At 49.5% G+C, this 57671-nt stretch carries 47 protein-coding genes and 1 other RNA gene (2 of these 48 only partly in view); 13 read left to right on the top strand and 35 right to left on the bottom strand.

Annotated features, from left to right (window positions below; genetic code table 11):
- The 11 genes from ABWV76_RS12095 to dcd form a co-directional block, all read right to left on the bottom strand.
- Positions 1-1585: the 5' portion of an MBL fold metallo-hydrolase gene (locus ABWV76_RS12095; RefSeq protein ID WP_353376054.1), read on the bottom strand. 14 nt of this gene lie to the left of the window's left edge; the window shows 1585 of its 1599 coding nt (coding positions 1-1585); its start codon is at positions 1583-1585; its stop codon lies off the left edge, out of view.
- A 31-nt stretch (positions 1586-1616) separates the two neighbouring features.
- On the bottom strand, positions 1617-2651 hold the full coding sequence (locus ABWV76_RS12090) for a 3-oxoacyl-[acyl-carrier-protein] synthase III C-terminal domain-containing protein (protein ID WP_353376053.1): 1035 nt from the start codon (positions 2649-2651) through the stop codon (positions 1617-1619).
- Entirely contained in the window at positions 2648-2935 is a 288-nt protein-coding gene (locus ABWV76_RS12085; RefSeq protein WP_353376052.1) for a phosphopantetheine-binding protein, read from the bottom strand. The genes ABWV76_RS12090 and ABWV76_RS12085 overlap by 4 nt, the downstream gene beginning before the upstream one ends.
- Positions 2916-4472 carry an AMP-binding protein gene (locus ABWV76_RS12080; protein WP_353376051.1) on the bottom strand — a complete coding sequence of 519 codons (1557 nt, stop codon included), beginning with the start codon at positions 4470-4472 and terminating at the stop codon, positions 2916-2918. Before ABWV76_RS12080 ends, ABWV76_RS12085 begins: the two co-directional genes overlap by 20 nt.
- A 148-nt stretch (positions 4473-4620) precedes the next feature.
- Entirely contained in the window at positions 4621-5817 is a 1197-nt protein-coding gene (locus tag ABWV76_RS12075; RefSeq protein ID WP_353376050.1) for an acyl-CoA dehydrogenase family protein, read from the bottom strand.
- Entirely contained in the window at positions 5807-6601 is a 795-nt protein-coding gene (locus tag ABWV76_RS12070; protein WP_353376049.1) for an SDR family NAD(P)-dependent oxidoreductase, read from the bottom strand. Before ABWV76_RS12070 ends, ABWV76_RS12075 begins: the two co-directional genes overlap by 11 nt.
- A complete protein-coding gene (locus tag ABWV76_RS12065) occupies positions 6598-8037 on the bottom strand; it encodes an MFS transporter (protein WP_353376048.1) in 1440 nt (479 codons plus the stop codon). The genes ABWV76_RS12070 and ABWV76_RS12065 overlap by 4 nt, the downstream gene beginning before the upstream one ends.
- A gap of 26 nt (positions 8038-8063) precedes the next feature.
- A complete protein-coding gene (locus ABWV76_RS12060; protein WP_020412649.1) occupies positions 8064-8738 on the bottom strand; it encodes a class I SAM-dependent methyltransferase in 675 nt (224 codons plus the stop codon).
- Between the two features lie 207 nt (positions 8739-8945).
- Positions 8946-10013, bottom strand: coding sequence for a 3-deoxy-7-phosphoheptulonate synthase (locus ABWV76_RS12055; RefSeq protein WP_353376047.1), 1068 nt, complete (start codon positions 10011-10013; stop codon positions 8946-8948).
- A 2026-nt stretch (positions 10014-12039) separates the two neighbouring features.
- Positions 12040-13248, bottom strand: coding sequence for a BaiN/RdsA family NAD(P)/FAD-dependent oxidoreductase (locus ABWV76_RS12050; protein WP_020412647.1), 1209 nt, complete (start codon positions 13246-13248; stop codon positions 12040-12042).
- A gap of 37 nt (positions 13249-13285) precedes the next feature.
- Complete coding sequence (gene dcd / locus ABWV76_RS12045) at positions 13286-13855, bottom strand: dCTP deaminase (RefSeq protein ID WP_020412646.1); 570 nt, start codon at positions 13853-13855, stop codon at positions 13286-13288.
- Positions 13856-14050: 195 nt separating this feature from the next.
- Between dcd and imuA the strand changes: the two genes are divergently transcribed.
- The 3 genes from imuA to ABWV76_RS12030 all read left to right on the top strand — a co-directional run bounded on the left by imuA (position 14051) and on the right by ABWV76_RS12030 (position 19529).
- Positions 14051-14770, top strand: a complete 720-nt coding sequence (imuA, locus tag ABWV76_RS12040) for a translesion DNA synthesis-associated protein ImuA (protein WP_353376046.1) — start codon at positions 14051-14053, stop codon at positions 14768-14770.
- A gap of 22 nt (positions 14771-14792) precedes the next feature.
- On the top strand, positions 14793-16304 hold the full coding sequence (locus ABWV76_RS12035) for a Y-family DNA polymerase (protein WP_353376045.1): 1512 nt from the start codon (positions 14793-14795) through the stop codon (positions 16302-16304).
- A gap of 102 nt (positions 16305-16406) precedes the next feature.
- Positions 16407-19529, top strand: coding sequence for an error-prone DNA polymerase (locus ABWV76_RS12030; protein WP_353376044.1), 3123 nt, complete (start codon positions 16407-16409; stop codon positions 19527-19529).
- Between the two features lie 128 nt (positions 19530-19657).
- Here ABWV76_RS12030 and ABWV76_RS12025 read toward each other — a convergent pair whose 3' ends face one another.
- A complete protein-coding gene (locus tag ABWV76_RS12025; protein WP_353376043.1) occupies positions 19658-21097 on the bottom strand; it encodes an O-antigen ligase family protein in 1440 nt (479 codons plus the stop codon).
- Between the two features lie 132 nt (positions 21098-21229).
- The gene (locus ABWV76_RS12020; protein WP_353376042.1) at positions 21230-21664 is read right to left on the bottom strand and encodes a pilin; all 435 of its coding nucleotides are present in this window, start codon (positions 21662-21664) and stop codon (positions 21230-21232) included.
- 390 nt (positions 21665-22054) lie between these two features.
- Between ABWV76_RS12020 and pilB the strand changes: the two genes are divergently transcribed.
- From pilB to yacG, 5 genes are all read left to right on the top strand, one after another.
- Positions 22055-23767 carry a type IV-A pilus assembly ATPase PilB gene (pilB, locus tag ABWV76_RS12015; RefSeq protein ID WP_353376041.1) on the top strand — a complete coding sequence of 571 codons (1713 nt, stop codon included), beginning with the start codon at positions 22055-22057 and terminating at the stop codon, positions 23765-23767.
- Between the two features lie 264 nt (positions 23768-24031).
- Positions 24032-25246 (top strand): type II secretion system F family protein, encoded by a 1215-nt coding sequence (locus tag ABWV76_RS12010; protein WP_353376040.1) that lies wholly within the window; start codon positions 24032-24034, stop codon positions 25244-25246.
- A gap of 11 nt (positions 25247-25257) precedes the next feature.
- The gene (locus tag ABWV76_RS12005) at positions 25258-26142 is read left to right on the top strand and encodes a prepilin peptidase (RefSeq protein WP_353376039.1); all 885 of its coding nucleotides are present in this window, start codon (positions 25258-25260) and stop codon (positions 26140-26142) included.
- Between the two features lie 112 nt (positions 26143-26254).
- Positions 26255-26863, top strand: coding sequence for a dephospho-CoA kinase (gene coaE, locus ABWV76_RS12000; protein ID WP_353376038.1), 609 nt, complete (start codon positions 26255-26257; stop codon positions 26861-26863).
- Positions 26864-26885: 22 nt separating this feature from the next.
- Positions 26886-27104, top strand: a complete 219-nt coding sequence (gene yacG / locus ABWV76_RS11995) for a DNA gyrase inhibitor YacG (RefSeq protein WP_020412635.1) — start codon at positions 26886-26888, stop codon at positions 27102-27104.
- A 42-nt stretch (positions 27105-27146) separates the two neighbouring features.
- Here the strand turns inward: yacG and mutT are convergent, their stop codons facing one another.
- The 21 genes from mutT to rsmI all read right to left on the bottom strand — a co-directional run bounded on the left by mutT (position 27147) and on the right by rsmI (position 52340).
- Complete coding sequence (gene mutT, locus ABWV76_RS11990) at positions 27147-27551, bottom strand: 8-oxo-dGTP diphosphatase MutT (RefSeq protein ID WP_353376037.1); 405 nt, start codon at positions 27549-27551, stop codon at positions 27147-27149.
- A 10-nt stretch (positions 27552-27561) separates the two neighbouring features.
- Entirely contained in the window at positions 27562-28764 is a 1203-nt protein-coding gene (argJ, locus tag ABWV76_RS11985) for a bifunctional glutamate N-acetyltransferase/amino-acid acetyltransferase ArgJ (RefSeq protein ID WP_353376036.1), read from the bottom strand.
- A 234-nt stretch (positions 28765-28998) separates the two neighbouring features.
- Positions 28999-31743, bottom strand: a complete 2745-nt coding sequence (gene secA, locus ABWV76_RS11980; RefSeq protein ID WP_020412632.1) for a preprotein translocase subunit SecA — start codon at positions 31741-31743, stop codon at positions 28999-29001.
- Between the two features lie 163 nt (positions 31744-31906).
- On the bottom strand, positions 31907-32842 hold the full coding sequence (locus tag ABWV76_RS11975; protein WP_020412631.1) for a M23 family metallopeptidase: 936 nt from the start codon (positions 32840-32842) through the stop codon (positions 31907-31909).
- Between the two features lie 191 nt (positions 32843-33033).
- Positions 33034-33945 (bottom strand): UDP-3-O-acyl-N-acetylglucosamine deacetylase, encoded by a 912-nt coding sequence (lpxC, locus tag ABWV76_RS11970; protein WP_020412630.1) that lies wholly within the window; start codon positions 33943-33945, stop codon positions 33034-33036.
- A gap of 392 nt (positions 33946-34337) precedes the next feature.
- The gene (gene ftsZ / locus ABWV76_RS11965; RefSeq protein WP_353376035.1) at positions 34338-35567 is read right to left on the bottom strand and encodes a cell division protein FtsZ; all 1230 of its coding nucleotides are present in this window, start codon (positions 35565-35567) and stop codon (positions 34338-34340) included.
- Positions 35568-35655: 88 nt separating this feature from the next.
- On the bottom strand, positions 35656-36891 hold the full coding sequence (gene ftsA, locus ABWV76_RS11960) for a cell division protein FtsA (RefSeq protein ID WP_020412628.1): 1236 nt from the start codon (positions 36889-36891) through the stop codon (positions 35656-35658).
- Between the two features lie 111 nt (positions 36892-37002).
- Positions 37003-37812 (bottom strand): cell division protein FtsQ/DivIB, encoded by an 810-nt coding sequence (locus tag ABWV76_RS11955; RefSeq protein WP_353376034.1) that lies wholly within the window; start codon positions 37810-37812, stop codon positions 37003-37005.
- 6 nt (positions 37813-37818) lie between these two features.
- Complete coding sequence (murC, locus tag ABWV76_RS11950) at positions 37819-39282, bottom strand: UDP-N-acetylmuramate--L-alanine ligase (RefSeq protein ID WP_020412626.1); 1464 nt, start codon at positions 39280-39282, stop codon at positions 37819-37821.
- Positions 39283-39311: 29 nt separating this feature from the next.
- Entirely contained in the window at positions 39312-40409 is a 1098-nt protein-coding gene (murG, locus tag ABWV76_RS11945; protein WP_020412625.1) for an undecaprenyldiphospho-muramoylpentapeptide beta-N-acetylglucosaminyltransferase, read from the bottom strand.
- Positions 40409-41632 carry a putative lipid II flippase FtsW gene (gene ftsW, locus ABWV76_RS11940; RefSeq protein ID WP_020412624.1) on the bottom strand — a complete coding sequence of 408 codons (1224 nt, stop codon included), beginning with the start codon at positions 41630-41632 and terminating at the stop codon, positions 40409-40411. The genes murG and ftsW overlap by 1 nt, the downstream gene beginning before the upstream one ends.
- On the bottom strand, positions 41629-43008 hold the full coding sequence (murD, locus tag ABWV76_RS11935) for a UDP-N-acetylmuramoyl-L-alanine--D-glutamate ligase (protein WP_020412623.1): 1380 nt from the start codon (positions 43006-43008) through the stop codon (positions 41629-41631). The genes ftsW and murD overlap by 4 nt, the downstream gene beginning before the upstream one ends.
- A gap of 6 nt (positions 43009-43014) precedes the next feature.
- Complete coding sequence (mraY, locus tag ABWV76_RS11930; protein ID WP_020412622.1) at positions 43015-44100, bottom strand: phospho-N-acetylmuramoyl-pentapeptide-transferase; 1086 nt, start codon at positions 44098-44100, stop codon at positions 43015-43017.
- Positions 44100-45479 carry a UDP-N-acetylmuramoyl-tripeptide--D-alanyl-D-alanine ligase gene (locus tag ABWV76_RS11925; protein WP_353376033.1) on the bottom strand — a complete coding sequence of 460 codons (1380 nt, stop codon included), beginning with the start codon at positions 45477-45479 and terminating at the stop codon, positions 44100-44102. The genes mraY and ABWV76_RS11925 overlap by 1 nt, the downstream gene beginning before the upstream one ends.
- The gene (locus ABWV76_RS11920; protein ID WP_020412620.1) at positions 45476-47005 is read right to left on the bottom strand and encodes a UDP-N-acetylmuramoyl-L-alanyl-D-glutamate--2,6-diaminopimelate ligase; all 1530 of its coding nucleotides are present in this window, start codon (positions 47003-47005) and stop codon (positions 45476-45478) included. The genes ABWV76_RS11925 and ABWV76_RS11920 overlap by 4 nt, the downstream gene beginning before the upstream one ends.
- Complete coding sequence (locus ABWV76_RS11915; RefSeq protein WP_282952652.1) at positions 47002-48762, bottom strand: peptidoglycan D,D-transpeptidase FtsI family protein; 1761 nt, start codon at positions 48760-48762, stop codon at positions 47002-47004. The genes ABWV76_RS11920 and ABWV76_RS11915 overlap by 4 nt, the downstream gene beginning before the upstream one ends.
- 179 nt (positions 48763-48941) lie before the next feature.
- Positions 48942-49217, bottom strand: a complete 276-nt coding sequence (gene ftsL, locus ABWV76_RS11910) for a cell division protein FtsL (protein ID WP_020412618.1) — start codon at positions 49215-49217, stop codon at positions 48942-48944.
- A gap of 5 nt (positions 49218-49222) precedes the next feature.
- On the bottom strand, positions 49223-50155 hold the full coding sequence (gene rsmH / locus ABWV76_RS11905) for a 16S rRNA (cytosine(1402)-N(4))-methyltransferase RsmH (protein WP_020412617.1): 933 nt from the start codon (positions 50153-50155) through the stop codon (positions 49223-49225).
- 12 nt (positions 50156-50167) lie between these two features.
- Positions 50168-50611: a division/cell wall cluster transcriptional repressor MraZ gene (mraZ, locus tag ABWV76_RS11900; protein ID WP_282953554.1), complete on the bottom strand. Its 444-nt coding sequence runs from the start codon at positions 50609-50611 to the stop codon at positions 50168-50170.
- Between the two features lie 462 nt (positions 50612-51073).
- Positions 51074-51427: RNase P RNA component class A (gene rnpB, locus ABWV76_RS11895), an RNA gene on the bottom strand.
- Between the two features lie 70 nt (positions 51428-51497).
- Complete coding sequence (gene rsmI / locus ABWV76_RS11890; RefSeq protein ID WP_353376032.1) at positions 51498-52340, bottom strand: 16S rRNA (cytidine(1402)-2'-O)-methyltransferase; 843 nt, start codon at positions 52338-52340, stop codon at positions 51498-51500.
- Positions 52341-52379: 39 nt separating this feature from the next.
- Between rsmI and ABWV76_RS11885 the strand changes: the two genes are divergently transcribed.
- The 4 genes from ABWV76_RS11885 to ABWV76_RS11870 all read left to right on the top strand — a co-directional run bounded on the left by ABWV76_RS11885 (position 52380) and on the right by ABWV76_RS11870 (position 55891).
- Complete coding sequence (locus tag ABWV76_RS11885) at positions 52380-54293, top strand: penicillin-binding protein activator (RefSeq protein WP_353376031.1); 1914 nt, start codon at positions 52380-52382, stop codon at positions 54291-54293.
- Positions 54280-54642, top strand: coding sequence for a YraN family protein (locus ABWV76_RS11880; protein ID WP_020412613.1), 363 nt, complete (start codon positions 54280-54282; stop codon positions 54640-54642). Before ABWV76_RS11885 ends, ABWV76_RS11880 begins: the two co-directional genes overlap by 14 nt.
- 64 nt (positions 54643-54706) lie before the next feature.
- Positions 54707-55297 carry an SIS domain-containing protein gene (locus ABWV76_RS11875; RefSeq protein ID WP_020412612.1) on the top strand — a complete coding sequence of 197 codons (591 nt, stop codon included), beginning with the start codon at positions 54707-54709 and terminating at the stop codon, positions 55295-55297.
- Between the two features lie 3 nt (positions 55298-55300).
- A complete protein-coding gene (locus ABWV76_RS11870; protein WP_282952649.1) occupies positions 55301-55891 on the top strand; it encodes a BON domain-containing protein in 591 nt (196 codons plus the stop codon).
- Between the two features lie 94 nt (positions 55892-55985).
- Here ABWV76_RS11870 and ABWV76_RS11865 read toward each other — a convergent pair whose 3' ends face one another.
- Positions 55986-57176 carry a thiolase family protein gene (locus ABWV76_RS11865; protein ID WP_353376030.1) on the bottom strand — a complete coding sequence of 397 codons (1191 nt, stop codon included), beginning with the start codon at positions 57174-57176 and terminating at the stop codon, positions 55986-55988.
- A gap of 182 nt (positions 57177-57358) precedes the next feature.
- On the opposite strand from ABWV76_RS11865, the gene ABWV76_RS11860 reads away from it, so the two are divergent.
- On the top strand, positions 57359-57671 hold the 5' portion of the coding sequence (locus ABWV76_RS11860) for a LemA family protein (RefSeq protein ID WP_353376029.1). The gene runs 284 nt beyond the window's last position; only the first 313 of its 597 coding nucleotides appear in the window; its start codon is at positions 57359-57361; its stop codon lies beyond the right edge, outside the window.

Genomic DNA, 57671 nt, shown 5'->3' with positions numbered 1-57671 from the left:
CGTTTTTTCCTACCAGTCGCTGGCAAGCTACTCCTTTATCGCTGCATAGCTTAATCATCTTGTCAGATTCAATAATTTGCTCTGAATTATCTTTATAATCCAGACCCATAAAATATTTGTACCAGGGTTCTAATCCCATGGCATAAAGAAAAACCTGCCGGGCGTTGAAGGTTTCAACCATATGATATGCCTGCTCAGCATTTGAGCCGTTTAGGCGGCGTGAATGACTGATATCTTTACTCACAGGCTTAGTGTTAAGCGCACCATAAATCCATGTATAAGGCGCCCCAACACATTCCATGCCAATAGCCAGAACATCAACATCCCCAACCAACTTATGAACATGGCGATACATTACTGGATCGCTATTAGTGGCATCGGCGCCAAATAAGAATTTCTTACCCATAAGCTCAATATACCAAACGGTTTTTGAACGTATATTAAGATCGCCGTGCTCTCCCAAAAAAGGTATCGCCTTTATTTTTCCATCAGGAACTTCAACTTCTTCAATGTCGCCCACCTCTATCACCTTAAAGCCTAGCTGTTGGGCGATTAGTTTCATGGAGGGGTCAATTATTGTTCCACCATTATTAACGGGTAGAATCAATTTATCTGTTTTATGGCGTAACTGTAGTAAAGTTTCCAGATTGAAATGATCGTGATGATTATGGGTAATACAGATATAGTTAATTGTCTCAGGTAGCTCAGAGTAACTGATAACATCATCGGCATAATGTTCACCTCTAACAGGAATTACCGGATCTATTAAAATATTGATCGAACGGGTTTCCAGCATAAATGAGGCATGACCGAGAAAAGTTAATTTTACTCCAACATCAGATATTGGCTTATGACGTCTTGTCGGCGGTTGCGAGGTAAACAATTCATTGTAATGTAGTCCGCCACGCACTTCGGTTCTTGAAAATATAGCTTCAACTACTTCCCGCACTATTCCTTCTGTACGTGATTTAACAATTAAGTCTACTTCTGGCGTGCAGAAATCGACCATCCATTGCATATGATTCTCATCGGCCAGACGGGGGGTAGAGAAACAGAATGGTCTTTCCCCCACCCTGGAAAGCAAACCAAAGTAAACGCTTTGTAGTGATTTTCGATAGTGATTTGAATGATAGAGTAAAGGTTCTATTAAACGATAACCTGGATTGTGGTTGATGTCCTGTACAATCTCAATGAACCCCCTAAGAGGCTCTGGAATTTTTTTATACAGGTATTCAATCGATTTTCCGTCACTATGGGCACGGGTTAATTTATCCAGTTCTTCAACCGCTTCAGAAAGTTCTAGTACATCGGTAAGTTGATTTTCCAGTTCAAGCAACAGTGATTTAATATCTTCCACCTGGTCAGCTCGGGCATTAAGAAATTCTCCACCCGTAAGAGCAGGCACCTGTGCTGCCATAATGTGAACTCTGGCATTTTCAACAAAAGAAGACATAATCCTTTTGTGCGTAATGGCCATGTAACGTGCGGCCTGAACCGGCGGAATTAAATAAGACCATGCAAACCAGTGATTAACTAAAGGTTCGAAATAGGCTTCTTCTTTCAGGTATATCAAGTCACTAGACATCCAACATCCCTATTTTGATCTAGTCAGATTTTTATTTATTGGGGTTTTCACATTCCAGTAAAAAACATCCCCACTTCATGCCACTTGAAATTGCGCTCAGCACAATCCGATCACCTGGGTGGATCTTTCCCTGCTTCCGCTTGATATCGAGAGAAATTAATTGCTCAGCGCTGCCCATATGGCCGATTTCCGCCACTAGATCTGCGTTGGTTTTATCCAATGGTATCCCTAGCCTTGATGCCAGACTCTCCATACTTTGCCGACCTTCTAATGTATGTAAGAGGGTAAATTCAGATTTTAAACTCCACCCCGCTTCAGCCATACAGGATTCAATCATTTGAAGAGTATTGTCAGCACGTAGTTTCAGAAAACCTTCGAGATCACTACCGGAAAAACGATAGAGATCCATTACCCTTTCACGACCGAGTTGGTCCTCGCGACTGTCATGATTGGGCAGTAGTACCGGATTTAGACCTCCACCCCGCTCGATTCGCATCATATCCACGAAGCGGGTTTCAGAGATATCACGACCTCCCCTATAGTAAAAACTACACCCTTTCGTCGGCGAATCAGATTTGCTCACAATGGCAGCCACAGCACCATCTGTGAGAATCGCATTCATTAATCCGAACCGGTCAAGGTGAGGCTCACTAACGCGTTGGGCATGCACAATCACACCCACTTGCCCCACTTCCAAACTGTCTATCAGGGCGCTAGCACTAATCCAGGCACTGATACTGGAGCCACAGCCTTCCACCAGGTTTAGGGTTTTTACTTGTAGGCCTCCCAACTCAGCACCAATCTGGCATGCGAAGTCGATACCAATGAAATCTGGTACATTGGATTGGCCACCAACTATAAAACCAATATCATCGACGCTATATCCTGACTCATCTAAAGCTTTGACGACAGCCTGAGCGCCGAACTCTCGGACACTGCCATTGTGCACCCAATATTTGTCATATCCGGCGTGTCGAATTGCCCTCAGATGCATTTCATTAGGATGGTCCAAATCCTCCAATCGATGAGGTTTAGCCAGGACATGGCCAAGTCCAATCATTCTCATTCCACGACCTCCACAGTAGTTTCTCCACAGATCGTTTGAATAGATTGAGTTTTGTCACGTTCTACATCAGTCGTTATCAAAACGCATTCCAGGGTATTACCTAACAGCCGAGCCACATCAACCTCAATATTGTCCCTGTCCTTCAAATTGATCGCGAGCTGAAGTGCCAGGAATGAGTTCCCACCCAGTTCAATAAAATTATCAGTTGGCCGAACGTCCGTTTCATTTAGGAGCTGCTCTACCTCGCGAATTAGCGCTTTTTGATCAGTACTCTTCCTGTTCATACATACTCCTCCTTAACGACATTCTGTCGGTTTTTCCTCTTTCGTTAATCGGCCATTGTTTATCATCAAACAATCTATATCGACTGGGCCTTAAGTAAGGCGGTAGCTTTGAGCAGGCCAGTCGTAGCTCCCGCGTTGATAGTTCAACATCTCTGCATCCCCTAACACAGGCCAATAACAGATCTCCTTGATTGCTGGTATTCTCGACCCAAACCACAGCCTCATCTACTTTCTCATGGGACTGTAAATACTCCTCAATTTCGTATGGCTCTACACGAAAACCGTTAATTTTTTGGTAACCACTGGATCGGCCGATAAAAACAAATCTGCCCTGTTCGTCGAGCCGGCATATATCCCCAGATTGATATCCATCGGTTAGAGGCTCTCCACCTTCATAGCCCGCAAATACTTGTGCACCACAAATTTTAAGCTCGCCGAATTCCAAATCCTGAACGTCAGCTCCATTGAGCTCCAAATTTTCGGCTTCCAGATCATTAGAATTCAGCAATTCAAATTTAATGCCGGGAAAAGGCTTGCCGATAGGTATCGACTCCAGAGCCAGGTCACCTTTGGTGACAACATGAGTTGCGCAAAACACCGTTGTCTCCGAAGGTCCGTAGGCGTTAATTAGCCTCACCTTCGCTTTGTCTAACTGGTTAAAGAAGGATGAAAAAGTACTGGTTGAGAGCTTCTCTCCTGCAAATAGGATTTCCGTTAAAGGGTAGTCCTCCCAATTTACAGATCCTGCTTCACTGGAGAACAGGTAGCGGAATTCAGAGGGCGTCACCGACAATACATTTATTCCCGCTTTAGCCATCAACCTTTGTGTAGATCTGGCGTCACGCTTTTTATTTTCATCCAGAACTACCAGACACCCGCAATGCACCAAGCATCCAAAGGTTTCCCATATCGCGTAGTCAAAAGAGAGATCGTGAGTCCACAACCATTTAGCATACAGGTCAATTTTCAATGCTTTTTGGGAATTTTCCAAAAAGGAGGAGAGCTGGCCACGCATAATAGGTACAATTTTGGGTTCACCTGTTGTACCAGAGGTTCTCACGCAATAGACTTCATCACCGGCGATATCACTTCTTACCAGACCCCGGTTTGATTCGGGTAACTTCCAGAAGGTCCCAATTCCTCTTAATGAAAGGCCACCATTAAGTGGTAATTCAGTATCTGTCAGGATACCCACACAATTTGCTCTTTTAGCTTCCTGAATCTGTTCGGATTTATCGAAGCCCCGGGGTAATGACATAAAGGATACGCCCGCGATCAAACAGCCAAGCATCAACTCATATAGCGCTATGGATCGAGGTATATCCAAAGCCAGGCGCTCACCCGGTAAGATAGCCATTTCTGTTAATTGGGTAGCAATATTTTGTGCGGACTCACAGAGTTGGCGATATGATCTCACCTTATCGTTATGTATTACAGCAGGAGCCTCCGGATTCTCCTCCAGGGCTTTATTTAATGCCTCAACTACAGGTTGTAGCCCAAAACCCAGCTTCATCACCGTTTCTCTATACGCTTCCATACTCTTTCTTCTGCTTAAACAGTTGTACTGTCACGGCTAGGCTCTACAGAACAGGACGACCTCTGACCTAAACAGTATTCCCAAGTACCCACTTAAATACGCGATATTCGTAGGACGGATTTTTAACTAAAGTTAATGAATAAACGGGTTAAAACATTCGCGTAAGCTCTTTAGGATCACGCTCAACTCTTGATAGACCAATGGCTTCTTCTGGTACAAATTTGGAAAATCCACCATGGCGGGCTCCCACATTAACGTCCCTCCAGATTCGTTCCAAAGGGCTGCCTTTATCCAGTCCCGAAGCTCCATATATCCAAAGCAGGTCTTGAACAATCGACAAACAACCACGCATGATCTGTGTCGCACGTCCACGAATAGCAACCCGATCTTCAGTCGTTAATGTTATTTCTGGCTTTCGCGCAGCATGGTCAATGGTGTCAGCATTAAATTCCGCTGCCCGCTGGTAGATATCAAAACTGCTCCAAAGTCGCCCTATTTCAGACCTGATAGCCCCCGAATCGCTCATTGATGTATAGGTACTACCAAGAACAGGGTGTTTTCCGGCAGCGGCTGCAACATACTCCAAACCTGCTTCTGTCGCGCCGAGCATAGAACCCACCAGGCAATTCATCAGTACACCAGTGAAAAGACCTGCGTAGGATGCATGTTCTTCCCTGCCAGCTAATGCATTTAACCTACGATTCTCACCGGAGAGAATATGAGAATAGTTCTCCACATTACTATTGGGGATCTCAATATCCCTAGCCCGCACTGTGAGACTTTGCGTACCTCGCAAGCCAGCTGAGTTCCAACTTGCAGCTACATCCAGCTGCTCTGCGGGAACAGCGACCACTTGAATATCTTGGGTATCCGCACCTTCAACGGTCGCCAGACAGAAAAAATAACTGGCATAGGTCGATCCTGATGCGTATCGCCATTCACCATTTAGAAGCCATTGATTCGATGTGGGATTTTTTTTCAGCAACCCTGGTCGCCCAAGTACCATGGCCAGAATTTTATTCCGCTCCATGGAGTAGGGCTGTGCCTCTAGCGAATGAAAACAACCACGCATAGTCCACGCTGAATTGGATACACCGGCAATCCATGCTAGAGATGCATCGGTCTTCCCGAGAATTCGGCAAACACGAAGAACTTCACGTAATGACCCCGGGCCAGAATCTCTGTTTTCATCCAGGATTTTTACGATGTCAGAGGAACCAAGCACTTCTATCAAACCACTCGACAGCTCTTCCCGATCCCCCTCAGAAAAAGTACTAACTACTCTCTCAATTTCAATATCGTTGTCAGTACTTGACAGTGGTGAAGCATTCAATTTAATCGACATGCGCGGATCTCCAATCTTTAATTTTTTCCTGTGCCTCTTTTATGGCAAAATCAACAAACTCAGGCGATGTCGCCATACGTTTAGGCATCACTGACGAATCAAACATTTTCCAAAAGAAGGGCAGACTCGCTGCCGGATCATTAATGGTGTAGCCACATGAGGATCGACTGACAAGATCTTGTTTATTATATTCGGACCGGGTTTCCTGGCGGCGGGCGTAAGTCGTCGCCCACCCGGTTTTATGGGGGCCGGGTTCAATACAACCCACTTGAATTCCAAAATCCTGTAGTTCAAGACGCAAGGTATCGGCTATAGCTTCAATAGCATATTTACTAATTTGATATGCACCTAAAAGAGGCCAACAGGCCACACCACTCATACTCGAAACCAGTAATATTCGTGACGCTTCGCCCTCACGCATCATTGGTATTAGTGGCCGAATTACATTAAGCGTACCCTCAACATTCGTTTTAAACTGCTCCCTGATTTGCTCGCTGGATAAGTCCTCCAGTGTTCCAAATTGTGCGAAACCGGCAGCAGTGACTACCCGCGTTGGTTTTCCAACTTCCTTAACCGCTTGATGTAATTTTTCGCTTAGTGTGAATGAATCTCTGACATCTGCAATACACGGCACAAAGAGATCTTTGTATTCCTCCAACATTGCTCTAGCAGCATTATCAGAGCGAGTAATACCAATAACCGGTTCACCACGATCCCTAATGATCGAATCTGTCCAGCAACGACCCAGCCCACTTGAACATCCACTTAGCACCCAAATATTCATGTATTTAAAACCTCCCCCTGTACTGAATCCTGCCTACTGTCTCGAGACAGATAGGCCGCAACTGATAAGCCCAGAGCAATCAATAGGAAGCACACCAACGTTGCTAATCCCGTGATACCCGGAGACTCCCGGAGATTGGTAGCAGTTATCTCGAGATCAATTCCTAATTTCAGCCGTACAATCCAGTCAAAAAGAATTGCCACTATAACTGCCCCCATAGCACTCAACGCCTGACGTATAGAGTTAAAAAATGCTGCGGCCCGCCCCAGAGCCTCAAAGCTAACCCTGCTAAGTGCCAAGTTGGCGAGCGGTGCAAAGGCCAGGCCGGTACCCGCCCCTCCGATCATCATGACCAGGAAAAGCGCTATAAAAGTGACTGTTCCTCCCGGCATAAGAACACCAATAAAACCCAGTAACCCATTGGCAAGAGCAAATAACATCAAACCACTTCTAACTATTCCTTCAGGTTTTATACGATCGGATAGATGGCCAGCGTAGGGGCCCACCACGGCGTTGGACAGGGCGATTGTCATCATTAGTACACTGATAGCCACTGGACCAAAGTTCATGCATACATCCAGGAGGAAAGCTAATGGTAAATAGAAGCTAGCGACCCCTAATCCCAGTAATCCCGAAATAAAACAGATCCTGAAAAAAGTACCGTCAAACCACAACTCAGGGGATAAAATGTAAGCACTTTTATTCTTCACTTCTTTGCGAATCAAAATAGCAATGACTGCAGCTCCGATTAATATCAAAGCTATACCTACTCCCCGTAATATCCCCGCGACACTGATATAGTGAATACCTATAATTACACCAGCCAAACAGAGCCCATAAACTGCACTGGCAAAGGTTTCCGATAGTCGGATACCACTACCGGGATCACCGGGCAAACACCGCAGGGCGATAACTAAAGCGGCCAGTACAAAAGGAATATTAATCCACATTACCCAACGCCAATCCGCAGTCGTTAATAGTAATTGTGTAATCACCGGGCCGGTAGCAGTTGCAATTCCTGCAACTGCACCCCAAATCCCTAACGCTGTCCCCCGTCCCCCTTTAGCAAAGAGGATAGAAATGTAGGCCATGCTTTGAGATGTCAAAAAGCCAGCGCCAATTCCCATCAATGCACGCCCAACAATAACCTCTACAAAGGTTTGTCCTGCCCCACTAATCGCAGCCCCCAAACCCAAAACCAGAAGTGCACCTATTAATACAATTTTTCTATCTGCCGAATCTCCGAGCCGCCCCCCCAAAAGAATAGATGCAGCATAAGTGATAAGATAAATATTATTGACCCAGGCAACCCTGGCTGGACTGACCGTGAATTCATCCATCAGAGTTGTGTACATCAATGGCACAGTGGTCATATCCATCATGACAATAAAAAAACCAAGGCATAGCCCAACAAAAGAAATGTGCTTATATTTCACTCTTCTTTTTCCTTGTTGGTGAATTTCTATACGGAAGCTTGAAGGGTTAAATGCCATGCGGGTAGTCTTGTCCTGCCATGACTATCCTTTTCAATCCTTAACCCTTTCTTTCTCTGGAAGTCTTCAATAGCGGCAGCATTCCCTTTGTATTCAACTCTGTCCACACACTTTATGCTCCAGCCACTGGCCTCAACACTAGCTGCAATCTCAGATAGTTCGTTAGCCAGGGGCTTGGGCATTCCTAGTCTCGAGGGTGCGAAAGTAATCAAATGAAAAACCGTTTCTTTTGTGGCCAGTCGGCGCATTTCCTCTAAATAGGCGATGCGCTTATCTGCAGGTATCGCATGATAAACTGCCGAATCCAAAATGAAGTTGAACCCCGACTGCAAACCCGTATTGCAAGCATCACGTACCTCAAACGATATGCCGGAATCAGGATATACTTCCCGGCATTTCTCAATCGCTGTAGAAGAAGTATCTATTGCTATCACTTGATAACCTCGATCAGCAGCTGCTTTTGCGTTTCGACCAAGACCACAGCCGATATCCAACAGGCGACCGGGATGAGCTCTATCAAGAATTTCGCAAACCGCGGGTTGCGGTACTCCGATTTCCCAGGGAACGCTCGTTATTTCTGCACTCCCGATTAATGATTTGCCTTCATACACACCATTGAAATCAGCATGATCATATTCGCTCATAAAATATCCTTAAATTCTATTTGGCCCGATATATTTTGAATAGAATATTTAATCTATATCGAAATATTCCTGTCCTGGCATTCATTTAACTTCAACCGAACCAACCTCGTATAGAACATCCAAACTTTAAGGCCAAATGGATATCAGCCCAACAGGTTAGCTCCAAATACCGGCTAGAGTTCAACTTGAGATAAATGGAAATATTTTTTACTGGCGCTGGATAAAAACGTCATTAACCTGGGAAATGATATCTATTGTCTCATCCCAACCAATACAGCCGTCGGTGACTGAAACACCGTATTTCATTATATCCTTTGGTAAATGAATGGCTTGCTTACCTTCATTAAGGTTACTTTCCAACATTAATCCGACAATTGAGCTATTACTGTGTTTTAGTTGTTGAATAAGGTTATCGACAACCACCCTCTGCTGCCTGAAATCGTAATTGGAATTTGCATGGCTGCAGTCAATTACCAAATTACTGGGCAGCCTTGCTTCGGATAGAGTGCGAGCTACCTCTTCGACTGCTCGTTTCTCGTAGTTGGGATTCTCCCCACCTCTTAAAACAATATGAGTATTCAGGTTTCCCAGGCTGTTGATCACTGAAATTCTTCCATCTGAGTCGATTCCAAGAAAACTGTGTTTTCCAGACGCAGACCTCATGGCATTCATGGCTACCTGAATATTTCCATCGGTATTATTCTTAAATCCAACCGGCATAGATAACCCACTAACCATTTCACGATGGGTCTGTGACTCAGTGGTTCTGGCACCGATGGCCGCCCAGCTTATTAAATCTCCCAGATACTGAGGTGTTACCGGGTCCAATACTTCCGTTGCTACGGGAATTTCAAGCTCCGCCAGGTTGATCAATAGTTTTCTGGCGGCGGTTAGACCAGCTTCCACATCAAAGGAGCTATCTAACTTAGGATCATTGATAAATCCTTTCCAGCCAACTGTCGTCCTTGGTTTTTCAAAATAAACCCGCATAACAATTAGTAGATTTTCACTGTAATTGTCACTCAGGGACTTGAGGCGACTCGCATATTCCTTGGCGGCATCGATATCATGAATTGAACAAGGCCCCACAATTACTAAAAATCGCGGGTCTTTCCCATGTAAAATCTCGGTTATTGATTGCCTGGAGCGCTGAATAAAATCAGCCACATCAACGCTAACAGGATAGGCGGACCAGAGTTTTCTCGGGCTTACGATGCGATTAGCTGAAACAAAATTCAGGTTATTGGTTTGACTTGGCACAAGAACATCGAGCATATCAACAATCCTTATTCAACAATAGAAACCAACTTTACAATCTATTAAATACCTTTAACCACTATGTGAAATTTAAAATACAAAGGAATCCCTACCAGAATGAAAATTCCAGATCAACAAAAAAGGAATCCTGTCAGTACAAAAAATTAAATCTTACATAATGTACTCTTGATTTAAATCAATTCACAACTAGAGTGTTTTCTGCACGAGAGTCACAGACAAGCGACTAGTTCTTCTTTATGAGAAAACTATCAGTTTTCACAATAAGAATATGCATTACACTCTTCCGTTTTATAAAAATAATTTTATATGGCCGACACTTAAAGCCATATTGACATTATTACTATATACCAACTCAGGCTTGGTAAATTGCAACACTTTAATATTTCACAGCATCCTGCAATGAATCGATAATAACCTTATTACCTTATGAAGAAACTATGCTCTAGCTAACTCAGATGAAATTATCATTCAAAATATACAGTTTCATTACAAAACACCGTCATATACTTTTTTCTGTGGAGAAATTTCACCCTTAACTATAAAAAGAAAGCACACATAACTCACTTAACGGTTATCATTTTGAGCAACCGCTTCACCTTTCTAGATATTCATAGAATTAAATCTTATAACGAAACATCGGTGCGAATTTCAAACTCCACCATGGCAAATACCTCCACCTGGCAAATAACGTCTTGATCTTTCAGCTATCCCCTTCACTGTGCACCCTCAGATGAACAACACCTATAGCATCCCCTCTACAGTTAAAATCTCAACTCTCGGCACTCATGCTTTATTTAATTGAATTTATTAACCGATCATCTGCAAGGTGATGGAAACTCTTTACACCTACAATTTTACATCTTTGGACATCAGAATTTTTTCAAGCAAACATAGCAGTCAACTTAAAAACAGAGATTACAGAGGTGAAAAAAAAATAAAAGCCGCCAATGCAAAAATAAAACTTTCACGACCAAAATAGATGACCATGTCACATTTTTTCTCATATAATTTTAAATTTCAAATTTGGTATAACCAATCAACATCGCATTAAAGTATTAAATGCTTGTTATTTTTTACAAAAAATTAAACTTAAGTTTACAAAGCCCTTACAGGAATCATATTTCTAAAATTTTCACGTGGCCAATTTTTAGTTGGAGTTTTATTCTTCATAGATCATTAGAGGTTGCTTTAAGCTTTACCTACTTAAAACGATGGTGTCACTTATTTTTAATTTGACCAAAAAATATCGATAGCAATACTTTTAAAGTGCTCCTGAAGTAATTTATTCATCGAACATTACAATGCATATTGTTTTACCAACCAGAGATATGAATTGATAAAAATCAATTTTTATCCCCACTTACCAAACAGCGGCGAGCTTTTATTTACCATCCGTGACAATTGGCTAGTGCGGAGATCTCTCATAAGAGTTTAAAAATAATAGAAAACTGTGATTGGTTAAAATAAATTCCATGAAGTGCAATGGCTCGTATAAGTAAAAATAGCTGCCAACTTATGCCTGACCTGGCAATAATTTTGGTCTTATGCCAAATTTTAATCGACCAACTTCACAGCGTGTAACAGTGATGCCTACAAAAAAAAACAGTATTTATTTCCACTGAAAAGGAAGGGAGTTGGGAACCTTTAGTCGTCCGGGTGAGCTCATCGGATAGTCGGGCTTTTCCAAACTTTCCGCCGATCGCTGTTTTCATTTCCCTGAGAACTGCCACAAATAGTTCATAGTCAGATAGATATAGCTCACTTAACAGCCGTCACACGGTCCTAGAGACTGTTGAAGCCCAGAGGACACAGAGCTGAACCACTACGTCATTGGGCGTGGAAGCTATACTTTGGAATCTATTCGACAAGCTTCAAGAGACTTGTAAATTTGAATAGGTGACGGCGGCATCAATTCAATAAAAGCTTTTATAAACCAGCGGGTTACAGCCTCTAAATAATTTCAGTCACTTATTCAAAGATTATAGTGCTAGGAGTGTATACTCTTTACTGTTCCCGGACGCCATTAGACAACCTCCCCTGCAGCATGACCTGAAGCCCAAGCCCATTGGAAGTTAAAACCTCCCAACCACCCGGTCACATCAAGCACTTCCCCAATAAAGAAGAGCCCCGCCTGGGTTTTACATTCCATTGTGCGCGAAGAAATCTGTTCAGTATTCACCCCGCCCAAGGTAACTTCGGCAGTGCGATACCCCTCGGTGCCCGCGGGTACCAGTTTCCAGATTTGCAGCTTGCTACCCATATCGCGAAGTTCACCGTCCCCAAATTGCTTCAAGGGGCGGCTGGAGAGGTTTTCTCGTTGCAGGAAATACTGCACCAGCTTTTTACTCCAGATCTCGGCCAATACGCTATGTAAATGGCTTTCCGGATTCTGTTGGCGACGCTGCTGTAGCCAGTCAGGCAGGCTATGGTTAGGGGCAAGATTAATTACAACTTCCTTGCCTTCACTCCAGTGACTGGAAGCCTGTAAAACTGCTGGACCGCTCACCCCCCGGTGAGTAAATAGCATTTGCTCTAGGAAACTGCCCTCGCCACAGGAGGCAGAGACTTCAAGAGCACTACCCGGCAGAGTGCTTTGCCGTTCCAGCTGGCGTTTGTGTTGGGTAAAAGGTACCAACGCTGGACGAGTGGGAACCAAGTCCAGGCCAAACTGCCTGGCAATTTCATAGCCAAACCCTGTAGCCCCCATAGTGGGAATCGAAAGACCACCTGTAGCCACTACCAAGGACTCACAGGTAACGGTGCCCAAACTGGTTTTCACCTGATAGCCCGCGGCTTGCGCCTTTATCGTGGATACAGAACAACGGGTGCGAATCTGTGCTTTGGCTGCACGACACTCAGCTAGCAGCAGGTCGACGATATCCTTGGACTTGTTATCGCAGAATAGCTGGCCGAGAGTTTTCTCGTGATAGGGAATCCCATATTTTTCAACCAGTGCAATAAATTCCCACTGGCTATAACGTGCCAAGGCGGATTTACAAAAGTGGGGATTACGACTGTAAAAATTTTCAGCGCTGGTATAGAGATTGGTGAAATTACAGCGACCACCACCGGACATCAGAATTTTTTTACCGACCTTATTCGCATGGTCCAGTACCAGCACACTGCGACCACGCTGCCCAGCTGTGGCAGCACACATTAATCCCGCTGCCCCGGCACCGATAATCAATACATCGACGCACTCAGGCAACTGGCTATTGGATATTTCAGACATGGAAAGATAGCTTATGCAGCTCAATCGCCCTTGGCGATCAGGTCCGGGGCAGGGTTACACCACGCTGCCCCTGGTATTTACCACCTCGATCTGCATAAGACACATCACAGACCTCATCAGATTCGAAAAACAGCATCTGTGCCACGCCTTCATTGGCATAGATCTTCGCCGGCAGATTAGTAGTATTTGAGAACTCAAGGGTCACGTGCCCTTCCCACTCGGGTTCCAACGGAGTGACATTGACGATAATCCCACAGCGCGCGTAAGTGGATTTACCCAAGCAAATAGTCAGCACCGAGCGGGGAATACGGAAATACTCCACCGTACGTGCCAGGGCAAAGGAATTCGGCGGAATAATACAGTACTCGCCCTCGACATCGACAAAGCTGTTCTCATCAAATGTCTTGGGATCCACGGTAGCAGAGTGCACATTGGTGAAGATCTTAAATTCACGGGCACAGCGCACATCATAACCATAACTAGAAGTGCCATAGGAGATGAGTCTGTCGCCATCATTGCCATGACGTACCTGGCCCGGCTCAAAAGGCTCAATCATGCCGTGCTGCTCAGCCATCCGGCGAATCCACTTATCGGACTTGATACTCACTCCGTCCCCCTAAAAAGAATAATCAGTACTCAACAAAAGAGGCGGAATCATAGCCGGTTTAGGCTGTGCAAAAAAGTGCCGATCAACCCCTCCCTCCCTTGTTGCCCTCAATTATTTACTGTATAAATTAACAGTAATACTGTACAAGCATACAGCTCTTTGCCAGCTTCAGGTTGGTAGGAGGGCCTGAATGGAGTGGCGGAATCCGTGAATAGCGCAGAAAACTTCTTTCAAAACAAGCAGTTAAAGCATCAGTCTGAGCGCCGAAATCTAGAGCAGATACTGGCGAGAACGGACATTTGGCAGGCAGCCAATGAGCAGCGGCGCCCTCTCAGCGGTATCCCCACTGGTTTCAGAAGCCTGGATGCCGTTCTCAGAGGCCACGGTTGGCCTCGCAATGCCACTACTGAACTTCTGCTCAATCAAACCGGTATTGGCGAAATGACCTTATTACTGCCAACTCTGGCCCAGCTGACTCAAGCAGGACAAATGGTAATACTGGTCAGTCCGCCTTTTATTCCCTACGCTCCGGCACTGGCTCAAAGTGGCATTCAACTGGAAAATTTATTGCTTATACACCCCCGGGGACATAAGGATACTCTCTGGGCGGTGGAGCAATCTCTACAATCCGGAAGCTGTGGTGCCTTATTGAGCTGGCAAGGGAATCATACTTTAGAGGATAAGGAACTGCGGCGTCTGCAACTGGCAGCTCGCAATGGGGAGTGCCTGCACTTTCATTTCCGCCCTATATCTGAATCCCAAAACCCCTCTCCCGCCAGCCTGCGCCTGCAGCTAGGCAGTGATGGGGAACAACTGGCTGTGAATTTATTAAAGCAACGGGGAGGCACTGGCGGCCAGTCTTTGCACTTGGCCCGAGGCGCCAATTTGATTCGTCGTGACAGGCCAATACATTGACCATCGCCCCGAGGTCCAGCTCATGCTTTGGCTTTGCATCCAATTTCCCAAGCTTCCTCTTGAAGCCCTCATCCGCGCCCAGGGTCGAGATACACAGCCAGGCGTTCTCGCCGTGGTCGAGAAGCAACTTGTTGTTCAGAGCAGTAAAACAGCCACTGATCTCGGTATTGAGCCAGGCCTCAGTATCGCTACCGCCTGCGCACTGAGCGCAGACCTTCAACTGTTAGAGCGGGATATACAGAGAGAGCAACTGCAACTCGAACGGCTGGCCCAGTGGGGCTACAGCTTTACCCCAGTCGTCTCCCCCAAGGCTGCCAACACTGTAGAAAACGGAAGCAGTGACCCAGCCTGCTTGAATCTTGAGCTCAGCGGATGCCTGAAAGCGAATGGTGGCCTCAGGGCCTTTCTGGATCAGTTACAGAATGAGCTGGGCCAAATGGGGATTAGCAGTGTTATGGGACTCGGACACAGCCCCAGTGCCGCACGGATGCTAAGCCAACTGAGAGAACATCGCCAGTGGCTGGCAGAAACTCGTGTAGCCCCCAGCCCACAACAGTGGAAACAATGGATTAGTTTTTCCCCGAGCAAGCTACTCGACTGCGACAATAAAACCATTACCAAACTATATGCCTGTGGTATTAAGCGAGTAAGCCAATTGCTTGCCATTCCCCTATCCGAAGTGGGCTCCCGTTTTGGTCGTCATTTTGTAGATTATTTGGCACGTTTAAATGGTAGCCGTCAGGACCCCGTACCCAACTTTAACCCTCCCGCCCGGTTCGATAGCGAATTATTTTTTCCCGATCCACTGGATAACAGTGAACAGTTGCTCTTCCCCGCCGGCCGCCTGATTAGAGAGCTATGCCAGCAGCTACAACGCCGCCAGCTTTATACCCAGCAATTACACTGGCAGCTGGATTATGGGCAAGGAAAAAACAAGGAACTCATCGTGGAAGTCTCACACCCACTGCTAGACCCACAGCGCTTAATAGCGCTTACCAAGCTGCAGTTTGAAAGAGTATCCCTGGAGTGCCCGGTACAAACACTGCGCTTGAGTAGCAAGCAACTACAGCCGTTAGTGGAAGAAGAGTTCGGAGAGGACTTCTTTGATGCAGGCAACCAAGGCGAGCGCAGCTCTCAACTTTTGGACAAACTCAAGGCCCGTCTTGGACACCAAGCGATCTCCGGTATTGCCCTGAAAGAGAGCTACCTTCCCGAGCAGGCCTGGCAGAGCGCCGATAGCTTGCTAATAAAAACCAGCTCAAAGAAAAAAACTCACCAATTGACACCAATAAAAGCACCGCGCCCCTCCTGGTTGCTTCCCCGCCCTACCAAATTACTCAGCCGCAATCAAAAACTATTTCATCATAGTGAATTACAGCTGCTACAGGGCCCTGAACGTATTGATGGCTACTGGTGGCAGCATGGCCGCCATGGACGAGACTACTATATAGCTAAAGACCAGGACGGCAGTCTTTGTTGGATATTCCAGGATCTGACAACTGAAGAGTGGTTTTTACACGGCATATTCTCTTAATTATTGACAATTCATATCTAACAAATTTTCAGAAAAGAAACTTAACCTTTTTAAAAAAAGAAGCTGAACATTCTTCAATTTTAAATATCAAAGAGCATCAGCATGAGGTACGCAGAACTCTTTTGCCAAAGCAACTTTTCTTTTTTGCAGGGTGCATCACATCCCTGGGAATTGATACAGGAGGCTTACAATCTAGGTTATTCAGCACTAGCAATAACTGATGAGTGCTCCCTCTCCGGTATAGTTCGCGCTTATAAGGAACTTGAAAACATCAATCTTTCCCAAGAGAATTCAAAAGACAGAAAAAAACGGGAAACGCCCTTCAAACTTATTTGTGGAAGTTATCTTCGCCTTCAAGATGGCGGAAAGGCCGTTCTACTTGCCCCAAACAAAAGTGCCTATAGTGAACTCTGCCAACTTATCTCCACTTCTCGATTAAGAGCAGAGAAAGGCCAGTATAAAATTTTTCAGGAAGACTTACTTAAAATCTGCAGCGAGACTATTGCAATCTGGTTGCCAGAACCTGAAAAAGTCAGCATACCCGAGCCTATCAAGCAACACTTTGATGGCCGGCTATATATTGCTTACAGCAACCTTTTAAATGCAGATAGTAATAAACTGGCACAGGATCTTGCCCAGCTATCAAAGCAAGAGAACATTCCCCTTGTCGCCACCAATGCCATTTTGATGCACTGTCGCAGCAGAAAGCCCTTACAGGATGTACTCAATGCCAATTTTCACAACTGCACCCTGAATGAACTCGGATACCAACTCCAACAGAATGCTGAGCGCTACTTACGCAGTCTTGAAGATATTGAAAGGCTTTACCCTGAAGAGGCTATCTATAGAACTATAGCTATCGTAGAGCGGTGCAGCTTCTGTCTCAGTGAACTCCGCTATCAATACCCCTCTGAAGTTATCCCAAAAGATAAATCTCCAGCCAGCTATTTACGGGAACTGGTAAAGCTGGGCCGAAAATTTCGCTGGCCTAAAGGACCGGAAGAACGTATTGATATATTGATCGAAAAAGAGCTATCCATGATCGCCGAACTGGAGTATGAGCACTACTTCCTCACAATTTACGATATTGTCCAGTTCGCAAGAGATAAGAATATCCTCTATCAGGGGCGAGGATCTGCCGCTAATTCAGTTGTTTGCTACTGCCTTTTTATTACTGAAATTGACCCACATAAAATCGGCCTTTTGTTTGAACGTTTTATCTCTCGTGAGCGCAATGAGCCGCCAGATATCGATGTAGACTTCGAGCACGAAAGACGCGAGGAAGTCATCCAGTATATTTACCAAAAATATGGTCGAGACAGGGCCGGTCTTGCCGCCAGTAAGATTACTTACCGTTTTAAAAGTGCCCTTAGGGATATTGGTAAAGCGCTTGGTATAGGTTCAGCCACCATAGAACAACTTATTGCGGAGCGTGCCTGGTGGGACTCACTCGATGAATTCCCAAAGCAGATGCAAAAGGTCGGCATAGACCCAAACAGCACCACTGGTAAAAACCTACCTCTGCTATTGCAGCAGATATATGGATTCCCGAGACACCTTTCCCAACACGTAGGAGGCTTCGTTATTACCGAGCAGCCACTTTATCAGCTGGTTCCTATTGAAAATGCTGCAATGGAAGACCGCACCCTGGTGCAGTGGGATAAAGAGGATATTGAAGACTTAAAATTGATGAAGGTAGATGTGCTCGCGTTGGGTATGCTGACCGCCCTGCGCAAATCCCTGAGCTATATCTCCCTCTATGGCCCCAAACTACGTTTGCAGGATATCCCGGCTGAAGATCCGCAAGTGTACGAAATGATATGCCGCGCAGATACCGTCGGGGTTTTTCAAATAGAATCCCGCGCGCAAATGAGTATGTTACCCAGGCTACAACCCTGCAGCTTCTATGAACTCACCATTGAAATCGCCATAGTTCGCCCAGGACCAATCCAGGGTGGCATGGTACACCCCTACCTGAAACGTAAGCAGGGTCTGGAAGCCGTCAGCTACCCCCATGAAAGCTTACGACCAGTATTAGAGCGCACCCTCGGCGTACCGATCTTCCAGGAACAGGTTATCCAGCTCTCCATGGTTGCTGCAGGCTTCAGCGGGGGCGAGGCAGATGAATTGCGCCGCGCTATGGCCAGCTGGGGAAAAAATGGAGATCTCTATAAATTTAAAGACAAGTTGGTTAAAGGTATGCTGGAGAATGGCTATAGGGCTGACTTTGCCGAACAGTTGTTTAACCAAATGAAAGGCTTCGGATCTTATGGCTTCCCCGAGTCACATTCCGCCAGCTTTGCCCTCTTGGCTTATTTTTCTGCCTGGATTAAGTTTCATCACCCAGCTGCTTTTTATTGCGGCCTGCTCAATAGCCAGCCTATGGGGTTTTATGCACCGGCACAGCTTGTTTACGATGCGCAAAGGCATGGAGTAAAGGTGCTGCCTATTGATGTACTTTACAGCTACTGGGATCATCACCTGGAACCTCGAGAGCAATCGAAATTTTTTCATAATAAACCAGACATTATTCACCCATCCCTTCGTTTGGGGATGCGCTTGATTAAGGGCCTGAAGAAAACCGCGGCAAAAGCTATTATCAAGCTTAGGGGAAAGCAAAGGCTGCACTCAATAATTCAGCTTAAACAATGTTACGAACTGGATAATGAACAAATCACCTTTTTGGCAAAAGCCAATGCTTTCCAAAGTTTTGCACAAAATCGTTTTCAAGATAGCTGGCTATCCCTGGGCGATGTACAAGACACTCACCGGGACAATTACCAGACACACTATATAGTAAAAGATGCCACCGATAGCGACTATACCAGCACAGGGCTGAGTTTAAATGAACATCCGATTGCCCAACTACGTCGGAAGAAGCAATTTGAACACTGTATTCGCGCAAAAGATCTTACCCTTTGTAAAAACGAACAATATATCACTATCGTTGGTATGGTTACCTGCCGACAACGACCGGGAAGTGCCACAGGTATCATTTTTTTAACCTTAGAGGACGAGACAGGAAGCGCCAATATAATTATCCACAAACAGCAACAGGTACGGTATAAAAGAGAGGTTACGCGCGGGAATATTTTAGAGGTAAGCGGGAAGTTACAATTGGTCAAAGACCCTGACAACTTAAACTACCAAACCATTCACCTGATTGGCTATAGGCTTACCTGTCTCAGCTATAAATCCAGCCAGAAAACAAGAAACTTTCACTAAATCCCACTCTTGTATACATGAGCATTCATGTCTGTATGATTATGTTCTGGGCAAGCACTCAACACCTAACTGAATAATTCACCAAGATTATATGCTGCCGATAAAATAAGACTAACTAAAGTTAGATCTTAGTAATCCGACAAAATCAGTGGCGCTCCATTCCCCCAAAATCTTGGGCCGCGGACTTGCTCCTGTTGTCCCGCCTGCTGAACAAGGTATTTCCCTGCAAGATCTACAAACACAATTAAGCAAATAGCGCACAAGAATCGCACAGCAACGCTGACCGACTGATTTACTCTCAGAACTTTATGGCCTTCTAGATTAGCCCCTCCTAAGAGCAGCCCCATAAACAAAAAGAACAGCACCTGAGGTGCAGGCATCACAAAAACCCCACTGAAAAGGGAATAAAAAGATGCCGCACACAAGGCATAAAGTAAGGCGGCCTGAATATCTTTTTTTGTACTATCGTCATCACCCTTAAGCTGCTGATAAGAAGTCCAACACACCCAAAGTATGGCAGCCACCGCCGAAAGCGTAGCAATAGCCCCCCATTCATATAAAAACTGCAGAATGCTATTATGGGGATGCCCAAAAAAATAAACAAAGTCACGGAATGTGTAAGCGCCCACCCCATTACCGAAAAAGATATTCAAAGTTGAAAGTTTGCTTAACAACTCCCACCAAATAGCTAGACGTCCGGAGGTACTGGTACGGAAAATATGACCCACATTACCCAGCCACTCCAAAATCAGGAAGTACGCCATATAAGCAAAAGCACATACAATCAAACCATATAGAATTTGACGGCGCCAAGGCTTAAGAAAAACAAACGACAGCAACCCAGTTACAATAATCGACAACAGCAACCCTCTGGCACCGCTAGCAAAGGCCAACAAAAAATTAGCAAATAAGAATAAATACGCCAGACTATAAAACTTTGTTCTTGAAGCAAATATCAGCAGAAGCGGAATAATAAAAACCTGCACCTGATTAAAAAAACGGATATTACCAAAAGAAGAAAATATCATTCCCGCACGCAAAGACTCACTTACAAAAACTTCAAACCCCAAATCAAGTAGGCCTTTAAAGACTACCATTCCATGGACGAGCAAATAAATACCCAAAAGCCTTTGAGTCAGACCTGCCTTGGCAATATAAATGCCAACAAAAAAAACTGAGGGTAACATCAACCAGTGGAGACCCTCTAAAATAGAATGGTATTTATTATCAGAAAAGACTGCGGAGCCAAATATAAAAAAGCAGGAAGCCAGCCAGGGCAGAACCAACCCTCTAAGATTGAGAGTCTTGGCAACTCCAACCCTGTACTCTCTAAAAAAAACCAATAGGGTCGCAATCCCTATCAATGCTACCTGCACAAACCTCTTAAAATTGTAATAACCCGAACCGAGATCCAGTATCAACAGATGGAGAGGATTAATGGTTAGAAAAAACCATAATGAACAAATGGCAACACAAAACCAACCATATTTACTCTCACGACAGAAATCAGTTCCATGCAAGGTAGAAGCTGAATCACGAGCAGGTAATATTTTATAAAGTAGTGCCATTATTATTTTTAATACTATTTGCTAGTGCAAGGCAGCCAACAGCAAAGAGTTCTTTATTAGCAGGATTTTCAAATAAAAATGGACCACTAAAGTGGTCCATCTTTCAATAAAGCAGTAAATCTTTACTGTACATTAAGAAGCATTACGACACTCAGAAGGAACATATTTATGATTCTCTGCTTTTACGCCGCCACAAGCCCAAGTTACGCTACTACTACCTGCAGCGGAAGTGGGAGTAAGTGTAAGTTGAACAGAATTAGCTTTAGCTCCCATAGTTATAGCGATAGCACCAGATGAGTCGGTACAGCTCAATGTTAGAACATTACCACTTCCATTTGCTATTGTATTCACGCCTGCACAGTTGCCTGAAGCCGCTGGAGCGCCGCCATTATTCGCAATATTTTCAGCAATGGTGGCTTTAGCAGCAGATGCTAAGCCCAGGCCTTCAGAAACACGTGCACGCACTGTGTAATCCTGGTAAGCCGGCAGTGCTACCGCCGCCAAAATACCAATGATCGCTACCACGATCATCAATTCAATCAGTGTAAAACCCTGTTGCTTTTTCATTGTAACCGTCTCCATACAGACTTTTAAATAATGGTGAATCCCGTGAGGAAGTCCCGGAACAAGATACAAGGACTGTGCCAAGTTTGGCAAGCTGTAAGGAAAATTAAGAGTTGTCAGTGAGTAACCCATCACTTCCCACTAGAAAGTGCGTAGTGCTATAGCATTAACGCTGACAGCAGCTGCCCAGTTATGACAAAATTTGTCATCTTCTGTATGTGTATGTACTTATCAGGGCCTTGCATGATACTCATAGTGATGTTTGGCTCGCGCCCGGTAATTCGCTATATTTTACCTTCCTTCTTTTTATACGCCTGGGTTTACACAGGGCGGGCAATAAACTGGCCCATTCTCAATACTTGGCCCAAGGTAATTTTAGCGGCAGCGTAATCAATGACAACTTCCTCCCTTAGCGGTCTGGCCAAACGCCTGGTCGCAGATCAGGTTCTCGATGAATCAACGGCAACTTCTGCCATAAAAGCTGCGCGCAGGGAGAACCAGACCTTTGCCCAGCATGCCGTGGAGGCCAAGCTGGTCAAGAGCCGCGAGCTGGCCAATATCGCCTCCCAGGCCTTTGGTACCCCCTTGTTTGACCTGGGTGGCTATAACTTCGACCTGATCCCCAAGGATGTTGTCGATGAGAAATTAATCAGCAAGCACTTCGCACTACCACTATACAAACGCGGCAATCGCCTGTTTATCGCCGTGGCTGATCCCACCAACCTGGCCGGCCTGGATGAGATAAACTTCAATACTGGCCTAAGCACTGACGCGGTATTGGTTGAGGCGGATAAACTGGCCAAGGCCATTGAAAACTATCTGTCCGACAGCGGTGATATGGGTGCCGGCCTGGAGGGTATGGACGATGAAGAGCTGGATGCTCTGGATGTTGGTGGAGATGAGAAAAGCGAGGTTGATGATAATGACCCCGGCGGAGATGAGGCCCCTGTTGTGCGTTTTGTCAATAAGGTACTGCTCGACGCAATACGATCGGGTGCTTCAGATATCCATTTCGAACCCTATGAAAAATCCTACCGGGTCCGGTTTCGTACTGATGGCGTACTCCACGAGGTAGCCAAACCTCCTATCCAGCTCGCACCCCGCCTCTCAGCCCGCCTGAAAGTAATGTCCAAAATGGATATTTCCGAGCGGCGTATTCCACAGGATGGCCGTATCAAAATGAAGCTGTCCAAAACCAAGGCGATCGATTTCCGGGTTAACAGTTTGCCTACGCTTTGGGGAGAAAAAATCGTTCTGCGTATTCTGGACCCCTCTTCTGCCAAACTGGGAATTGATGCGCTCGGCTATGAAGATGAGCAAAAGCAAATCTATATGGACGCCCTGGCCCAGCCTCAGGGAATGATTTTAGTAACCGGCCCCACAGGTTCAGGGAAGACCGTGTCCCTGTATACTGGCCTTAACATCCTAAATACCGCAGAGCGCAATATATCCACTGCGGAAGATCCAGTCGAGATTAATCTGGAGGGCATCAACCAGGTCAATGTACACCCCAAGGTAGGGCTTAACTTTGCCGAGGCATTGCGATCTTTCCTAAGGCAAGATCCAGATATTGTTATGGTGGGGGAGATTCGGGACTTGGAAACCGCGGAAATTGCAATCAAGGCTGCGCAAACCGGTCATTTGGTGCTCTCCACGCTACATACCAACTCAGCTCCTGAAACCTTGACACGCCTCATGAACATGGGGGTTCCCACTTTTAACATCGCCACTTCTGTCAGTGTAATTATTGCACAGCGATTAGCACGACGTCTGTGTAATGAGTGCAAGAAACCGGTGACATTGCCATCAGAGGTCTTGGAGGCGGAAGGTTTCGCTACAGTTACAATTCCTAAAAGTGAGTGGGCGATTTTCCAGCCCGTTGGTTGCGAGCATTGCTCCAAGGGCTACAAGGGACGCGTTGGCGTGTATGAAGTGGTTCGCATCACCGATGGCATCTCCAGAATTATAATGGAGGGCGGCAATTCGATTCAGATTGCGGACCAGGCCCGCGAAGAGGGCTTTAATAATCTGAGGATATCGGCACTGCGCAAAGTTGTGATGGGTGTCACCAGCCTGGAAGAGGCAAACAGGGTGACTAAAGATTAGCCCTTTACGACTCGTGAAAACCTTTTTGTCCTAAACAGCACAGCTCTGGAGCCTGAATTTTATTTTGATCAAAATTAGTTCCAGTACCCGAGAATTAGCATCTATTTTCGAAAGAAACATTAGAGCGAGTTAATTAGCATACACTACTTCAACTTTTCGGATCTTCGCCCAGTTGAAGCTCTACACTCACGAACAATAGAGTTAAGAAGTACAAGAAATTTCAGGTTTTTCTGAGATAAGAGATAAAAAGCAGGAAAAGCAAATATGGCCAACGCTACAGCAGTTGCATACATCTATAAAGGAGTGGATAGTAAAGGGGCCAAGGTTCAAGGGGAAATAAATGGCACCAGCCCCGCACTAGTAAAAGCCCAATTACGCAAACAAGGTATTATAGCGAACCGGGTACAAAAAAAACCAAAGCCCCTGTTTGGCGCTGGCAAAAAGAAAGTAAAGCCCGCAGATATCGCTCTATTCACCCGGCAGATGGCCACTATGATGAAGGCCGGGGTTCCATTGGTGCAAAGCTTTGAAATCGTTGCCGATGGCCTGGATAACCTGGGTGTCAAGGAGCTTATTTTCAAACTCCGTGATGATGTGGCTTCGGGCACTGCATTTGCGGAGGCACTGCGCAAACACCCTCTCTACTTTGATGATCTTTTTTGTAACCTGGTAGCCTCTGGTGAGCAATCCGGTGCACTGGAAACAATGCTGGATAGGATTGCTACTTACAAAGAGAAGACGGAGTCTCTAAAAGCAAAAATCAAGAAGGCGATGACTTACCCCATTGCGGTAATGGTGGTAGCGATTGTAGTCACCTCAATTCTATTGATTAAAGTTGTCCCCCAATTTGCAGAGACTTTTTCCAGCTTTGGGGCAGATCTGCCCGCCTTTACCCAGCTGGTAGTAGGCATGTCCGAATGGATGCAGGAAAATTGGTTTTTTGCGCTGCTCGCTGTAGTAATCAGCATCGGCGGCACTATCGAAGCCAAAAAGCGCAACAGAAAAGTGGCTGAGTTCTTCGACCGCCTAATATTGAAACTGCCCATTCTGGGAATAATCACCTACAACTCCATTTCGGCACGTTTTGCGCGTACCCTATCTACTACCTTTGCTGCCGGTGTCCCTCTTATTGATGCCTTAAAGTCTGTGGCTGGTGCTACGGGTAATAGCCTCTATGAGGAGGCAACGCTTAAGATCAGAGACTCTGTAGCTACTGGTATCCCCCTCAATGCGGCACTTCGCTCCTCTGGCCTATATCCGACCATGCTGGTACAAATGGCAGCCATTGGTGAGGAGTCCGGAGCTCTGGACGATATGCTGGGAAAGGCTGCCGACTATTACGAGGAGGCTGTCGACAATATGGTGGACAACCTTACAACTCTTATGGAACCAATGATCATGGCAGTTTTGGGTATTCTGGTTGGCGGCTTGATGATTGCCATGTATCTTCCTATCTTCCAGTTAGGTCAAGTAGTATAAGAAAGAATACGATGCTCGAAACGTTAGCTTCATACCCAGCGCTGCTCCTAAGCAGCGCTTTTATTTTGGGCCTACTTATAGGCAGTTTCCTCAATGTCGTTATTCTGCGCCTGCCAGTAATGATGGAGCGCGAATACAAGCGGGATTTTTACAGCTACTTTGACACAAAGCCTGACAAAGCCGAGCAAGAGGAGCTGAATAAACCGTTCAATCTGGTGTTGCCCCACTCCCATTGCCCCAAGTGCAAAACCGAAATCAAACCCTGGCAGAATGTACCGGTAATCAGTTTCTTATTTCTACGTGGTAAATGCGGCTCCTGTGGCACAGCGATTTCCAGACGCTACCCCACGGTGGAACTGATCACAGGGATTCTCACCGCAGTAATTGTGTGGCAACTGGGCTTTACCTGGCAGGCACTGGCTGGCTGTGTGTTTACCTGGGTTTTGATCGCTCTCACCGGCATAGACTTTGATAAACAGCTACTGCCAGACAACCTTACCCTGCCGTTACTCTGGGGGGGACTGTTCATCAACCTGTGGGGGGTATTTGCCCCCCTGCAAGACGCCGTGATCGGTGCAATTGCTGGCTACCTGTCACTGTGGCTTGTATTCCATATCTTTAAGCTGGTCACCGGCAAAGAGGGTATGGGAGCTGGGGATTTCAAGATACTCGCCGCTATCGGGGCATGGTTTGGCTGGCAGATATTACCATTGGTGGTAGTACTCTCTGCCGCAGTAGGCGCTATTGCAGGTATTGCTTGGAGCCTGGCCAAAGGGCGAGACCATAGACTATCAATCGCCTTTGGCCCCTATTTGGCTGGAGCGGGCTGGATTGCCATGTTATGGGGAGATCAGATCATCGGTTGGTATTTGAACTTTTCGGGGCTCGCAAACTGAAAACTCTTCTCAGTTAGCTCTAGCAGAGTAAGTGATTTAACATAAACCCGGCCCGGCATTGGCCGGGTTTCTTGTTTATAACCCCAGTTTTTTAGTTCAAGGAGGCAACATATTGTTCCGGGTAGGCTTAACTGGTGGTATTGGCAGTGGAAAATCTGCCGCCGCTGAGTGCTTTCGTGAGCTGGGCATCCATGTGGTAGATGCAGACTGGGCTGCCAGGGTAGTCGTACAGCCCGGCAAGCCGGCACTAGAGAAAATTGCCCAGCATTTCGGCGCTGGGATTTTACTTGAGAATGGCGAACTGAACCGAGCGCAGCTGCGCAGCCTGATTTTTGAGGATACTGAAGAGAGAGCCTGGCTGGAGGGCCTGCTACATCCTCTGATACGGGAGGAGATCCTCAGCTCCCTGGAACAAAGCCCAAGCCAGTATGCGATACTGGAATCGCCCCTTTTAATTGAATCCGGCCAGTACCAGCTGGTGGACAGGATTTGTGTGGTGGATCTGCCAGAGAACTTGCAGGTAGAAAGGGCCACTGCAAGGGATAACAATCACGAAGAGCAGATTCGCAAAATCATGGCGGCACAACTGGGCAGACAGGAACGACTGGATAAAGCCGATGATGTGCTGGACAATTCTGCCGGCCTGGCGGAGCTGCGCGGCCAAGTTGAATTACTGCATCAAAAGTACTTACAAATGGCGGCCACCACTAAACACAACTGAATTAGTAATACTCCAAGTTAATATGTCCAAAAGTAAAGAAACCCCAACCTTAAGCTGCCCCACCTGTAAAAAGCCTGTGGAGTGGAATGATAAGTTTCCATTTAAGCCTTTTTGCAGTGAACGCTGTAAGCTGATTGACTTGGGCGAATGGGCCAGCGAAGGGCATAAGATTCCAGGTGAATCTATTTATGATGACGTTCTAAGTGACGACCTGGACCCGACCAAGCAGCGCCGCAACTAAGTTTTGGGCCTAACTGGCCCGAGCTGATTTATTTGCTGACCTTTAAGAGAATGGCGCAGCGGTTTTAATCGCCTCAATAATCGCCTGGTTGGCATCGGGAAACTGAAAGTTATCCAACTCCTGAACGGCTACCCAGGCAGTCTCTTGCCCTTCCTGACCCATAGCCTCCCCGGTAAACGCCGTTACCTGCCAGGTATCCAGCAAGACTGTTTTTTCTGGATATTCGTGGCGAATTTCCACCAGAGGAACCAGTTCAGTTATCTCGATTGCCACTTCCTCACGCAGCTCGCGGGAGAGCGCCTGCTGCACACTCTCCCCTTCCTCCACCTTGCCACCGGGAAACTCCCAGCGCCCGCCCATATGCAAGTGGTCCGGGCGGCGGGCAATCAGGATTTTGCCATCATCACGAGATACAACCCCAACAGCAACATGAATAACACTGGTCACTACAACTTCCTCAGGTACGGTACTCGGCGTTGATGGTGACATACTCGTGGGAGAAGTCACAGGTCCAGACATGCTCACTACAGTTGCCACGGCCCAATTCTATTCGAATAGTAAATTCAGGCTTGGAAAATACCTGTTCACCCTGCTCTTCAAGATAATTTACTGAGCGCCCTCCGGCTTCCACCACCTGTACCTGATCCAGGTATATATTGACCTTGGTGGTATCCAGGCTTTCCGGGATTGCATTACCAATCGCCATCACCAGGCGCCCCCAATTGGGATCTGAGGCATAGAGCGCGGTTTTTACCAGGGGGGATTCGCCAACTTCAAAAGCAACACGCAATGCCTCTGCGCTACTCGCAGCACCCTCAACCTGTACAATGACAAACTTGGTTGCACCTTCACCGTCTTTAACAACCGCCTTCGCCAGCTCTATATGCAGCTGGGTAATGGCCCCCATCAGCGCGGAATAAGCCCGATCTTCGCTGTTTTCAATCTGGCTGCCAGTCGCTCCTGTAGCAATAAGCACACAGGCATCATTAGTTGAGGTATCCCCATCCACACTGACCCTGTTAAAAGAAGCATTCACCGCTTCCTTAACCATCTTATCAAGCAGTGGCTGCGCAACATGCGCATCTGTAGCGACATAAGCCAACATAGTCGCCATATTTGGCTGGATCATGCCGGAGCCTTTGGCGATACCGACGACAGTAATCTCTTCGCCACCAATCTCCAGGGTTCGGCTCGCTGTTTTTGGGTGAGTGTCCGTGGTCATAATGGCCTTCGCAGCACCGTCCCATCCACTATCTGACAGCTGCTCGGCAGCACGGGGAATCGCATCCAGCAAACGCTGGAGCGGCAGATGTTCACCAATCACACCAGTACTGAATGGCAACACTTGCTCAGCACGCATATTGATCGCCCTGGCCACAGCCTCACAGCAGGCCTGGGCATCACTAAGCCCTCGACTCCCGGTGGCCGCATTGGCATTGCCCGCATTGATCAGCAAAGCGCGCACGTTTCCTTTGGAAATATGTTCCTTCGCCACAACCACAGGCGCTGCGCAGAAAGAGTTCTGGGTAAAAGTGGCTGAAACCGAGGCCTCTTTAGAGATTTCGATCAAAAGCAAATCGTCACGCTGCCAGTCCTTTATTCGAGCTGGAACACTGGCGAGGCGGACCCCTTTAACTGGGGGGAGTAATGAGCTAGACATAACAGTAAGACTTTTGCGCCAACTGGGAGCAAGCGCTCTCGGAGGCCAGTAGTGATTAAAAGAGCGTCATTATTAAAGCGTAACGAAGATTGGGCAAGATAAATTCAGGGCTTAATGCGGATTAAAAGTATCTAGCCGCAGAATATTTTGAAAAGAGATAAAAAAGACCCCACTCATGGCGGGGTCTTTGCGGGCTAAATGCCTCTATCTACGCGCTAAAACTCGTCCAAGACGTTAGCTTTGCGGAGAGGAAGCCAGCTTGCCGTGGCACTGCTTGTATTTCTTACCGGAACCACAGGGGCAAGGATCGTTACGGCCTACTTTTGGCCCGCGACGCTCAGGCACAGACGCTGCCTGTGGCTGTGGTTCGCTCTCGGGCAAGGCGGAAGCCGCGGCATGCTGCAAGTCCAGTTGTTGCTTGCGCTGCTCTTCCAGGCGCTGCTGCTCCAATTCATCCATTTGCTCGCGGGTCATCGGCTCTACATGGGCGAGGATTCGCACCACTTCGTGCTTGAGGTTTTCCAGCATGCTCTGGAACAGGTGGAAGGACTCACGCTTGAATTCCTGCTTGGGGTTCTTGTTGGCATACGCACGCAGACCGATGCCAGCCCTCAGGTGGTCCATGCTGGAGAGGTGCTCTTTCCACAGCTGGTCCAGCACCTGTAACATAATCTGACGCTCGACTGTCGGCATCAAATTTTCATCACCAGAGGATTCACTGATACGCGTGACCTTGGTTGCATAGGCTTCCTGGGCTGAAGCAATCACTTTCTCACGCAAGCTCTCCTCATGCAGAGTACGGTCTTCATCCAGCCACTGCTGTACCGGCAACTCGATACCCAGCTCCCCCGCCAGCTGTTTCTCCAGTGCAGGAATATCCCACTGCTCTTCAACACTCTGCGGGGGCACCGAGGCAGAAATGATTTCATTGACAACATCTTCACGAATCGCACCAATGGTGTCACTAATCTGGTCCGCCTCCAGCAACTCATTACGCTGACTGTAAATGACCTGGCGCTGGTCATTGGCCACATCATCGTATTCCAGCAACTGCTTGCGGATATCGAAGTTGCGACCTTCAACGCGACGCTGGGCCTTTTCGATAGCGTTGGAAACCATGCGATGCTCAATAGCCTCACCGCGCTCCATACCCAGCATCTGCATAAAGTTTTTCACCCGGTCAGAGGCGAAAATACGCATCAGATTATCTTCAAGAGACAGGTAGAAACGGGTTACACCCGGGTCACCTTGACGCCCGGCACGACCGCGCAACTGGTTATCGATACGACGGGATTCATGGCGCTCGGTACCGATAATATGTAAGCCACCGGCTTCGATTACCTGGTCATGACGCTTCTGCCAATTTTCTTTTACTGCAGCAATCTCATTCTCTGCCAGCTCACGGCCCTTCTCTTTAGCCTGTTCCGCAGCTTCGGCTTCCCAGTTCCCCCCCAGGACAATATCAGTACCACGACCGGCCATATTTGTGGCAATCGTAACTGCACCAGGGCGGCCAGCCTGGGCAATAATCTGCGCTTCGCGCTCATGGTATTTTGCGTTCAGGACCTGGTGCTGGATACCGGCCTTTTGCAGCATGCGCGACATTTCTTCAGAGGTTTCGATAGACGCTGTACCGACAAGGATCGGCGCCTGCTTTTCACGGCAGAACTTCACATCCTCAATGATCGCATCCATCTTCTCTTCTTTGCTCAGGTAGACCAAATCGTTGAGGTCTTCCCGCTGGATATCTTTGTTGGTAGGGATTACTACCACATCCAGACCGTAAATCTGCTGGAATTCGAAGGCTTCGGTATCGGCAGTACCGGTCATACCGGAAAGCTTTGGATAAAAGCGGAATAAATTCTGGAAAGTTGTAGAGGCCAGAGTTTGGCTCTCACTTTGGATCTGAACGTTTTCCTTCGCTTCCAACGCCTGGTGTAAACCTTCAGACAAACGACGGCCTGGCATGGTACGGCCAGTATGCTCATCAATCAGCACCACCTGGCCATTCTGCACGATGTAATCCACATCTTTATTAAACAGTACATGCGCACGCAGAGCCGCGTGAACATGATGCAGCAAGCCCAGGTTACCGGGCGCATAGAGGGACTGATCTTCTTTCATCAGGCCACTGCGGGACAGTAACTCTTCGATCAGCAAATGGCCCTGTTCAGTCAACTCTACCTGGCGAGTCTTCTCGTCTACCGTGTAGTGACCTTCCCCCCCCTCTTCCGCACGCTCAAGCTGAGGAACCAGCTTGTTCATGGCCATATAAAGATGGGAGGAATCCTCCGCGGCACCGGAGATAATCAGCGGCGTACGCGCCTCGTCGATGAGGATCGAGTCTACCTCGTCGACAATCGCAAAGTTTTGCGGGCGCTGGGTGCGATCCTCTTTACGCAACACCATATTGTCACGCAGGTAATCGAATCCGAATTCATTATTGGTGCCGTAAGTAATGTCAGCCTGATATGCAGCTTTCTTATCATCCGGGTGCTGCTGGGAGACAATGACACCCACGCTCATGCCCAGGAATTCGAAGACAGGGCGCATCCAGTTGGCATCCCGGGATGCCAGGTAGTCGTTTACCGTAACAATATGCACACCCTTGCCTTCCAGTGCATTCAGGTAAGCTGGCAGGGTCGCTACCAGTGTCTTACCTTCACCGGTACGCATCTCTGCGATACGGCCTTCATGGAGAGTCATACCACCAATCATCTGCACATCAAAATGACGCATACTCAAGGTGCGACGGCCGGCCTCACGCACCGCAGCGAAAGCCTCCGGTAACAGCTGGTCCAGTGTTTCCCCATCCGCTATGCGCTTTTTAAATTCATCTGTTTTGGCGCGAAGGGCCGTGTCATCAAGCTTCTGGAAATCCTCTTCCAATGCATTGATCTTTTCCACGATCCGTCGCATACGCTTCAGCTCGCGGTCATTTTTTGAACCAAAGACCGATTTAATCAGTTTGCCAATCATTATCTAGAAACCACTTATCTTATGTGCGCTGTCGGCGCCAATTCTGGGCAGATTGTTGCACCGACACTCCTTTATGCGTGGGGTGCAAGTAAACAGGAAGGCGCAACCGCTGGCAACTCTTATGCCAAGCTGCCGGCAATTACGCGTAAAGGAAGAATAGTTGTTATCTGCCTGTGCGGCGGATGTAGCTGGCCGGGTCGACCGTGCGATTATTCTTAAAGATTTCGAAGTGAACATGTGGGCCGGTAGAGCGGCCGCTAGAGCCCATCTGGGCAATAACCTGCCCTTTTTTTACCACATCACCGAGGCCAACCTTAAGCTCGCTATTATGGCCATAGCGGGTTGAATAACCATTGCCGTGATTTATTTCTACCAACTGGCCATAGCCATGGCGCTCATCTGCCCAAGTCACCACACCAGCAGCGACGGAAACCACATCGGAGCCCATCTTGCCAGCAAAATCAACACCCTTATGCCAAGTACGGCGCCCAGTGAATGGGTCGGTACGATACCCATAACGGGAAGACATCCAACCCTTGGTGATCGGACGTCCGGCAATAAACTGCTCGTCCTCAAGCTTCAGGTTGGCCATCAGGGACTCAAGGGTATTGAGCTGCATCTGGCGATCGTCAACCTGATGCGACAGATCACCAATAACATCGATAAATTCAGGGGGCTGATAGGGGAGTTCAGAAGCGCCAGCAATGCCCGGATCTTCAGGTCCACCTATAGCAGGCGCCGCGCTGAACTCGAACTCACCTTCATCGAGATTGGCGGCCGCAGTGAGTCGCTCACCGAGGGCATCCAGACGGGTAAGGCGGGCCTGCAGCTCAGCCAGCTTCACCGTTAAGGCCACCAGCTGTTCACGTGCCTCCTGATCAGCCTCCGCAATCTCTTCCTGCTGCTTGCGCAGAGCGCGCTCCCAAGCTTTAGCAGTGCGCGCATCAAACAGGTCTGTTTTAGCTACAGGCAGGTTTGCACCGAGAAAAAAAGCACCTACCGGAAGGCCGAGCAGGCACAAGCTCAGTAGAGCTTTGCTCAGGCCACCGAAATTGAAACTGCGGGTTGCACCGCGCTCATTGACCAGGATTACTTTCATAGTAAGCGGAAGAAGTTCGACATATTCTAATTTTGATCACCACTGATATGAGACGTTATCTGTACGCTACACCTCATGCCAATCATCTGGCGACTTCAATTAACCCAAGGATACCAGAATTGCCAATAGCTTCTCTGTGAATCAGGCACGTAAAAAAGCCGGCAATGTCGTGCCGGCTTTTCGCGAGAGGATCATACTGCCAGTATTGGCTTTATGTAGGAGATAGGAGCCTCCTGCTCACCCTCAAAGGTCACCATTTCCCAGGCATCCTTCTGGGTCATCAGGTGGCGTAGGGACTTATTATTCAATGAGTGGCCAGATTTGAATGCCTTGAACTCACCAATCAGGCTGGTGCCCAGCAGGTACAGATCACCAATAGCATCGAGAATTTTGTGTTTCACAAATTCGTCTTCGTATCGTAACCCACCCTCATTCAGAATACGGTACTGGTCGATCACAATAGCATTATCCACTGATCCACCCTGAACCAATCCTTTGGAACGCAGGTATTCAATTTCGTGCATAAAACCAAAGGTGCGTGCCCGGCTCACTTCTTTAACAAAAGAAGTGCTGGAAAAATCTACAGAAGACGTCAGGTTACGCCCCTGGAATACCGGGTGATCAAAGTCGATCGTAAAGGACACTTTGAAGCCGTCAAATGGCAGGAAGCTGGCAACTTTGTCGCCTTCCTCAACTGTAATTGGCTTCTTGATACGCAGGAATTTCTTCGGCGCGGACTGCTCCTGAATACCTGCGGACTGAATCAGAAATACAAACGGGCCTGCACTACCATCCATAATCGGCACTTCCTGGGCAGACAGCTCAACAACCGCATTATCGATGCCGAGTCCAGCCATGGCCGAGAGAAGGTGCTCAACGGTAGCAATACGTACATCACCCTTTACCAGGGTAGTGGAAAGGAGGGTATCCCCAACATTCTCTGCACGGGCCTCTATTTCAACCACCGGGTCCAAGTCGGTTCTACGGAACACGATGCCGGTGTCTACGGGCGCTGGTTTAAGGGTTAGGACAACCTTTTTACCAGTGTGCAGACCTACGCCAGTGGCGCGAATAGCATTCTTAAGCGTGCGCTGTTTGATCATGAAACTATCTTTTCCCAGTCGGTGGTCTACGCCTAATGCGCAGCAAGCCGCCGATATTAGCATAATTGCGACGCCAATACCAATTATGAGGGGGTGGTCACTACAACATCCGCCACCTACCTTAAAGGATAGCCCAAGCAAAGATTGGAGCGCCACATCCTAGTCGCTAAGACAGCATTCTAAGATCTCAAACTCCATGAGCACTGTAAAAAATTGTTAATTATCTTATTTTTTTCGACCTGCCAGTCTAAAAGATTCCCAAGGAAGCCTTATTTAAAAAACTGCTTACACTAAAATCCGAGCAAACTCAGGGTGAGCCGCACCACAGAAGCGACACCCGATCCGGGAATCGGGCGGACATGAGCGGTGTACTGCCACTGTGGTGCCGACACTTAATCTGCCTGGCGGCGGAGGAAGGCTGGAATATCCAGGTACTCCATATCCGCATCAGCAGGATTCAGTGCAGGTGCTGGTCGCTTGGGACGCTCAACCTCTACACGGGGGCGAGGGTCAGTAGCTTCACGGGACACCAGACCAGCTGCGCCATGGCTCTCTCGCATATCGCGGGACTCACGAGACTCACGCACCTCTCGCGCATCTGCGCGGCGAGCGTTGTCCACCACCTTAGCAGGGCGAACTGCCGGGGTACCCTCCCCCAAACCTGCTGCCACAACGGTTACTCGCATCTCATCTCCGAGCTTGTCATCCACCGCGGTGCCGATCACAACAGTAGCTTCGTCGGAAGCGATTTCCTGAACAATCTCACCAACCTCTGAGTACTCACCCAGAGTCAGCTCCTGACAGCCGGCTTCTTCGCTGCCGGTAATAATATTCACCAGGATACCGCGGGCACCGGACAGATTCACGTTATCCAGTAATGGGCTGCGCACAGCTTTTTCCGCTGCCTCTCGGGCACGGTTTTCACCGATAGCGGAACCGGAGCCCATCATCGCCATGCCCATCTCAGACATAACTGTGCGCACATCGGCAAAGTCCACGTTCATAATACCGGGGCGGATCATCAGATCAGCAATACCCTGTACCGCACCAAGTAAAACATTGTCAGCCTCTTTGTAGGCAGACTTCATAGTGATCTTGCTGCCCAATACTTCCAGCAAGCGATCATTAGGGATGGTAATCAGGGAGTCGACTTTATCGCGCAGTTCAAGAATACCTTCCTCGGCAACTACAGTGCGCTTACGCCCTTCAATTTTAAAGGGGCGGGTAACAACTGCGACGGTGAGAATACCTAATTCTTTTGCAATTTCAGCAACAATTGGGGCACCACCAGTACCAGTACCACCGCCCATACCTGCGGTGATAAATACCATATCTGCACCTGTCAGAACCTCAGCGATGCGATCGCGATCTTCCAGTGCTGACTGACGGCCAATATCGGGATTGGCTCCAGCACCCAAGCCGCGGGTAATGGTGTTGCCAAGCTGCAGGATTGTTTGCGCCTGAATATCTTTCAGTGCTTGGGCGTCAGTGTTTGCGCAGATAAAGTCCACACCCTCCACGTCGTTGGCCATCATATGCTTAACAGCATTGCCGCCACCGCCGCCGACCCCTATTACCTTGATGACAGGTTTATCCTGTACGCTATCAACTAGCTCGAACATCGCTGTTCCCCTTTCTTGCTCATGTCGAATTTTACAGCCACGCCTAAAAAAAATCCCTTATGGGACGGCTAATTCTGGTTGCACGCTATTACAAATTACCGCGAAACCAGTGCTTTACTTTATCCCACCACGGATTATCGTTACGCGCAGGCTGCATTCTGCCCTCTGCAGCCTCTTCCTGCTGCATCGCATACATCAATAATCCAACTCCAGTGGAGTAAATTGGATTGCTCACAATATCAGTCAATCCAGAAATTCCCTGAGGTACTGCAAGCCTCACCGGCATATGAAAAATTTCCTCAGCCAGCTCAACTGCACCCTCCATTTTTGAAGAGCCTCCAGTCAAAACTACACCTGCTGCGCACAGGTCCTCAAAACCACTGCGACGTAATTCTGCTTGAACCAAAGTAAACAGTTCGTCGTAACGCGGTTCCACGACTTCAGCCAACGCCTGCCGAGACAAATCCCTGGGCGCTCTATCCCCAACGCTCGGCACCTTGATGGTCTCACCTTCCCGCGCAAGCTTTGCCAGGGCGCAGGCATATTTAATTTTCAGATCTTCTGCATGCGGTGTCGGAGTACGTAAGGCCATAGCAATATCATTGGTGACCTGATCTCCCGCAATGGGAATGACACCCGTATGGCGAATCGAGCCACCGGTAAAGACTGCAATATCAGTGGTGCCACCACCGATATCCACCATGCACACTCCCAGCTCTTTTTCATCTTCAGTCAGTACGGCATAACTGGAGGCCAATTGCTCCAAAATGACATCCTCAACCTCAAGGCCACAGCGACGGATACATTTCTCAATATTTTGAGCTGCATTAACAGCACCGCTGACAAGATGTACTTTCGCTTCCAGTCGCACGCCAGACATACCCAGCGGCTCCTTCACTCCTTCCTGGTTATCAATCAGGTACTCCTGAGGCAGTGTATGTAGAATTTTCTGGTCAGCAGGAATAGCCACTGCCCGAGCCGCATCAATTACCCTATCGAGATCCTGCTGGGTTACTTCCCGGTCTTTAATGGCAACAATACCGTGGGAATTGAGACTGCGAATATGGCTGCCGGCAATCCCGGCATAAACTGAGTGAATCTCGCAACCAGCCATTAACTCTGCTTCTTCTACTGCGCGTTGAATGGACTGCACCGTTGACTCAATATTGACTACTACACCCTTTTTCATTCCGGTGGAACGGTGGGAGCCTATACCGACAATATTGAGTTCACCATTCGCCGAGACCTCACCGACAATGGCGACTACTTTAGATGTGCCGATATCCAGTCCTACAATCATGCGCTGATCGGATACTTGTGTCATTTTTGTTCCAACCTCGCTCGGCTGCGTCCAGGGTCTGTTTATTCATTCCACCTGGATACAAGCTTCGCCTTTAAACTTTACTTTCAACAGCAGCTCTCGCTGCATCCCTGTTTACTTTTCTTCGTTCTTCCACTGAACCGCAACCGCGTTACCATAACGGGTATCCACCCCCGCTATCTTATGTAAATGCGGCGCGAGCAAGCCACGACTCAGGAAAAGGAAGCGGTTAACCCGCTCCAGTAACGCATCATGCCCGAGTTTTAATTCAATTCCCGACACTAACTCCAGGTGCCAGCCGCCAAGGTCATCAAATGACAAGCGTTTTACTTCCATATCCCGCGTAGTTAAAAGACCCGCGAGAGCCTGGTATTGAGACATAATTTGTCCAACCAGCTCTTCGTCCCCAGCAAGTTCAGGTAATGCACCGAGACGCATATGCGCTGGGCGCGGTAGTAAAGCTCCACTAGCTACCAGTAAGTGCGCTTTACCCCAAACTGCTAATGGCTGAGCCTCTGTCACCTCAACCACAACACCCTTAGGCCAATGACGGCTAATCGACACCGAAGTAATCCAGGGGTTGGCCATTATCGCAGAGCGCATCGCCCGAATATCTGCGGAAAAAAAACCAGCCTGGAGATAGGGCAACAAAATTTCTTTTAATTGCTCCTCAGACACCGCATTAAAAGTGCCACGAACCTCAACCTGCTCCAGTGTATCCACTTCACTCAGCTGGATTGCTGGTAGGCGCTGCCACAACCACAATCCTCCACTGCCAAGCCCAATAACCAAGCCTGCCACCAGTAATAACAGCAACCAGGGACGCCAGTTAATTCTGCCTGTGCTGCCGTCGCCCCCCATGGGGCTAGCTCCGCGAATTGGCTTATCTTTCTTTCGCGTTAGCTTTTTTTTTGCAGACTTCACCGTACCTTAAGCCTCGGAAGTCTTCTCGCCCAGGCGCCACTGTGCCAACTTCTGGGACAAAGCTCCGACATTCCCGGCCCCCTGAGTCAAAACTATGTCTCCCGGCTCCAACAAATCCGCCAACACTGGTGGAACCTGATCGATGGTCTCAGCAAATATTGGATCAACTTGACCGCGATTGCGCAGGCTGCGTGCTAAGGTACGACCATCAGCACCTGGGATTGGCGATTCACCCGCGCTATATACATCCAACAAAATTAGTTTGTCCACCTCTGACAGAACCTGAACAAAGTCTTCGAAAAGATCCCGGGTCCGCGTATAGCGATGGGGCTGGTAGATCATTACCAGTCGCCGTTCAGGCCAACCATCACGCACAGTCTTGACCGTCGCAGCAACCTCTCGAGGGTGGTGGCCATAATCGTCCACCAGCATCACTTTTTCTGCGCTACCGTCGTCACTAACTGAGAAATTTCCGTAGATTTGGAAGCGACGCCCCACTCCCTGGAAACCATCCAGCCCTTTGCGGATAGCCTCATCACTGACACCCTCATCAGATGCAACGGCTATCGCTGCAGTAGCATTGAGTACGTTATGGATACCTGGTGTATTGACTGATACCCGCAACAAGTCACCACCAGGGCGCTGGACAGTAAAGTGGCTTCTTAAGGGTTCCTGGTTTACCTCGACGATACGGAAGTCATTGCCCTCAGAAAAACCGTACGTGAGCACTGGGCGCGAAAACTTCGGTATCACTTCCTGCACGTTTGCATCGTCACCACAGACCACGGCAAGACCATAAAATGGCAGGTTGTGAACAAAATCGATAAAGATCTGCTTCACTTTTTCGAAGTCGCCGCCGTAAGTTTCCATATGATCCGCATCAATATTGGTAATTACGGTTACCATAGGCTGCAGGTGAATAAAGGAAGCATCGCTTTCATCCGCCTCAGCAATCAGGTATCGGCTTTCACCCAACGCCGCGTTAGCTCCAGCTGCATTGACCAAACCACCAATAACGAAGGTGGGGTCTTTTTTATCTGCGGCAAAAATCGCAGCAATCAAACTGGTTGTCGTAGTTTTGCCGTGAGTCCCAGCAACAGCAATCCCATAGCGATAGCGCATTAGCTCACCAAGCATCTCTGCCCGACGCACCACCGGAATACGCTTGTTATGGGCAGCAATCAACTCAGGGTTATCCCCATGTACTGCTGACGAATTCACTACAACGTCTACGCCCTGAATATTTGCCTCACTGTGCCCTATCTGCACTTCGACACCGAGTTTACGCAGCCTCTCTGTCACCGGTGACTCACGCAAATCAGAACCGGAAACCTCATAGCCCTGGTTCTGCAATACTTCTGCGATGCCGCTCATTCCAGCACCACCAACCCCAATAAAGTGGATACGGCGGATGCGGCGCATCGCAGGAACAGCGTAACTTTTATCTGCGTTTGTACGCTCAGAAGACATTCTCTTAACCTTCGTCCACTTACTATTAATTATCTGGCCAAAGCCAGTTCTTCACTGCAGGCAGTCACTACCTGCTCAGTCGCATCCGTTTTAGCTGCGCGCCGTGCGGCCACAGCCATCTCCAGTAGTTTCTTTGGACTCGAAAGAAGTTCCTGTAACAACATGGAAAGCGCCTGTACATCCATTGCGTTCTGTTGAACCACAATAGCCCCCCCCGCACTTTGCAACCACTCCCCATTGCGTGTCTGGTGGTCATCAATAGCAAATGGGAAAGGAACCATAATTGCGCCTACTCCTGCGGCGGCAATTTCAGATACAGTTAAAGCACCTGCCCGGCAAATAATCAGATCCGCTGCGCTGTAAGCTTCAGCCATATCTGAAATAAAAGGTACAACCTCAGCTTCTATGCCTGCAGTACGATACGCTTCCCGAGCCAAGTCCAAGTGGCGCTCGCCCGACTGATGTACTACTTGCGGCCGCAGAGAAATTGGTAATTGAGCTATCGCCCTGGGCACCAGCTCATTAATAGCCACTGCTCCCAGGCTGCCTCCCAGCACCAGCAAGCGCAAAGGTGACTCTGTGCCTATACGCAACTGAGGCTCCGGTAAGGAGGCAATCTCACTGCGCACAGGGTTGCCGACCTGTACAGCACCGGGCAGGCCACTGGGAAAAGCTTCTAATACCCTGTTGGCAATTCGGGATAGTAAACGATTAGTAGTCCCCGCCACTGCGTTTTGCTCGTGGATAATCAGCGGAACCCCGCAAACCCTTGAAGCCACACCACCAGGGCCTGTCGCGAACCCTCCAAAACCGAGCACCAAGTCTGGCTGTACTTTTTTAATCACTGCGCGCGCCTGAGAAACAGCGCGTATTATCTGTAATGGTGCCTTTAAGAGGGCCAGTTTACCTTTACCACGTACCCCCTCCACTCGAATAAAATGTAGCGGGATATCCGCCTCGGGAATCAAACGCGCTTCTATTCCGCGCTCGGTACCTAACCATTCAACACTGGCACCCTGATCATGCAAGGCCTTAGCCACCGCCAATGCGGGAAAGACATGCCCTCCGGTACCACCTGCCATTACCAAAAATTTCTTGCCGGGAAAAATCTTTTCGCTCTGGGACATTACACTGCCTCCCCATGGCTCATGGTGCCGCCGGAACGTGCCAGGCCGAACATTGGTAGCTGCCTGAAAAGACCGAGGGCTGCATTACCACCATCTGATTGCGCGTGCAATTCACTGCGAATTCTCAATGCCAATCCAAGTAGCGCACAGCAAATTATTAAACTGCTACCACCGGAACTGACGAAAGGTAAGGTCAGTCCCTTGGTTGGTAATAAACCCGAAGCCACCCCCATATTTACAAAAGCCTGTCCAGCCAACTGCACAGCCATACCAAAGGCCAATAGTGCTGCGAAGAATTTCTGCTGAGTCAAAGCCGTACGTACAAGACGCAGTAGCGAGTAGGTCAATGCCACAAAAAGACCAACTACCACCAGGCCGCCAACCATGCCCCATTCCTCGGCAAGGATGGCGAAAATAAAGTCGGTGTGCGCCTCGGGAAGATAAAATAGTTTCTGCACACTATTACCAAGACCTACACCAAACCACTCTCCCCGACCAAAAGCGATTAACGACTGGGTCAACTGGTAGCCACTGGCAAACTGGTCGCCCCAAGGGTCTAAAAATGTCAGTAGTCGCTGCAAGCGGTAGGGGCTCGTGAGAGCCATCAAGGCAAGTCCACAGGCCGCTGCCGCTACCAGCAGGAATGTGTGTGGCAACCGAGCCCCACCCAAAAAAACCATTGCAAGCACTGTACCGGAAAGCACTACCACAGAACCAAAGTCCGGCTGTAATAACAGCAATAGTGCAACAGTGCCTAAAATAACCACCGGAACCATAAAACTGCTCCAGTGATGCAACTGCTTGTTACGGCGAGTCAAAAAGCTCGCAAAAAATACCAGCATGCAAAACTTGGCCACTTCGGCAGGCTGGATGGTAATCCCGGCAAGAACCAACCAGCGACGACTACCATTTACTTCACGCCCAATACCCGGCACCAATACGACAATCAGTAACAGGCAGGAAAACAGTAAAAGCGGCCATGACAAGCGCGACCAAATAGCCAACGGAATCTGGCTCACAACCAGTGCCACCACAGCACCTATCGCCAGGAATGCCAAATGCCTCTTAAGGAAATACCAGGGATCCGCATAAATATCACTCGCAAACGCGATAGAAGCAGAAGCGACCATCACCACTCCGATACTGACCAGTGCCAGTACACTGAGCGGCAATAGGGCATCGAGGAAATCTCGCCTATTTGAAGGTGCCGGGAGTTCGTTCATCCAGCCCCCCCAGCTTCACAAAGTGCGAGAACCGAATTGCGGAAATCATCGCCTCGGGCTTCAAAATTACGATACATATCAAAACTGGCACAAGCCGGCGACAGCAATACGTAGTCACCATTATGCGCCAGCCTTCGAGCCTGAGCGACGGCATCCACCATAGATTCAGCCCGACAAATTTCACACTCGTCTGCAAAACTTTGAGCGACCTTATCGCCATCGGCACCAATAGAAACCATTGCACGCAGTGTATTTACACTGCTGCTCAATGCAGAAAAGTCAGCGCCCTTGCCATCGCCACCAGCAATCAATACTATTTTACGGCTTTCCGTTGCCAGGCCATCCAGCGCCGCCTGGGTTGCGCCCACATTCGTACCTTTGGAGTCATTGACATAAATAACCCCATCCAGGTCGGCCACCCGCTCACATCGATGTGGTAACCCTCGGAAGGTCTTCAGCACTCCAAGCATTGCCTGCATAGGCAATTCAACAGCATTACCCAGTGCGAGCGCTGCGAGAGCATTGGCAACATTGTGCTTGCCCACCATGGCCATTGCTTCTATCGGCAGCAGTCGCTCAGTACCCTGAACCAGCCAACCCTGCCCATCGACAATACGCACACCAAACTGATTAAGATCAGGCTGGTCCAGGCCAAAAGTCCACTCACGTCTCTCTCGTGACAAGGGCCCCTGAGTGAGGGGGTCAGCGCGATTGACAACAAATTGTTCAGCACCGCGATAAACCCGCTGCTTGGCCCGGTGGTACTCCACCATACTGGGGTAGCGGTCCATATGGTCCGCACTCATATTCAAAATCGTGGCGACAGTTGCCGCTAGCGAATAGGTCGTCTCCAATTGGAAACTGGAAAGCTCCAAAACGAACAATTGCGGCAAAGGCTTCTGAAGTAAATCCAATACCGGTACGCCAATATTTCCCCCCACACGCACATCGACACCTGCCGCCTCAGCCATCTTGCCAAGTAAGGTGGTTACCGTGCTTTTGCCATTGGAGCCGGTAATTGCCACTAGCTTCGCGGTAGACTTTTCACGTATAAGCGCTTGGGCAAATAACTCAATATCCCCAATCACGGGAATACCCTCGGCCACAGCTTGTTGCAACACAGGCTCAGCCAGGGCAACGCCTGGGCTGGCAATAATTAAGCTGGCTGCAAGCAGTGTGTCTGGACGTAACGCTCCGGTTTCCACCGGCACTTGCGGAAACTCTTTATAAAAAGCATCTAATCCCGACGGCTTTTCACGACTATCGACAACCACAGGTGTGTGACCGTGACGCAGCAGATAGCGCACCACCGATTTTCCGGTAGCGCCAAGACCAATTACCACTTTCTGTTGCGAAGAAGTCGCGATCAGGCTCATTTGTTTTTATCTAAGCTTGAGTGTTGCCAACCCGGCTAATACGAGGATCACAGTGATAATCCAAAACCGCACAATTACGCGTGGTTCCGGCCAACCTTTTAATTCAAAATGATGATGCAGCGGTGCCATGCGGAAAATACGCTTACCAGTCAGTTTGAATGACGCCACCTGCAGGATGACAGAAACTGTTTCCATTACAAAAACGCCACCCATAATGAACAGTACAATTTCATGCCGCGTAATTACCGCAATGATTCCCAGTGCCGCACCCAGTGCCAGCGCACCCACATCTCCCATAAATACCTGGGCGGGATAGGTGTTAAACCATAAAAAACCGAGCCCGGCGCCACACAGAGCTGCACAAAACACTGCCAACTCCCCAGCTCCGGCAATTGCGGGAATATGCAGATAATTGGCAAACTCAACGTGCCCAGATAAGTAAGCAATAATTCCCAGGGCTCCGCCTACCATTACCGTTGGCATAATGGCTAGACCATCCAGGCCATCGGTAAGGTTGACTGCGTTACTGGAGCCGACTACGACAAAGTAAGTCAGTAAAATAAAGCTCACTGGCCCCAGGTTAATGGCAACATCCTTGAAAAAAGGCACAAAAAATTGAGTTTCCGCCGGGCTTGTTGCACTCATATAGAGATAAATCGCAGCGCCCAAGCCAGCAATGGATTGCCAGAAATATTTCCACCGGGCAATTAAGCCGCGAGGGTTCTTATGTACAACTTTTTTATAGTCATCGACAAAACCGACAGCACCAAATACAAAGGTAACCAACAGGGTTACCCATACGTAGCGGTTACCCAAATCCGACCACAATAGTGCAGAGGAAAAAATAGAGGCAAGTATCAGTGTACCGCCCATAGTGGGTGTACCCGATTTACTTAAGTGGCTCTGAGGGCCATCGTCACGGATGGCTTGCCCAACCTGTAAATGATTGAGCCAGTTGATCATGCGCGGCCCAACAATCAGGGAAATTCCCAAGGCAGTAAGTGCTGCCAGAATTGCGCGCACAGTTAAATAATTGAACACCGCAAAGGTGCTCACATGTTGTTGTAATAATTCCGCCAGCCAAAGCAGCATTACATCTCCCCTCTGCTGTTGCCAAGCAGTGCCTGCGCCACCAGTTCCATTCGAGCGCTGCGAGAACCTTTCACCAGTACGGTAGTATTGTTGTCAAGCTCTTGAGTCACAGCCGCGATCAGCAGCTCTCTTTCCCGGTAATTGCGCAGAGACTCATGGCGCCCCTCGATAAAAGCCATACTGGCGGCAGTACCCAGCGGCCCAAAAGTAAATAGCGCATCAAGCCCCCGCTTGCGCGCTAGGGCACCGACACCACGGTGCATATCCTCGGCGTCAGGGCCCAATTCACCCATATCGCCCAATACCAAAATTTTCTTACCCGGCCGTTGCGCGAGCAGCTCTATAGCGGCCCCTACTGAACCCGGGTTTGCGTTGTAGCTATCATCAATCACCGTCGCTCCGGCGATGCCTGGCTGCTCCTGCAGACGCCCGGATACCCCGCTGATATTTGCCAGCCCCTGAACAATTTCCGCAGCCGGGATGCCTGCGGCAAAAGCGCAGCCGGCAGCAACAAGGGCATTGTGAACGTTATGCTCGCCCAGTAACTGCAACTTAACTGGGTGCGTAACACCCTCAATAACCAAGTCAAATGCGGCGCAGCCGGTTGCATCCAACTCAATATTCTCAGCGTACAGCGCACACTGATTGGAGAGACCTATCTCCAAAGTGCGCACACCTTCCGGCATGCGCTGCCGCCAGTAATCCGCATAGTTATCATCGGCATTGATAATTGCAGTACCACCAACTTCCAGACCTGAGTAAATCTGCCCTTTTGCCCTAGCAATGGCATCCACCGAACCAAAGCCTTCCACATGGGCAGGCATCACATTATTGACTGCGCTGACCAGAGGCTTGCCGATACCGCACAAATAACCGATGTCATCAGGCCCGCTGGCCCCCATTTCCAGAATCAGTACATCGTGCTGATCAGAAAGGCCAAAGAGGGTCATTGGCAAGCCGAACTGATTGTTCAAATTCCCCCTGGTCACACAGGGAGTGTGGCGCTGGGAAAAAATAGCCGAGAGCATTTCCTTGACAGTGGTTTTGCCACAAGAGCCAGTGATAGCAATTACCGGTCCCGTAAACTGTTCGCGGCACATCAGGCCAATCTGTCCAAGGGCTACAGTAGTATCCTCCACCCTCCACTGCGGCAAGCTGCAACCGGGGACTTCGCGATCAACCACTAACCCCAATACCTGGCCATCCAACTCGCCTACAAAATCATGCGCATCGAAGTTCTCACCCACTAATGCCACGAACAAAGCTTGGGGATTGAGTTTCCGGGTATCAGTAAACACCTGCGAAAACTCCACGGAACCGTTAACCAGCTCACCGCCAAAACGGGCCTGTAAATCCTGCAGGGACAAAGACCTGATCACTGGGTTTCTCCCTCCATACCCTCAGCCTGCGCAGACTTGCCAGCGCGCAAACGCAGTGCTGCCGCAGCATGTTCTCGATCGCAGAAATGAATTTTTTCACTACCGATAATCTGGTAATCCTCGTGACCTTTGCCTGCAATAAGGACGATATCCCCCGGTTGTGCCGCTGCGACAGCTTGGGCGATAGCTTTGGCACGATCGATTTCCACTTCAATATTATTGGCGGCGCCTTCAAGAATATCGTCGATAATTTTTTGTGGTTCTTCACTGCGGGGGTTATCGCTGGTCACAATTGCACGATCGGCCATCTCTGAGGCAATGCGCCCCATGGATGCACGCTTGCCGCTATCCCGGTCGCCACCACAGCCAAACACGCAGAGTAAATTGCCTCGGCAGTATGGGCGGGCAGCAGCCAAGGCAGCGCGCAGAGCATCCGGGGTGTGGGCATAATCCACTAACACTCCCACTTCATCCGCCCCCTTTACCTGTACTCGCTCCATACGGCCAGGCACCGCTTTTATAGTGGGAAAAACGGCGAGAATTTCCTCAAACGGCATGCCTGCAGATGCCGCCGCTGCAACTACCGCGAGTGCATTGTAAATATTGAAATCCCCGATCAGGGGCGCGTTTAATTCACCACGCCCCCAGGGTGAATCGAGTTCAACAGAAAAGCCCTTTTCATGACGGCAAAGATCGGTCACATGCAGGTCACCAGCTTGCAGTCCGTAAGTCAGCACACGCAGGCCGCGCAATTTACAGCGCTCTGCCAGCTGGGCACCAAAAGGGTCATCCAAGTTGATAATGCCGCGTTTCAGCTTCGGTAGCCCGAACAGTTTTTCCTTGGCAGCACCATATGCAGCCATATTGCCGTGGTAATCCAAGTGGTCGCGGGAAAGGTTGGTGAAAATAGCCGTATCAAAAATCAGACCATGCACACGCCCCTGGGAAAGGGAGTGGGAGGAAACCTCCATTGCCGCAGCTCGTACTCCACGATCCCGAAAATTGGCAAAGTCTGCCTGCAGATACACAGGGTCTGGCGTTGTGAGCCCAGTTTCCTGTAACTCAATTTCCCCGTCATTCCAAATACCATTACCAATGGTGCCAATCACAGCGGCGTTGCCAAAATGATGGGCCAATAATTGAGAAGTCAGGTAGGCACAAGTAGTCTTACCATTAGTACCGGTCACCCCAACCAGATGCATTTCTCCACTGGGGTTTCCATGAAAACGCGAGGCAATCTCACCAACACGCTTGGCCAAACCCGGCACACTGACAATCTGAATGTCACCGCGGCTTTTACATTCCAGTGTATCGCCATCAGCTAGCACTGCTGCAGCGCCAGCCTCAATTGCAGAGTCAATATATTCTCGCCCATCAACGATAGAACCGCGCAGCGCCATAAATACATCGCCGGCTTTTACCTTGCGACTATCCAGGGCAACGCCACTAACGGCAATATCGGGGATACCCGCATAACCTGGCACTAATTCCTGTAGGGAAATAAATTGTTTTTCGCGCTGAGTCACGATTTTGAACCTCTCTCGCTTAACTGCGCGGCCAGCTGTCGTTCCGCGGGCTCCACTTGCTCTGGCGGTACCTGCAGCAGGCGCATAGCTCCAGCCATTACCGATCCGAATACCGGTGCCGCCACTTCACCACCGGAATACTTGTCATGGCTGAGATCATCAATAACTACAACCGCAGCCAGGCGGGGTTTGTCAGCAGGGATAAAGCCAGCAAATACCGAGCGGTAACGACTATCTTCATAACCTCTGCGGCCGACTTTGTGCACCGTGCCGGTCTTACCAGCAACACGATAACCGTCCACCTTGGCTCGACGCCCCGTACCACTAGCACCAATAACCGTCTCCAACATGGCGGTTACCTGCTGCGCCAGCGGCCCTTCAATCACCCGTTCGGGCTCAACATCGACTTTATCCCCAGATAACACTAGGGAGACTGGCCGCTTGAGCCCGGCATTGGCCAGCACGCTATAGGCCTGAGCCAACTGCACAGCATTTACTGTTAAGCCGTAGCCGAAGGCAAAATTGGCCCGCTCGATTGGGTGCCAGCGACTACGGCTTGGCAGAATGCCCGGTGTCTCTCCAGGAAACCCACTGCCAACTGCCTCTCCCAGGCCCAGGCGGTAAAAGAGTTCCCGTAGCGAATTTGGTTCCAGATCCAAGGCAATTTTTGTGATACCAACCTGGCTCGACTTGGTGATAATGCGAGTGAGATCCAACTTGCCATAATTAACCGGGTCAACAAGGGTTTTGCCTGGCACACGTATATAGCCAGGACTGGTATCAATCTGGGTGTGAGGTTTGTAGCGCCCGGTTTCCAGAGCAGCTAACACAGTCAAGGGTTTTACCGTGGAACCGGGCTCAAACTGGTCGATTAGGGCGCGATTACGCATGGCTGAGGCCTTCACGCCTTTGCGGTTGTTGGGATTAAATGAGGGCTGGTTGGCCATCGCCAACACATCGCCACTATGGGTGTCGAGAATCACCATAAAACCCGAGGCAGCACCATTTTCAGCAACAGCTCGCTTTAACTCACGATAAGCCAGGTATTGCAGGCGCATATCGATGGACAGGCGCAAATCCTGGCCTGGCTGTGCTTCTCTCTGAATGGCCAGCTCCTGGACAGTGCGGCCTTTTAGATCCTTTACTACTTGCTGTGCACCAGGTTGGCCAGAAAGCCACTTATCGTAGGCCAGCTCCAGACCCTCCTGGCCACGATCATCAATATTGGTAAAACCCAAAAGTTGGGCAACCACCTCCCCAGCAGGGTAAAAGCGTCTGTATTCTTTCTTGCTATAAACCCCAGAAAGCCCGAGATCCAGTACCTTGCCGGCCTGTTCAGGGGTCAAGTGACGGCGCAAATACATAAACTCTTTATTGCGGTACTTTTCCAAGCGCGTGGCAAATTTAGATGGCTTTAACTCAAGGGCCCGGGCTAACTCATCAAGCTTTTTAATACCACTTTCTTTCAAAAGCTTGGGGTTTGCCCACAAACTATGCACCGGTGTGCTGACCGCTAGTAGTTCGCCGTTGCGGTCGACAATGGAGCCCCTATAAGCAGCGATTTCCTCCGTGCGAATAGTCCGCGCACGCCCCTGGTCCTGTAGAAACTGATAACCGCGTTCTGCAGCGGGCACAACCTGCAAGCGCGCCAGATGTAGCACCAAAGCCACTGCAAGCAGGCATAACAGAGCTGCCACCAGCACAAAACGCCAGCGGGCAATTCCCGGTTGAACTTGCTTTTTCTTGATTGCGCCCATATTTTTCCAGTTGGCGTTATTTTTTCACTTTGAAATCAAATTCCTTCAGGGCTCTCTTGAACAACCCGCCTAAAACCCTTTACGCTCAAAATTCTTATGCTTATTTTGGTGCCACTCTTCAAAGCACAAAGACATACAAACCACGGGGCCTAATCTATTAAGGCTTGTAGTTCTTAATATCAATCCACCGTTACCAGCACCTGATCAGATGGAGCTGGCACATGCATTTTTAATTCTTCGCGAGCTACCTTTTCCACGCGGCTGTAGGCAGACCAGGCTCCTCGCTCCAACAGCAAACGCTCCTGCTCATAGCGCAATTCATCCTGAGCTTTTTGTGCTCTACCCAATTCAGCGGTCAGTTCTCTGCTGCGCTGGGTTGAATAAACTACAGACAGGGCTGAAGCCATCGCGGCCAACCACAAACACCCGAGCCCGATCAAAAGTTTGCCCCGCATTGCTATCAGTTCCCTGACAGCTTTTCCGCAACCCGCATTACCGCACTGCGCGAGCGCAGATTCTCATCCACCTCAACTTCATTGGCTTTCACTGCCTTACCCAGAGAGCGCAGAGACCTGGCGATCTGACTATCCATTACCGGCAGCCCCCGGGGCAGTTGCGGGCCACGCTCCTTCTCGCGAATAAAGCGCTTGACCATGCGATCCTCCAGCGAATGGAAGCTGATAATGACCAACCGCCCTCCCGGAGCCAGCAGCTGCAGGGATTTATCCAACGCGCTCTGCAAATCATCCAACTCGCCATTAACATGGATACGAATTGCCTGAAAAACCCGGGTGGCGGGATGCTTGCCTTTCTCCCAGGCGGGATTGGCCGCTTTGACTACTTCCGCTAAATCTAAAGTTCGCTCAAAGAGCTTTTCCACCCGGCGGCGCACGATAGCGGCAGCCATACGGCGAGCGAAACGCTCCTCCCCATACTCTTTGAAGACCCTGGCCATTTCAGCCTCATCTTCGGTATTCACCCATTGGGCTGCGCTGAGACCACGACTGGTATCCATGCGCATATCCAGTGGCCCATCCTGCATAAAACTAAAACCGCGTTCAGCTTGATCCAGCTGCGGGGATGAGACGCCCAAATCCAATAAAATGCCGTTGACCCGCCCCGACTGCTCAGCCGCCGCACTGTCCATATCGGCAAAAGAGCCGTGCCAGATCGAAAAACGTGAATCAGACTGAAAGCGCTGATGGGCGTATTCAATCGCCTGTGGATCCTTATCAACGGCCAGCAAACGTCCCTTGGGACCTAGCTGTTTCAAGATTGCGGCACTGTGGCCACCACGGCCAAAAGTCCCATCGATATAAAAGCCGTCTGGATCAGTAATCAGGGCGTCCACGGCCTCGCGCAGTAACACACTGCGATGCAATTCTTGAGACACCCCGTGTACTCCTTATAAAGAGAGGGATGCCATTTCCTCTGGCATTCCCTCCTCATCTTCACTGTCATCGAGCCAGGACATCCAGCGTTCCTCGCTCCAAAGTTCTAATTTTTTTCCCTGCCCTACCAGCATCAGCTTCTTTTCCAGCCCGGCGTATTCACGCAAGGTAGGTGGGATCAATACCCGGCCATTACCATCCACCTGCAATTCGCAGGCATAGCCAATTAAAAGACGCTGGGCGCGGCGCGCCACTTTATTAAAACTGGGTAGGGACTCTATCTTTGGTAAAATCTGCTGCCACTGGGGCGCAGGGTAAACCAGCAAGCAACGCTCCTCTGTATGCGCAGTAATCACCAAACAACCGGCGCAGTCATCCAGCAGCCGGTCGCGGACCCGCGCTGGTATCGCCAGACGCCCCTTGGCATCCATATTGATTGCATGGCTACCCAAATACACTTTGAGATTTTCACTCGCTATCAATTACGCCTATCGCAGCGAACTGCACCTTTGCAGGTTGCTAGCGGGAAAACCCAAACTTTATTCGCGCAATGTAAACACCCACTTACTGGCTGCGAATAAACCACAAAGTTCCACGATTTTCCACTTTTTCCCACCTTTGACACTATAAAACTGGGTATCGCAAAGTCAAGGAAATCGACCCCAAAGTCCCCATAAACCCCAGTAAACTCGCGGCTTACAGAATAGATTTGGCGAGTGGCGCCAATATCATCTTCACATATCAACAAATTAGTGCGAGCACTCACTCACAAAATGATCGATTATTTTAAACTAACAATTCAAGTCGTGTGACACACGCCACATAGTCGCACTGCAGCCTCGCCACATGAATTAAGCGTCAAAAACAGGGTTCCGGATTTATAGAAAAGAGAAAACCCGGCACTTGCCGGGCTTCGGGAATGGATGAGCTGGCCTATAAGCCGGGTTCTGTCGAGGACAATCATTCATCTGGGATGCCTGTCACCAGACACCTCAAGCGACCTACCCGCCCTCAGTGCGGGTCACACCTATAGAGGGCCTATTTGGTCTTGCTCCGAACGGGGTTTACCATGCCGCGGACTGTTACCAGCCGCGCGGTGCGCTCTTACCGCACCCTTTCACCCTTACCTGTGCTTCCGAAGAAGCCATCGGCGGTCTACTCTCTGCTGCACTTTCCGTAGGCTCACACCCCCCAGGCGTTACCTGGCGTTCCACCCTATGGAGCCCGGACTTTCCTCCATCACACAAGGTGACAGCGATTGCCCGGCCAGCTCGCGGCGAAGAGTAATGAGGCGACAGCGGGATTGCAACAGGCAAAGCTTAATTACAAAGAAAAGCCCGCGCCTTATTTCTGCTGCAAGCTCCAATTGTAAAGCTCTTTCTTGTTAACGCCGGTAATTTCCCCAGCGATAGCCGCAGCCTTCTTGGGCGGCAACTCCGCAAGGAGTAGCGACATCACTCTCTGCGCCTCCGCATCCAGCTCATTGACTAGGCGACGCTCGGCTCCGCGTACCAGCAGGACAATTTCGCCACGCCGCTGATTAGCATCCGAGCGCACCCAGCTGACCAGCTCACCGAGCGGCATAAGGCGGAAAGTCTCGAATGCCTTGCTAAGCTCACGAGCAATTACTGCTTCACGCCCAGCACCAAACACTTTTGCCATTGCTTCAAGGGTATCCGCAACTCGATGTGGCGCCTCGTAAAAAACCAGCGTGCGGGTAGCACCAGCTAACTCTTGCAAAGCCCGCTCCCGGGCTCCGGCCTTGGCCGGCAGAAACCCCTCAAAACTGAAGCGATCACTAGGCAAGCCTGCAGCACTCAAAGCAGCTACAAAGGCGCAGGGCCCAGGTATCGGCGCTACACGGATTCCCCGCTCACGCGCCTCTCGCACCAAACGATAACCTGGATCTGAAATAAGAGGGGTACCCGCATCAGAAATCAGCGCCACCGTCTGCCCCTGCTCAAGCCGCTGCAAAATCTGGCCAGTGCGCTTGTCATCAGAGTGGTCGTGATACGCCATCAAGGGCGTTTCAATATCGAAATAGGAAAAGAGTCTCTGACTGTGACGTGTGTCCTCCGCCGCAACCAGGTCGGCACATTGTAGAACTTCAACAGCTCGCGGTACCATATCGGCCAAATTACCAATAGGCGTAGCGACAATATAAAGCATCGCCTGATCCGACCCCATAGTTGTTCACTCCAAATATAAATATTGCGGGAGAAGAATATGTCCGCCTCTTCCCGGCGCACGTCTACTGTGATCACCAGCATGGCTGCGGCAGCACTGGCACTGGCTTTAACCGCCTGCCAAACTCCAGCCTCCCGACCGGGGGCTTACCAGCCCACCTACCCGGCCAGCCACAAAGCCAGCCGCAGCGATGCCGTTCGCCTACTGCGTAGCGCCGAGACCTTGCCGGCTCCCGCGCGGGACCAGCAGCGCCTTCGGGCGGCCGCCATTCTATACGAGCTGGGAGAGAAAGAGTCAGCCAAAGAAGCTGTTGTGAAAATTATTCCCGAACAGCTGGATAACACCCTGTATGCCAGCTATGCACAGGTGTATGGCAGTTTACTTGCCGATGGCGATGACTTCTTCGAAGCCCTGGACTTAGCTACATCTCCACGCCTTGAGGGTGCTTGGGCGCAATTGCCACAGTCGACTGCGCTACCCTTACGCAACTTGCGCGCAGACCTTTGGGGCCTCCTTGGTAATCTCGACAGCGCCATTAGTGAGCGACGTGAGATTTCTTACCTTGTGAAGTCTGATGGCGCGATCGTTGAGAACAACAATGGCTTATGGCAACTACTTACCCAGCTACCTTCCAGTGAATTAAAGAATCGCGCCAATAAAAGCAGCGACACCCAGATGCGCGGCTGGTATCAGCTGGCGCTACTGGGTCGAGATACTCAGACTGATATCAGCTCACAACTTACCGCCCTTAGCCGCTGGCGTGAGCGCTGGCCAGCGCATAGCGCCAACACACATCCACCACAAGCATTACAGCTGCTCGAACGGCTAGCGGCTCAACGCGCCGATAGCATCGCCCTGCTACTGCCTTTATCCGGCTCACTTGGCAGTGCCGGTCGCGCGATCCGCGATGGCTTTATGGCAGCACACTACACAGCCCTGAACGCCGGAGGAGCCACTCCTAGGGTCATGGTATACGATACCGGCACAGAGCAGCCCTTCGAGGAAATCTACCAGAATGCCGTGGATGCAGGCGCTCAGTTCATTATTGGCCCCCTGGACAAGAGCAAAGTCTCCAACCTACTGGCGACAGAGAAGCTGCCAGTACCCACCTTGGCGCTAAACTATGGTGACCAGGGACGACTCACCAATGACCTAGTGCAGTTTGGCCTCGCTGTTGAGGACGAAGCCCGTCAGATCGCCCAACATGCCTACCGTCAGGGCCACCGCCAGGCAATGGTACTCACCACCAATAGCAGCTGGGGTCAACGGGGGGCCGAAGCATTCCGGGAGGAATGGCAAAATCTCGGCGGCTCAGTCAGTATTGGCAAGACATTCTCCAATAACAGCAAGTTTGCCAGCCTGGTTAGTGATGCTTTACTAATCCCAGCCAGCAAAGCGCGCAAAAAGGAACTGCAGGGCCGTTTGGCCGCGCCATTGGAGTTCACCCCACGGCGCCGCGATGATGTCGATATGGTGTTTGTAGCAGCCCTGCCCCAACAGGCCCGCCAACTCAATCCTATGCTGACCTACTACTACGCCGGCGACCTACCGGTTTATGCCACCTCCCATGTTTTTGGCGGTAGTGTCAATCCAAATCGTGACCGCGATATTAACGGCGTACGCTTTACCGCCCTGCCCTGGTTATTTGAGAATAACCAGACCAAGCAAGACATAGAGCAACAAGCCGCTCCGGCACCAGCATTTGCCCGTTTATACGCTCTGGGAGCCGATGCATTCCGCCTCTACCCACGCCTTCCCATGTTGCGCCAGTTTCCGCAACAGAAAGTACATGGTCTCACTGGGGCACTCAGTCTGAGTGCTGATGGCCGCATTGTGCGAGAACAGATGTGGGCACGAATCGAGAAGGGGGTGCCTGTGCCAATAACAACTGTAGAGCCGCTGTCGATACCTCAAGACAATGGCCAGCTGACAGGAAACAGTGAAGCTCTTTAAGCGTCCAGCCAGTACTGTCGGCGCACGCATGGAGGGTGCCGCAGCGCTTCACTTACAACGCGCGGGGCTCTCGGTGACTGAACGCAATTACCGCTGTCGTCACGGAGAGATAGACCTTATCGCCCGTGAAGGCGATACTGTCGTGTTTGTGGAGGTGCGCTTCCGCCGTAGCAGTCGCTTTGGCGGTGCCGGAGCCAGCGTGGATATTCGTAAGCAGCAAAAGCTGCTAGCCACCGCGCACAGCTATTTACAACAGCACAAACTGGACTGTCCCTGCCGCTTCGATGTCCTTGCCATAGACGGCGATGCGCAAAACATTCAGTGGATTAAGAACGCCTTCGAAGCCTAAGGCAAAACCGAGATTTACCTTGCCAAGTTACGGCGAACTGCGGTTCGCCTGAATTAAGGACACAATGGAACAGCGAGTCGTAACCCTTTTTCACCACAGTCTGGAAGCCACCATGAACGCCGGTGAGATACTGGCGCCCCTGATTGCGGAGGCCAGTGAGATGGTGGTGCACACACTGCTAGCAGAGAGCAAAATACTTCTTTGCGGCAATGGTGTCAGTGGCGCCCTGGCGCAGAGTTTCAGCTCGCAATTAACTGGCGGCTTCCAACGCGAGCGCCCCGGCCTGCCAGCAATGGCACTCAATAGTGACGGTGTCTCCATGGGCACCGTCGCACAAAATCATGGCAGTGCGGATACTTTCGCCCATCCAGTACGCGCTCTTGGCCAACCCGGCGACCTGCTGATAATAATTAGTAGCGATGGCGGGGACTCCAACTTGGTACAAGCTATGCGCGCCGCCCGAGACCGCGACATGGGAATCCTGGCCCTCACCGGTGGAGATGGTGGCGATTGCGCTGCCCTCTTGGATAACCACGATATTGAACTGCGCGTGCCTTCCGATGTCGCAGCAGAGGTACACCAAGTACACCTTCTGACTATTTTTTGCCTGTGCGACTTGATCGACAGCAGCCTGTTCGGTGGCTATGAGGACTGAACCATGAAAACAAAACTATCTTCTGTTGGAAAATGCCTTCTGGCCGCGCTTGCCATAGCCTCTCTGCTTGGCGGCTGCAGCACAGTTATGGAGGCCACTCACGATGGCCCCATCCAGCAAGACCCAGGGAAACGCTCGCTGGGAACTTATATCGATGATGAGAGAATCGAAACCATTGTCACAGTGAATATCAACAAAGCCCACCCCGACCTGAAAGCAGCAAATGTTGACGTAACCTCCTTCAATGGGGTGGTTTTGCTCACAGGCCAGGTACCCAACCAGGAACTTCGCATGCTTGCCGGCCGCACTGCTGAGCAGGTTCAGAACGTACGACAGGTGTACAACGAGACACAGGTACGCGGCAAAGTCACCTTTCTCGCCTCCACCAGTGATGCCTGGCTGACAACTAAAGTGAAAACCAATTTGCTTGCAGATAAGGAAATTGATGGGGCTCGCATCAAAGTGGTAACAGAAAATGGGGTGGTTTACTTGATGGGGCTTCTGACCCCGGCGGAAGCAGAACGCGCTGCGGGCGTAACCCGTTCAATTGGTGGAGTACAAAAGGTCGTAAAAGCCGTGGAGTACATCAATTGATACAGTGATGTTGTACCCCATTTAACAATTTGATATCCGAATAAAAAACGGAGGCTAAGCCTCCGTTTTTTATTGGTGAAGCTTTAAGCCAAAGTTACAGGCGCTCAATAGCTATCGCCGTGGCCTCACCACCACCGATGCAAAGGCTAGCAATGCCCTTCTTAACATCGCGCTTCTCCATAGCGGCCAACAGGGTGGTCAAGATTCGAGCACCGCTGGCACCCAATGGATGGCCTAGGGCACAAGCGCCACCGTTCACATTAACCTTATTCCAGGGGAGTTCCAGCTCACGCATGGCTGCCATGGTTACCACGGCGAAAGCCTCATTAATCTCAAACAGGTCAACATCGGCAGCAGACCAACCGGTGTTTTCCAGCAACTTATGCATGGCACCCACTGGGGCAATAGTGAACCACTCGGGCTCACGGGCAAACTGAGCTTGCCCTTTGATAACCGCTAATATTTTGAGTCCGCGCTTATCAGCCTCACTTTTTCGCATCAGTACCAATGCCGCAGCGCCATCGGAAATAGAACTGGAGTTGGCTGCAGTGACAGTGCCATCCTTGCGGAAAGCCGGTTTCAACTGCGGGATTTTGTCTGGACGAGCACTGCCTGGAGCCTCATCTACACTGACGACTACCTCTCCACGCCGGGAAGCAATGGTTACCGGGGTAACTTCACGGGCAAAATCACCACTTTCAATTGCTGCCTGGGCACGAGCCAGGGACTCCAGGGCAAACGCATCCTGCTCTTCACGAGAGAACCCATACTTATCCGCAGTACCCTCAGCAAAAGCACCCATCAATTTGCCGTCTTCGGCATTCTCAAGGCCATCGAGAAACATGGAGTCCTTAACCTCACCGTGCCCCAGGCGCATGCCGGAACGGGCTTTAGGCAAAAGGTAGGGGGCGTTGCTCATACTTTCCATACCACCGGCAACAATGACCTTGCCCTCCCCCAACAACAGCGCATCCCGGGCCATCATCACAGTCTTCATACCAGAACCACACACCTTATTGACGGTAGTACAGGGCGTGCTGTCTGGAATACCTGCTGCCAGCGAAGCTTGGCGCGCAGGCGCCTGTCCCACACCTGCTGGAAGCACACAACCCATCAGGACTTCATCGATATCTGCGGGGGCTACCCCTGCATCTTCCAGAGCCGCACGAATTGCCGCTGCGCCCAACTGTGGGGCACTCAAGGAGGATAAGCTACCCTGCATGGCACCCATCGGGGTCCTCGCCATTCCGACGATCACTACGGGGTCTGAAGTTACATCACTCATTCTGTCTGCTCCCAGTTCTACACCGCCCTCTCTGCTGTGGCGGCAATTGTGTTTTATAGTCGCCGCATTATAGCCGAAGCACTACCCTGCTCCGCCAGAGCCAGTTTCACTACTAGCGTCGCCCGGCAGATGGAGCGTGTTACTATCGGCGCCAATCATAAGAAAAAGTGGCGAGAGGACTTATGGAGTTATCGAGCATTATCGTGCTGGTGGTTATTGCTGCACTTTTGTTTTATGGAGTAGGGATTTATAACAGACTGGTTTCCCTAAAAAATCGCAATGAGAACGCCTTTGCACAGATAGAGGTACAACTGAAACGGCGCCACGACCTGATCCCCAACCTGGTGGAAACTGCTCGAGGTTACCTGAAACACGAGCGGGAAACCCTCGAAGCCGTAACTGTTGCGCGCAATACCGCCATCAGCGATCTCAAGGCAGCAGCCTCAAACCCGTCAAGTGCCACTGCCATCGGCAAACTTGGCCGTGCAGAGAGCA

This window comes from Microbulbifer sp. NBRC 101763 (assembly GCF_040371615.1).
Taxonomy (GTDB): Bacteria; Pseudomonadota; Gammaproteobacteria; order Pseudomonadales; family Cellvibrionaceae; genus Microbulbifer; species Microbulbifer variabilis.
Note: the sequence above shows the minus strand (reverse complement) of the source record. Positions and strands in the feature narration are given on the sequence as shown.

Coding starts and splice junctions, on each gene's coding strand:
- ABWV76_RS12090 (WP_353376053.1), bottom strand. CDS start 2,651: ATGAGAATGATTGGACTTGGCCATGTCCTGGCTAAACCTCATCGATTG.
- ABWV76_RS12085 (WP_353376052.1), bottom strand. CDS start 2,935: ATGAACAGGAAGAGTACTGATCAAAAAGCGCTAATTCGCGAGGTAGAG.
- ABWV76_RS12080 (WP_353376051.1), bottom strand. CDS start 4,472: ATGGAAGCGTATAGAGAAACGGTGATGAAGCTGGGTTTTGGGCTACAA.
- ABWV76_RS12075 (WP_353376050.1), bottom strand. CDS start 5,817: ATGTCGATTAAATTGAATGCTTCACCACTGTCAAGTACTGACAACGAT.
- ABWV76_RS12070 (WP_353376049.1), bottom strand. CDS start 6,601: ATGAATATTTGGGTGCTAAGTGGATGTTCAAGTGGGCTGGGTCGTTGC.
- ABWV76_RS12060 (WP_020412649.1), bottom strand. CDS start 8,738: ATGAGCGAATATGATCATGCTGATTTCAATGGTGTGTATGAAGGCAAA.
- ABWV76_RS12055 (WP_353376047.1), bottom strand. CDS start 10,013: ATGCTCGATGTTCTTGTGCCAAGTCAAACCAATAACCTGAATTTTGTT.
- ABWV76_RS12050 (WP_020412647.1), bottom strand. CDS start 13,248: ATGTCTGAAATATCCAATAGCCAGTTGCCTGAGTGCGTCGATGTATTG.
- ABWV76_RS12035 (WP_353376045.1), top strand. CDS start 14,793: ATGCTTTGGCTTTGCATCCAATTTCCCAAGCTTCCTCTTGAAGCCCTC.
- ABWV76_RS12030 (WP_353376044.1), top strand. CDS start 16,407: ATGAGGTACGCAGAACTCTTTTGCCAAAGCAACTTTTCTTTTTTGCAG.
- ABWV76_RS12025 (WP_353376043.1), bottom strand. CDS start 21,097: ATGGCACTACTTTATAAAATATTACCTGCTCGTGATTCAGCTTCTACC.
- ABWV76_RS12020 (WP_353376042.1), bottom strand. CDS start 21,664: ATGAAAAAGCAACAGGGTTTTACACTGATTGAATTGATGATCGTGGTA.
- pilB (WP_353376041.1), top strand. CDS start 22,055: ATGACAACTTCCTCCCTTAGCGGTCTGGCCAAACGCCTGGTCGCAGAT.
- ABWV76_RS12010 (WP_353376040.1), top strand. CDS start 24,032: ATGGCCAACGCTACAGCAGTTGCATACATCTATAAAGGAGTGGATAGT.
- ABWV76_RS12005 (WP_353376039.1), top strand. CDS start 25,258: ATGCTCGAAACGTTAGCTTCATACCCAGCGCTGCTCCTAAGCAGCGCT.
- yacG (WP_020412635.1), top strand. CDS start 26,886: ATGTCCAAAAGTAAAGAAACCCCAACCTTAAGCTGCCCCACCTGTAAA.
- argJ (WP_353376036.1), bottom strand. CDS start 28,764: ATGTCTAGCTCATTACTCCCCCCAGTTAAAGGGGTCCGCCTCGCCAGT.
- secA (WP_020412632.1), bottom strand. CDS start 31,743: ATGATTGGCAAACTGATTAAATCGGTCTTTGGTTCAAAAAATGACCGC.
- ABWV76_RS11975 (WP_020412631.1), bottom strand. CDS start 32,842: ATGAAAGTAATCCTGGTCAATGAGCGCGGTGCAACCCGCAGTTTCAAT.
- lpxC (WP_020412630.1), bottom strand. CDS start 33,945: ATGATCAAACAGCGCACGCTTAAGAATGCTATTCGCGCCACTGGCGTA.
- ftsZ (WP_353376035.1), bottom strand. CDS start 35,567: ATGTTCGAGCTAGTTGATAGCGTACAGGATAAACCTGTCATCAAGGTA.
- ftsA (WP_020412628.1), bottom strand. CDS start 36,891: ATGACACAAGTATCCGATCAGCGCATGATTGTAGGACTGGATATCGGC.
- murC (WP_020412626.1), bottom strand. CDS start 39,282: ATGTCTTCTGAGCGTACAAACGCAGATAAAAGTTACGCTGTTCCTGCG.
- murG (WP_020412625.1), bottom strand. CDS start 40,409: ATGTCCCAGAGCGAAAAGATTTTTCCCGGCAAGAAATTTTTGGTAATG.
- ftsW (WP_020412624.1), bottom strand. CDS start 41,632: ATGAACGAACTCCCGGCACCTTCAAATAGGCGAGATTTCCTCGATGCC.
- murD (WP_020412623.1), bottom strand. CDS start 43,008: ATGAGCCTGATCGCGACTTCTTCGCAACAGAAAGTGGTAATTGGTCTT.
- mraY (WP_020412622.1), bottom strand. CDS start 44,100: ATGCTGCTTTGGCTGGCGGAATTATTACAACAACATGTGAGCACCTTT.
- ABWV76_RS11915 (WP_282952652.1), bottom strand. CDS start 48,762: ATGGGCGCAATCAAGAAAAAGCAAGTTCAACCGGGAATTGCCCGCTGG.
- ftsL (WP_020412618.1), bottom strand. CDS start 49,217: ATGCGGGGCAAACTTTTGATCGGGCTCGGGTGTTTGTGGTTGGCCGCG.
- rsmI (WP_353376032.1), bottom strand. CDS start 52,340: ATGGGGTCGGATCAGGCGATGCTTTATATTGTCGCTACGCCTATTGGT.
- ABWV76_RS11885 (WP_353376031.1), top strand. CDS start 52,380: ATGTCCGCCTCTTCCCGGCGCACGTCTACTGTGATCACCAGCATGGCT.
- ABWV76_RS11875 (WP_020412612.1), top strand. CDS start 54,707: ATGGAACAGCGAGTCGTAACCCTTTTTCACCACAGTCTGGAAGCCACC.
- ABWV76_RS11870 (WP_282952649.1), top strand. CDS start 55,301: ATGAAAACAAAACTATCTTCTGTTGGAAAATGCCTTCTGGCCGCGCTT.
- ABWV76_RS11865 (WP_353376030.1), bottom strand. CDS start 57,176: ATGAGTGATGTAACTTCAGACCCCGTAGTGATCGTCGGAATGGCGAGG.